We start from the raw sequence: 57,671 nt of genomic DNA, 5'->3' as shown, positions 1-57,671 counted from the left end.
GGAAAAGCAGTTCAGATAGCTTTAAATCAAGTTATCGGAGCCTATGCAATTGCGGTTTTCGACAAAGCAAAGCCAGATGAAATTGTAGTGGCAAAGCTCGGAAGTCCGCTAGCTATTGGGGTTGGTGAAGAGGAATTTTTTATTGCTTCAGATGCTTCTCCGTTTATAGAATATACTAACAATGCCATTTATTTGGAAGACGAGCAAATGGCAATTATCCGTTTAGGGCGCGATATAAAATTACGTCAAATTAAAGATGATAAAGCGGTAGCTCCATATGTGCATGAGTTGCAATTAAGTTTGGAACAGATTGAAAAAAATGGGTACGACCATTTTATGCTGAAAGAAATTCATGAGCAACCAGAAGCTATTAAAGACACGTATAGAGGTCGTCTTCGAATTAATGAAGGTATTATAAAGATGGCTGGAATTGAAGATAATTTGGAGCGAATTTTAAACGCAAACCGAATTATTATTGTTGCCTGCGGAACTTCATGGCATGCTGGTTTAGTAGCCGAATATATTTTTGAAGACCTTATTAGAATTCCTGTTGAGGTAGAATATGCATCGGAGTTTAGATACCGAAATCCAGTGATAACTTCTAAAGATGTTGTGATTGCAATTTCGCAATCTGGAGAAACTGCCGATACGTTGGCAGCTATAAAACTTGCCAAACAGCAAGGTGCTTTTGTTTTTGGTGTTTGTAATGTTGTGGGATCTTCAATTGCTAGAGAGTCGCACGCAGGTGCTTATACACACGCGGGACCAGAAATTGGAGTAGCTTCAACAAAGGCATTTACAACACAAATTACAGTACTTACCTTAATTGCTTTAAAATTAGCACAGTCTAAAGGAGCAATTTCTAAAACCGAATTCCATCAGTATATAGCAGAAATGGAAGCTATTCCTGCAAAAGTGGAAGAGATTTTAAAGGTTGACGCTTTAGTACAGCAAATTTCTGAAGTGTATAAAGATTCGCCTAACTTCCTATATTTAGGTCGTGGTTATAACTTCCCTGTAGCTTTAGAGGGAGCGCTTAAATTAAAAGAGATTTCATACATTCATGCGGAAGGATATCCTGCTGCGGAAATGAAACACGGTCCGATTGCATTGATCGATGAGCAAATGCCAGTGGTGGTGATCGCAACAAAAAAAGGACATTACGAAAAGGTGGTAAGTAATATTCAGGAGATAAAATCTAGAAAAGGGAAGATTATCGGGATTGTTACTGAAGGAGATGTTGAGGTAAAATCGATGGCAGATTATGTTATTGAAGTGCCTGAAACCTTAGAAGGTTTAACACCTTTGTTAACTACCATTCCGCTTCAATTGCTTTCATATCATATTGCAGTAATGAGAGGTTGTAATGTAGATCAGCCTAGAAACCTTGCGAAATCTGTAACGGTAGAATAATAAAATCGAAATTCGATATACAATATAAATGTTCTTGTTAGTAAAATGGCAAGAACATTTTTTACTTTTTGGGAGTATCTTTTGTGATTGGTTTTTTCAAAATGTTGTAAAACCGTTATTTTTTATTGTTTCTATATTAGAATATAACTTTCAAAAACACAGCAGAATAGATTCCTGAAAAAAAATAAAAATATTAGGTATTTATTTTCAATTAAAAATATATCTTTGCACCGCGAAAAAAGCTTCAATTACGAATGTTTTTTTGAAGAATTTCAGCAAATAATAAGCTTAACATTAAACACTTAAGTAATGTCTAAAATTACAGGTAAAGTTGCACAAATAATTGGTCCAGTTGTAGACGTAGTTTTTGGTTCAGAATCAGAATTACCAAAAATTTACGATTCTTTGGAAATAGAAAGAAAAGATGGTTCGAAATTAGTACTTGAGGTACAATCTCACATTGGTGAGGATACCGTAAGAACTATATCTATGGACTCTACAGATGGTTTGAGTAGAGGTACAGAGGTTCTTGCTACTGGAAACCCAATCCAAATGCCTATTGGTGATGATGTTTACGGACGTTTGTTTAATGTGATTGGAGATGCAATTGACGGAATTGGAAACTTACCAAAATCTGGTAAAGACGGTTTGCCAATCCACAGAGAAGCACCAAAATTTGAAGATTTAACAACTTCTACAGAAGTACTTTTTACAGGAATTAAAGTAATCGATTTGATCGAGCCTTATGCAAAAGGTGGTAAAATTGGTTTATTTGGTGGAGCAGGCGTAGGTAAAACTGTACTTATCCAGGAGTTGATTAACAATATTGCAAAAGGTCACGGTGGTTTATCGGTATTTGCAGGAGTAGGAGAACGTACTCGTGAAGGAAATGACCTTTTAAGAGAGATGCTTGAGTCTGGTATTATTAAATACGGAGACGACTTTATGCACTCTATGGAAGCAGGTGGATGGGATCTTTCTAAAGTTGATAAAACAGCTATGAAAGACTCTAAAGCTACTTTCGTATTCGGACAGATGAATGAGCCACCAGGAGCACGTGCTCGTGTTGCATTATCTGGATTAACAATTGCTGAATATTTCCGTGATGGAGCAGGAGAAGGACAAGGAAAAGACGTACTTTTCTTCGTAGATAACATCTTCCGTTTTACACAAGCAGGATCTGAGGTATCTGCACTTTTAGGACGTATGCCTTCTGCGGTAGGATACCAACCTACATTAGCAACCGAAATGGGAGCGATGCAAGAGCGTATTACTTCAACAAAAAGAGGTTCTATTACTTCTGTACAGGCGGTTTACGTACCTGCGGATGATTTAACGGATCCAGCACCAGCAACTACTTTTGCGCATTTAGATGCTACAACCGTACTTTCAAGAAAAATTGCAGAGCTTGGTATTTATCCAGCGGTAGACCCGTTAGATTCTACTTCAAGAATTCTTTCTGCTGATGTTTTAGGGAAAGAGCACTACGGATGTGCACAACGTGTAAAAGAGCTTTTACAACGTTATAAAGAATTACAAGATATTATCGCGATTCTTGGTATGGAAGAACTTTCAGAAGAAGATAAGTTAGCCGTATCTAGAGCACGTCGTGTACAACGTTTCTTATCGCAACCTTTCCACGTTGCAGAGCAGTTTACAGGTATCCCAGGAGTTTTAGTAGATATTAAAGATACTATCAAAGGGTTTAACATGATTATGGACGGTGAGCTAGATCATTTACCAGAAGCAGCTTTCAACTTAAAAGGAACTATCGAAGAAGCAATCGAAGCTGGAGAGAAAATGCTTGCGGAAGCGTAAAAACTAGTAATGAGATATGAGATGTTAGTAGTGAGAACTTCTAATTACTCAATGCTCAATACTCAATACTAAAACATATGAAATTAGAAATAGTAACACCAGAAGCAACTTTATTTAGCGGAAACGTTACTTCGGTAGCAGTTCCAGGAATTGATGGAGAGTTTCAAATGTTAGACAATCACGCACCTATAGTTTCGCTTTTAGGAAAAGGAAATGTGAAAATCTACGGGGACGTGAAAATTGACAAAGCATACGCTTCAAAATTCTCTAAAGGAGATAATGGAGTAACTTTATTACCTATCAATAGCGGTACTGTAGAGATGAACAACAATAAAGTGATTGTTCTAGCAGACTAAGAAAATATATTTTCAACATATCAAAACGCCACAATTTTATTGTGGCGTTTTTTTTATGCTTTTTTTTAAGAAGAACTGTAACAATTATTTTTTAAATGCGTCTTTAAAGAAATAACCAATGAATGCGATATTTTATTTTACTTACCATCCTGCTATGTTTTCAGTTTTCTTTTGCTCAAGAAACCGATAGTATTCCTCGAAAAAAATTAGTTATCAAGAGAATTCAAGACGCGCCTAAAATAGATGGTGTTTTAGATGAAGTTATATGGGACGATGCTCCAGTAGCAACCGATTTTGTAGAACGTGAACCCAACAACGGTACACCCATTCCCGATAGTTTACGCACAGAAGTTAAAATTGTATACGATGACCTTGGAATTTATTTTGGCGCCACCATGAACGACCCTAATACAAGTAAAATTGCCAAAGAACTTACCGAGCGCGATGATATAGGAAACGACGATTTCTTTTTTATTTTACTGAACGGCTACAACGACCATCAACAAAGTTTTGAGTTTATTGTAACGGCAGCGGGTGTGCAATGGGATGCCAAACTAACCAACGGTAATGAAGATTCTTCGTGGGATGGTGTTTGGTATAGCAACGTTAAAATAAATGAAGAGAATTGGACTGCAGAGATATTTATTCCGTATTCTCAACTTCGCTTCCCTGAAAAAGATATTCAAACTTGGGGACTCAATATGGAGCGTGAATTCCGCCGTGAGCGACGTCGTTTTAGTTGGAATCATGTTGATAACAGCAAAGGTTCGTTTTCAATTTACGATGGTGAAATTCATAACATTCAGCATATAGATGCGCCTTTACGCCTTTCGTTTCAGCCGTATGTGTCTTCGTATGTTTCTTCTTTCGACGGTACTTCGGAAGTTAGTTTTAACGGAGGAATGGATTTAAAATATGGAATTACCGATGCGTTTACTTTGGATATGATTTTGATTCCCGATTTCGGACAAACAAAATTTGATGAACGTGTGCTTAATCTTTCAGCTTTTGAAGTGCAATATGCAGAGCAAAGACAGTTTTTTACTGAAGGAACAGAATTATTCAGTAAAGGGAATCTGTTTTATTCTCGTCGTGTTGGAAGCGCTCCCACTGGAGATGTTACTGTTGAAGCGAATGAAGAACTTACCTACTATCCGCAGACAGTAGATTTAATCAATGCAATGAAAATTTCTGGTCGTACCCGACGGGGCTTGGGGATAGGGTTTTTTAACGCAATAACAGAGCGTACATACGCCGAAATTAAAAATACCGAAACCAACGAAACTCGAAAGGAATTGGTAGAGCCTTTAGCCAACTACAATGTGTTTGTTTTGGACCAGCGTTTTGGCGAGAATTCATCTATTTCTTTAGTCAACACCAACACAACCCGAGAGGGCGACTTTAGAGATGCAAACGCAACAGGACTTTACCTCGACGTTACCAATAAAAAAAATACACTAAAATATTGGACAAGTGGCGAAGGAAGCTGGGTGATGCAAAGCGATTCTACCAAGTTTGGTGTTGAAGGGAGTGCAGGGATTTCTAAAATTTCTGGAAAACACAGAATGTCTGGAGAAGTTAATTTTAGAACCAAAGACTACGATATTAACGACTTGGGCTATTCAAGCACTACCAATTACATAAATTACTACGGATATTACGGTTATCGTTATTTGAAGCCCAAAGGAGGGTTAAATAATATGTATCTAAACTTCAATGTGAATCTAACACGTCGATTGGACCCTGGGTTGTATTCTGAATTCAACTTTAACTTCAATTCGAGTTTTACTACCAAAAAGTTTATAGGCTTTGGTGGAGGTTTCGAAATGACTCCCTTCGGAAAAAACGATATTTACGAACCGCGTGAAGAAGGACGCTATGTAAAAGTGCCAAGTTATTACGATGGCTGGGTGTGGTTCGATACCGATTACCGCAAGAAGTTTGCGATAAACGTTTTGTACGATTGGTATGTGTATAGTGAAAAGTGGCGCGAAGATGTTATAATCGATATAAGTCCGAGGTACCGTTTTTCAGATAAATGGAAGCTCTATTATACTACCAATTTTATTTTTAATAATGAAGATAGAGGCTATGTTGACCGTGTGAATGATGACATTATCTTCGGACAAAGAGACCGAAAAACATACATCAACGCATTAGAATCTCAGTATATTTTTACAAACAAGGCGGCATTAAACCTTTCTTTTCGTCACTATTATTCTGAAGTGAGTTACGACCAATATTTTTCATTAGAAAACAACGGAGATTTAACTGAAAATAATTCGTACACCGTTAATAACGATGCTACGTTTAACAGTTGGAATATCGATGTGCGTTTCTCGTGGTGGTTCGCTCCAGGAAGTCAGCTTACGCTACTGTACCGAAATGCAATAGATAGCTATGAAGAGAAATCTATTAGAAATATCAACGAAAATTTCGACACGCTTTTTTCGCAACCACAACTGCACAGTCTTTCGTTACGCATCAGTTATTTTCTTGATTACAACAGAGCGAAAAATTGGTTTGGGAATAATAAATCGAAAGAAATGCACACATCTATGTACAACAAACAAAAATACGGGAAGTATTTATAAAAGGTGCAAAGTTGCAGAGTATCAGAGTCGCAAAGTTTTTAAGATATAAAATTAGGTTTGATTATTTTTTGAGAACTTCGACAACGGTTACGTATAAGAATAGTTGCGGGTTTGCGTACGAGGATTTTCCGCAGGAAAATCAGATGTAGTAAACTTGCAGCACCCTTTGATTAAGCCCAAAATTTAGCAATTATTTTTATACATCTTTGTTAGACATTCGTATTTTCATTTTCAAAATTTCCGTATCCGAACCAAGCTTTTTCTCTATCTAACGGTATTTCATTTCCAAATCCAAGTTCCTTTCGTACTAAATTTCGATAACTGTTTAGAAGGTCAGTTGGTGGTAATTCTTCCTCCTTTGGTACATTTTGTCCAAACATAATCTTTGAAAACAATTCCAATATTTCTGTAGTTTCACAAGTTAAAATAAGACTGCTATGACATTTTCTAGCCTCTTCTGTTGTTGCGTGTTGAATTTTAATTTTTTGTCCTTCATTGGGAATCAACAAATGTGATAAATGGGCATCCATAAGAGTTAGAGATTTTAGTATTGCATCATATTTTAATTGACGTTTTTGCTTTTCAACATCCTGTTGATTTTGAACTTCAGCTTTTACGTCTTCAATTTTTCGAGTAATATTTGCAATATCTTGCTTTGTAGCATAATTTTCACCCTTATTTTTTAAATATTGAAATAAAAAAACAGTTACCAATGAAAGTATAACAGATAGTAAAAGAAATACCCAATAGTTTTCAAATTTACTGTCGATTACATTTTCAATTATTTTTTTAATTTCTTCTGGATTCATAGTGTTTAGTTTATATGAAGCCTAACATTAAAATAAAATCCCCTTTCCTTAATTCTCTTCCGAAGCAGGAACATTAGGTCGTGGCGTAATATTTCCGGCTGCACCAGCTTCTTTTTGGTTTAGTAGTAATTGACGGATGTGCTTTGCAAGTGTAAAATTTGGAGCAATTAAAATAGCTTCATCAATTTTAGTGACAGCCGCATCTATATTGTTTTTATCTTCATTGTACTTAAGAAGTCCTTCTTGGTATTTAAACGCAGCTTTTAAAGGAACTTGGTAAGGTGGATTCGACTCATAAAACGGCAACATATCTTCATCCGAAGTATTTTCTAGTCCGTATTTTATATACGTTGTTGCTTCTACTGTTTTTCCAATTTGGAGGTTAAGGTCTGCTAAATCGTAAGCCACATAAATGTCTGGTTTTCTCCCAAACATAATATCAAATTGTTGTACTGCCAATTGCGGTTGATTAAGCGCTTTTAAAGAACGTGCTTTAACTTCCACAGCCAAATCAGAAGCTTTACTGTCTTTTTCAGTCCCTAATAAATTGATTGCTTGTACATGCTGCCCAGAATTACTGTAAAAAAATCCTAAGGTGTCTTTACGTGCTTCAGAAGGTTCTAAAACATTTAAATGTGTTAGTGCATTGATAACGCCTCTTACATCGCCCTGCTTTTTCATTTGTAAATAATAGGCTTCAAAATGCTTTGTAAGTGCGGTTTTATTTGATTGCGAAAATCCAGCGATGGATGTCAAAAGTAACAGTAAAATTACACCTTGTTTCATAGTAGTAATGCGATTTGTGTATAACAAACTTAATATTGTCAAAGCTATTAAAATTATTCAAAAAAGATATTAATTCTATGCTAAAGCTACGCAGTTGTTCTTTTTTAAACAATTTCAGTTGAAAATGAAAAAAAGCGCATCGTTTGATAAACAATGCGCTTTCATAAACTAATCTAAACTAACTTAAAAACCTAACCTAACTTTTATGTAAAATGTATTTCTTTTTCTTTTACATGGTAAAATTACAACATGCCAAGGGTAAAAATATTCTTTTCAAGTAGGTTTAACCTATATTTAACTAGGAAATAGTCTATGTGTTAAGGATTTTAAGAGATGTATGTTTTTGAGGTTTTATTCTGATTTAAAACTTCAGTGTTATACATTAAAAAAAACTATCAATATTCTAAATTCGGAAACTTAAACTGATGCACTAATTGTTCTTCAACAAACGAAGAAGTAATAGTTTTTCCTTTGCTTTCAGCAGTATTTGAAAACGTAGGAGGTTTAATATTCAGTTTTTTTGCTTCGGAAGTATAAAAGTCTTTTCGTGTAGGATGCATTGGTGCGCAAGCGTTAAAAGTAACGCCCCAAAAGTCTTTTTCTATCACCGAATTGATGATTTCAACACAGTCATCTAAATGAATAAGATTAACCGCGGCATTAGGATTGGCAATGTTTTCTTTCCCAGAAAGTGATTTTACAGGATGCCTGTCGTTGCCATAAAGTCCTGCAAAACGTATCACCGTAGTTTTAAAGTGCGCATTGCTTTGTAGCAATTGTTCCGAAGCCAAAATTTGCTTTCCACTTTCGGTGGTTGGGCAAGTAGGCGTATCGTCGTTTACAATTGTATTTTTGTTGTTGTAAACAGATGTACTGCTAGCAAAAATTACTTTTTTAATGTTGGCTTGTTCAATTTTTTCTGAAAGCGTTTTTATTTTCGAAATGTAATTAGCTTCTGAGTTTTTCCTGATTCTCGGCGGAATGTTGAGAATAAGCACATCTACATCTTGTAAAAAATAACTAATGTTTCCTTCTACATGATGCTTGTGTACCGCTATTAAAAACGGATTTATTTTTTGGTGCGCAATATCCAATATTTTATCTACCGAAGTCGTAGCGCCATTTACTTGATAGCCACGTTCCACAAACGATTTTGCCAACGGAAATCCAAGCCATCCGCAACCAAGTACTGCAATTTTTTTAGGCATTATAGTTCGATTGTTTTTTTAGTCATTATAGCATCGTTTAAAACAAAAGGCATGGGGATTGCATTCGCTGGTCTCGGCGGAATGCTAAACAAAGGATGCTCCAACAAATTATTCGATGCTTCATAAATTGTTAAAACAGGTTTTTCGTTAGCATAAAATACTAAATTTATTTCAGAATAACTGTTGTTACTTATATAATGTGTTAAAAGTCGGTTGCCACGCCTTTTTAAGTACTCTTCAGAGAGGGGAACTCCGTTAATACTACAAGCTAAAAATTCGATATTTTTGGTGGTGATTTCCATTCGATTTACTGCTCGTTGCGGATTGATACATAAAGTTACGTAGCGTTTGTTGTTGGCAATCGAGTCGTGTGTTATTTCGGTAATTGGACTTGAGATTTCCTTGAAAGGAGCTTTTGTTACATGAGTAAACCCAGAGCTGTATTTGCTACTGAGTTTTATATTTTCTTCGGAAGAATTCTCGTCAGTGATATATTGCGAAATCCAATTGTCTAATTCATGGTTGTAGGTTGCCCATTGCGCTGTTTTAGTGTCATTATCCAAAAGATAAACCAAACTTGTAGGATGCGGTCGCTCGTTGTTATATTCCGACTGAAAATGTGCTGAAACAAAAAACAATACGGCAAGTACGAAACTCGCGTAGGCGTAACTTTTTTTGTTTTTATAGAGCCCGATTACAGGAAGTAATAATCCAAATAACAAGACCGAAATAAGGCAAGGAGCAATTAACATTTTGAGTCCGAGACCAACGGGCAACATTTGTATTAACGGCGCTAAAATCCATAAGGCAGGAATACATAAAATGATGAAAACTAAAAGCGGACGAGTTTGCTTCTTCTGAAAAATATAAATCCCCAAAGCGCCAAGCGCTCCATAAACAGGGATGATAAAAAAGCTAGCACCTTGCAGATAGAAAGCGATGCCAACACAAATAATTAACCAAATACAAATTGGAGCAATCATTAAGTTTTGCACGGCAATTTTTGCTGATTTAGAATAAATATAAAAGCAAATTGAAAAGCACAATGCTGTAAAACAAGCAATATATAAATGTCCGTTATAGGTAAATCCTTGTAAAATATCTCGATAATGCGGATAGAAATATTTTAAGACTGTCCATCCGAAATAACCTATAATTCCGCAAAGTATCAACGAAAGTAAAAAGTATCCGAAGCCTTTAAAAATTGCTGTTACTGAAAGTTTTTTCTGCTGAAAACCAAAAAAGATTAATACTATGAAAATAGCAACTGCTACAATAAGCATCGGGAAAATCCACTGAAAAGGATAGTACACAAAGTTAAATACAGGAACGTCAAAATACACATAATCGGTATCAGATGTTAGTGTGTTTAAATCGTAATCACTATAAAAATTTAGTAGCGGAACCAAGTACGAAATTTGATGCTGAAGTGTGTTAGCATCGACATTTTCATACGAATCATTTTCGGTGTGATAATCAAAATGGTCGTCGATAAAAGCAAAATTAAAACCATTTACATCGACTTTTTCTCTAAAAATAGTCAAATCGGTGTCGTTAGGAAGCATTTTATAAATACTATATGCCAACGAATTTGCTACAGGAAACATTGGGTTTGCTTCCGCAAAAGACTCAATCATATTTTTGTTGCCACCATTAGTTTCAATAAGCATATAACTTGGGCCTCCGCTTCCGCGGGCTTCAAAGTTTAAAACAAGTCCGACTTCTTTAGCAAGTTGGTGTTTTTCAACAAATAGTTGAGCGCCATTTAATCCTAATTCTTCGGCGTCTGTAAATAAAATAATGATGTCGTTTTTCGGGGTTTTCTTTTCAGCTAAAAAAGAACGAATCCCTTCAAGAATTACCGCCACTCCAACGGCATCATCACTTGCGCCTTTAGACGAATGCGGGCTACTATCATAATGCGCCATTAAAACCAAGGCTTTTCCAGGCTCACTACCCTTAATTTTGGTTATAATATTTTCGGCATAACTCACATTTCCCCAATCTCCTGTGGTGTATCCTTCTTGTATTTCGGTTGAAAGCTTCAGTTGTTGTAACTCATTAACGATGTAATTTTTAACTTCTTCGTGAGCTGTTGTCCCGACAAAATGAGGTTTTTCTGAAATCTTCTTAATGTGTTCGAGCGTTCTTTCCGTAGAAAAAGAAGCGTTTGTAATATCGGTTTGTGGTACTAAATCGTAAAATCGCCAAGTGGTAATGGCTACCAAAACCAAAAATGAGAGTATGTAAGGGAATTTTTTCAAAAGCGTTGTGTTAGTCTTATAAATATACGTATTAGAAATTAATGCGCTACTTCCATTTTCTTCTGAAATTAATATAATATTAAAAATTAACAATAAGATTAAGAATAATATATTTTATGTCGTTATTATTAATTATATTTATAATTCACACCAACCAAGAAAATTAAAAAATTATGGGAATAAAAAGTTTTCAAGGAGCCAGAGAAGAGCAGAAAAAGCAATTTAATGCGCCTATTTTAGTAGAAGATTACATGAGTAAAAACTTGGTGATTTTTAAGCCAGAGCAGTCTATTTTGGAAGTGATGGAACTTTTTATAAAACACCGAATTTCTGGAGGACCTGTTTGTAATGATGCTGGACATTTGGTGGGAATTATTTCTGAGGCCGATTGTATGAAACAAATTTCTGAAAGTCGCTATTTTAATATGCCGATTTTAGAAAAAAATGTTGAAAATTTTATGACTACGGAAGTGGATACCATTCCGCATGACATGAATATTTTTGATGCAGCTTCTCGTTTTTATGAAGGTCACCGACGCCGATTACCTGTTTTAGACCACGGAAAATTGGTTGGGCAAATAAGTCGCAAAGATATTGTTGTTGCTGCTTTAAAGCTGAATAGCCATAATTATTAATAAGAAGAAATTACATTTTAAATTCTACTCCCTTTTTACGAGCATATAAAAATCGTTGTCGAGTGGGAGGTAACCTTGGTCGTATAAAAAGTAATAGGTACTTCCTTTTTGAGTGGTATATGTATTGGTGAAATATTCAAAATCAAAACCTTTATTTAAAAGTTTTGACTTGGTAGTTTTTGTCTTTCCTTCGGGGTTTAAACTTTCCAAAATTCTGTAATTCTTCCGTAGACGATTATTGATATTTCTAATTAGATTTTTACTGTCTTTATTAAGCTTGTTGTTGTATGCGTTACGGCAGTAATCTCCGCAGAATTTTTTATCGGCTCGCCCAATTAGTTTTTCACCACATTCCAAACAAAGCTTTTCCATAACACAAATAACAACTTATTTTCTTTAAAGTTACTACTTTTTTCTCACTTCGTATAAGTCGGTTCTTCGGTCTTTTAAAATGCGAACGCTTCCGTGTTCGTGTAATTCTTTTAGTAAATCGATATTCACATCTACCAAAAGTGTCATTTCTGTATTTGGTGTAGCTTCGGCTTTTATTCCATTGTTCGGAAAAGCAAAGTCTGAAGGTGTAAGTACAGCCGCTTGCGCATATTGAATGTCCATGTTGTTTACCTTCGGAAGGTTTCCAACGCAACCAGCAATAGCTACGTAACATTCGTTTTCAATTGCACGTGCTTGCGAGCAACTTTTCACACGGGTATAACCGTTTTGAGTATCGGTTAAAAAGGGCACAAAAAGAATTTGCATACCTTGGTCGGCAAGTAGCCTGCTGAGTTCTGGAAACTCCACATCGTAGCAAATAATAATCCCGATTTTTCCGCAGTCGGTGTCAAAAGTTTTAATAACGTCGCCACCTTTCATTCCCCAATGCGCCACTTCGTTTGGTGTGATATGAATTTTGGTGTACATCTCTGAAGTTCCATCGCGTTTGCATAAAAATCCAGAATTGTAAAGGTTGCCGTCAATAATATGCGGCATGCTTCCGGTGATGATATTTATGTTGTACGAAATAGCAAATTCTTGAAACTTTTGATGGATAGGTTCGGTATATTTTGCCAATTCTCGTATGGCGTCTGCTTCGTTTAAGTGATTGTAATCGGCCATTAGTGGCGCGGTAAACAATTCTGGAAACAGGGCAAAATCGCTTTCGTAACCAGAAACGGCATCGATAAAAAATTCAGCTTGCTCAAATAAAGCATCTAAGTTTTTTAGTGGTCGCATTTGCCATTGGATGAGCCCCAAACGAACAACCGATTTTTCCGCATTGAGTAGCTTCGGACTTTTATCGTAATAAATATTGTTCCACTCCATCAACACTGCATAATCCAACGAATGTTTGTCGCCTTCCAAATAGTTTTTCATTATCTTTTTTACGTGGAAATCGTTGCTCAGCTGAAATGCCAAAACAGGGTCGAAAAGCTCTTTCATACGTACTTTTTCGATGTATTGCTTAGGCGAAATTTCATCGGCGTATTTGCTGTAATTCGGAATTCGTCCAGCAAACATAATAGCTTTTAAATTGAGTTGCTCGGCAAGCTCTTTTCGTTTGTCGTAAAGTCTCCTTCCAAGACGGAGTCCACGATATTTTGGGTGGATAAACACATCAATTCCATACATAATATTCCCTTTGGCATTGTGTGTAGAAAAGGTGTAATTCCCTGTAATTTCTTCATACGTATGGTTGTCGTCAATATCTTTTTCATCTAAAATTAAAGAAAGAGCACAGCCCACTACTTTATCATCAACAAGTACCACAAGTTGTCCCTGCGGAAATAGAGAAAGTAACTTTTTAATTTCGTGTTCTTTCCACGGTGCATCTTCAATACCGCTATAGGCTTCAATCATAGACGAACGAAGCTCTAAATAATCATTCATTTGAAGATTTCTTAATTCTATTTTGCTGATGGTTTCCATACGATAGCTTTTTTATTATTCATTTACAAACGGTTACAAATACTTACAATCGAAATTAAACGAAAGTAACTAAGTAAGAACCGAGTAAACCGCTCAACCAACTACATCTTTGCAATGTTGATTTGAGTGTATCGAATTTACAATTAAAAATAATATGAATCTTTTAAATCTTTTAATTATGAATACTTTAAGAAACCACGTACAGTTGATTGGAAATTTAGGAAACGATCCAGAAGTAATTACTTTAGACAGCGGAAGAAAATTGGCAAAATTCTCGATTGCTACAAACGAATCATACAAAGATCAAAGCGGAAATGTAGTTAAAGATACGCAATGGCACTCGGTTATTGCATGGGGAAAAACTGCTGAAATTGTAGAGAATTATTTGACTAAAGGAAAAGAAGTAGCCGTGCAAGGCAAATTAGTTTCTAGGTCTTATCAAGATAAAGAAGGCGTAAAACGATATGTTACAGAAGTAAATTGTAATGAAGTTTTAATGTTGGGAAGTAAATAGACTTCCTATACAAAACGAAAAGCGTAGTGAAAATCACTACGCTTTTTTTATGTGGTATGCTTAAATACTAAGCAGCTTTTTCTTTTAATAAATCAAAACATGGGCATTTTTTACAGCGTTTTGATTCACTTTTCTGATATTTATTACAGCATTTTGATTTTAAACCCTTTACTTTGAGTTCTTTAACTTTTTTGCTTTTCTTCTCTTTATCTTTTTTCTTTTTGCCCAACGAATCGTATCGATTGATTACCGAAAGCAAATATATCTATTTAAACTTAATCTAAATAAAATTTAACATTTTTCAAAAGAATTATTCTAAAGGAGTCGATCCAGAACTTGTAACTGTAAGTTGTTGAATGTCTCTATCGAATAAATACAATCCTCCTTTGTCGTCTCCGATAAGGTTGATTTTATCTAAAATAGTTCGTGCAACTGCTTCTTCTTCAATTTGTTCAGCAACATACCATTGTAAGAAATTGTGAGTTGCATAATCTTTTTCTTCCAAAGTAATATGTACTAGGTTGTTGATACTTTCAGAAACAAAAACTTCGTGTTCGAATAGCATTTCAAACATTTCTTTAAAGCTTTCAAAAGTAACATTTGGTTCTTTTAATGCAGATATTTTTGCATGTCCGCCACGCTCATTAATAAACTTAACGAGTTTTAGCATGTGTTCGCGCTCTTCATCCGATTGATCGTACATAAATTGAGCAACTCCTTCCAAACCTTTTACTTCTGCCCAACATGCCATTGCTAGGTATATTTGAGAAGACTCAGCTTCTACTCTAACTTGTTTATTTAGTGCTTCTTCAATTTTTTTTGATAACATAATCTCTATGTATTTATTTTTTAAGTGTCTGTGTTAAGACGTAAATTTTGATTAAAATTAATGAAATTATCTTTCACTTTAGAAGTGATAGTTATCAAGAATTCTAATTTATAAATAGTCTATCTTAATGAAAGTAAGCTAAATGCGTTATTAAAAACGCATTACAACTCCAAATTGACCAGGACCGATACTTAAATCCCAACTTACATCTTTTTGTTTTTGGTTGTACTTCTCTTCGTATTTACTGTCGAGAAACTTATCGATAGCTTCCACCGTTGCAATACTCAATGCAATACCTACACCAACATCGGTAAGCCAATGCGCTCCAGCCCATAATCTAGAAACTCCAGGGATTAAACCAACGGCATAAATACCTCCTTTTACCCACGGATTTTTAAATTGTTTGGCAATAGCATAGGCATTGGTAAACGCTAAAATGGCATGACCAGAAGGGAATGAATGGTAGTCTTTATCACTAGTAAAGGGATAAAAAGTGTTTTTGTCGTCGCCACTTCTTGGGCGTGCTCTACCAAAAGCATATTTGCTCATTTGCTGAAGTAATCCTGCAGCAGAAGCCGATGAAATTAATAAAACTCCTGTTCGTCTTAACTTTTCGTTTTTCAAGCCAAGTCCAGTTAAATAGACGGCTGCCGTGAGCATGTAGTTGTTTTGCGGACTTCCGTAGTACCAACCATAATCTTTTATAAAATCTGGAATATCATCACTTTGTTCTACAAAATATTCACTTGTTTGATCGTCAAAAATGTATAAAATTGAGGTTGTCGCTGCAACGCCTCCGAATTCCATCCATTGCTTTTTCTCCCAATGAAACGGACGCGCATACGAAAACAAAATCCCTTTAAACATATTGCCTGTATCGTATTTAAGCATTTGCCAACGGGTAGCATCTTTCGATAAAAAATTGGTGTCTTGTCCTTGTAAAAAAGAAATACATCCGAAGCAAAAAAGCGTCGTAGCAAAGACTATATTTTTTAAGTGGGAAGTTCTAAATTTCATAGAAAAAATATTAAATAATTTACACCGAACAAACTCATTTTATCCTAACAAACATACAAAGAATTCAGCTAAAAAATACGTAGCTTATTTTGATGCTTATAGTATTTATTCTTTTATGCTGAATTAAAAATTCATAGCAAGCTGAATACGTTTTCGAGGAAAATCTATTTCAATGACTTTTACTTTTACATGTTGCTGAAGCGTAACCACTTCGTTTACGTTGGTCACAAAACCATCGGTTAATCTTGAAATATGTACGAGTCCACTTTCTTTTATTCCAATATCCACAAAACAACCAAAGTTGGTAATGTTGTTTACAATACCAGGTAAAATTTGCCCTTCTCGTAAATCGTTAATCGTTTTTACATTGGGGTCAAATTCAAACATTTTTGCTTTTTCTCTTGGGTCGATTCCGGGTTTTTCTAATTCAGAAGCGATATCGGTAAGTGTTGGCAATCCAATTTTGTCGGTTAGATATTTTTCTAACGGAATATTTTTTATAAGTGCTTTATTGCCAACCAATTCTTCAATTTGCACTTTCATATCCGAAGCCATTTTCTTTACTATTGAATAACTTTCTGGATGCACAGCAGAATCATCTAGCGGGTTTTTAGCATTTTTTATCCGAAGAAAACCTGCACTTTGTTCAAAAGCTTTTCCACCTAAACGCGGTACTTTTTTGATATCTTCTCTTGAAGTAAAGGCGCCATTTTCATTCCGATAAGTAACAATATTTTCTGCCAGTTTTTCTCCAATTCCTGAAACATAACTCAGCAACGATGGACTTGCAGTATTAATATTTACACCAACTTTATTTACGCAACTTTCGACTACTCGGTCGAGTGCTTCTTTTAATTTTGTTTGGTCGACATCGTGTTGGTATTGCCCAACACCAATAGATTTAGCTTCGATTTTTACCAATTCGGCTAAAGGGTCAGAAAGGCGACGACCGATAGAGACAGCGCCGCGCACCGTAACATCATAGTTTGGAAATTCGTCTCTTGCAATTTTTGATGCTGAATAAATTGATGCTCCAGCTTCACTTACTACAAAAACTTCAACTTCGCGATCAAATCGAATACGCTTGATGAGTGTTTCCGTTTCACGAGATGCAGTTCCGTTTCCAATAGCAATCGCCTCAATTTTATAAGCATTTACCAATGTGCTAATCTTCTTGATGGCTTGTGTGGCTTCTTTTCGAGGCTCATGCGGATAAATAGTTTCGTTATGCAACAGAGCGCATTGTTGGTCTAGGCATACAATTTTGCAACCAGTACGAAAGCCTGGGTCGATTGCCAAAATCGTTTTTTCTCCCAATGGCGGACTCAAAAGTAGTTGTTGTAAATTCTTCGCAAAAACAGAAATGGCAGTGTTGTCTGCATTTTCTTTAGCATTGTTCAACGCTTCATTCGAAAGCGCTGGCGCCAAGAGTCTTTTAAATGCATCTTTTACTGCTAGCGTTATTTGTGTAGCGCACTCGTTATTAGATTTTATCATTTTATTTTCGATATAATCTAATGCGCGCTGTTCGTCAATGGAAATTTTTATTTTGATGAAGCCTTCATTTTCAGCTCTCAATATAGCGAGTAATCGGTGCGACGGACAACGTTTTAAAGGTTCGTTCCAATCGAAATAATCACTGAATTTTTGAGCAGCTTCTTCTTCCGCTTTAGTTTTTACAACTTTGGTGCTTATTTCGGCGAAGCGTTCAAATTGGTTTCTAAGACTGTTTCTTAGGTCGATACGCTCATTAATCCATTCAGCAATAATATGTCGAGCACCTTCAAGCGCTTGGTTTTCATCAGTAATGGTATCTGAAAGATATTTTGTAGCAATAGATTCAAAATTGGTGGCATTTTGTGCCATGATGATTTTTGCCAAAGGTTCGAGTCCGTTTTCCCGTGCGGTATCTGCTTTGGTTTTTCTTGACTTTTTATACGGAAGATATAAATCCTCTAAAACAATTAACGAATCGGCAGTTTCGATTTTCTGTTTTAAATCGTCGGAAAGCACTCCTTGTTCTTCTAGCGATTTTAAAATACTCTCTTTGCGTTTTACTAGCGCTTCAAAGTCTTTTTTATACGTTACAATTTCGCCAATTTGTACTTCGTCTAAATTCCCAGTGGCCTCTTTTCGATAACGAGCAATAAACGGAATTGTACAGTCTTGATTAATTAATTGAACTGTGTTTTCGATGCTTTTTGAAGCAATCGAAGTATGTTGAGCAATGTATTGAATTAATGTTTGCATAATTGTTGGAGAACTACCTCAAAGGTTTTTTAAAACCTGTGAGGTATTATTCTAAAAAATATTTTTTATTTGATTCCAAGAAATCATATTTAACTTTATGTGCAACAATAAAGTTTTGTAACGAATCAAATATATTCAAAGTATATGTTTTTGTAAGATTCGAGTCTTTATTTTCTACATACGATTGAAATGAAGAGTGTGGATAAGTTATAAAATCATTGCAAAAACCATGATGTTTTGGATTTGTATGAATGTAAAGTACCAAGTTTTTGAAGTAAGTTTCACTTTCAATTTTAATTCTCGCATACTTTCTTCGGAATAAACTTCCTGTTCTTTTATAAGATTTATTGATGGCTTTAGCATACGCATTGAACAAGTTTGAAAATGCCTGAGAAATTTTTTTGGACTCTAAACCTTCTTTAGTTTTTACAATAAAATGAAAATGATTTTTCAATAGGCAATAGCAATGAATTTCCCCAATGGGTAGTATATGCTTGTAGGTAAGCATCATGAAATACGTATAATTTCTATCTTCAATAAAGATGTTTTCCCTGTTGTTCCCTTGGTTGAAAATATGATAATAATAACCAGCTGCTATAGGCTCGTGTTTCATGATAGTCGAAATTTGACTTATCAATTTAAGAAAATTTTCGATATAACTTCCCGAAGTTTCCTGATACCCCAAAGGTTTCAAAAACCTTTGGGGTATTGTTCCGAAGGATTTGAAAATCTTTTGGAAGTAATGGAATATTTAGTTGATGGTTTTTCCGTTTGGAATAGCAGCTTCATCTGGATTTAAAAACACCAATTTCCCTTCTTTGTTTTCAGTCATTAAAATCATACCTTGACTTTCAACACCTCTTAGTTTACGAGGAGCGAGGTTTACCAAAACACTTACCTGTTTTCCAATGATTTCTTCAGGAGTAAAGCTTTTTGCAATTCCAGAAACAATGGTTCTCACGTCCAGTCCTGTATCTACTTTTAACACCAAAAGTTTATCAGCTTTTGGCATTTTTTCAGCTTCCAAAATTGTTCCTACTCTAATGTCGAGTTTTGAGAAATCGTCAAAAGTAATTGTCTCTTTTTGTGGTTCCACTGCAGTATTGGCAGCGGCAAGTTCAGCTTGATTTGCTTTTTTGGTTGCTTCCAATTTATCTAATTGCTTTTGAATGTCTTCGTCTTCAACTTTTGTAAAGAGTAAACTCGCTTTTTCAACAGTGTGTCCTGCCGGTAATAACTCATCTTTTTGTGATACATCTTCCCAATTTAATGTTGAAGACAGTGTGTCAAATGCAAGCATTTTTTTAAGGCTTGTAGCGGTAAATGGTAAAAACGGTTCGCTTAAAACAGCCAAACCTGCAGCAATTTGTAATGCTACATACATAATGGTTTGCACACGAGTTTCATCTTCTTTAATTACTTTCCAAGGTTCTTCATCGGCTAGGTATTTGTTTCCTAATCGAGCAACATTCATGAGTTCTTGCGAAGCTTCTCTAAAGCGATATTTCTCTACGGATGAAGCTATAATTTCTGGATATTTCTTTAATTCGGCTAAAGTTTGTTTGTCGATAGCTGAAAACTCATTTGGTTGCGGAATACTTCCGTTGTAATATTTATGCGTAAGCACAATAACACGATTGATAAAGTTTCCGAAGATTGCTACCAATTCGTTATTGTTTCTCGCTTGGAAATCTTTCCACGTAAAATCGTTGTCTTTTGTTTCTGGTGCGTTTGCCGTTAAGGTGTAACGTAAAACATCTTGTTTCTCTGGAAAATCTTCCAAATATTCGTGTAACCAAACAGCCCAGTTTTTGGAAGTAGAAAGTTTTTGTCCTTCTAGATTTAAAAACTCGTTTGCAGGAACGTTTTCTGGCAAAATATAATCGCCATGCGCTTGCAACATCGCAGGGAAAATGATACAGTGAAAAACAATGTTATCTTTTCCGATAAAATGAATTAATCTTGAATCTTTCCAATAAGGCTCCCAATCTTTACCTTCTCTTTCTGCCCATTCTTTGGTAGACGATATATATCCAATTGGCGCATCAAACCAAACGTACAGCACTTTCCCTTCGGCTCCTTCAACAGGAACAGGAATTCCCCAATCCAAATCGCGGGTTACAGCACGAGGTTTTAGTCCTTCGTCCACCCAACTTTTTACTTGTCCGTAAACATTAGGTTTCCAATCTTTTTTATGACCTTCAATAATCCATTCTTTTAAAAATGCATCGTATTGGTCGAGTGGTAAAAACCAGTGTTTTGTTTCTTTTAAAACTGGCACAGCACCAGTAATTGTCGATTTCGGATTGATTAAATCGGTTGCATTTAACGAGCTTCCACAGTTTTCACATTGGTCTCCGTAAGCCCCATCGTGATTACATTTTGGGCATGTACCTACAACAAATCTATCGGCTAAAAATTGTTGTGCTTCACCATCGTAAAGTTGCTCTGTAACTTCTTCAATAAATTTTCCGTCTTCGTAAAGTTTCTTGAAAAAATCAGATGCAGTTTGATGATGAATTGGCGCTGAAGTTCGTGAGTAATTATCAAATGAAATTCCGAAGTCAGCAAACGATTCTTTAATAATTCCGTTGTATTTATCGATAATTTCTTGCGGAGAAACACCTTCCTTTTTTGCCTTCATCGGGATGGCAACACCGTGTTCGTCACTTCCGCAGATAAAAGCAACATCTTTTCCTTTTAATCGCAAATAACGCGCGTAAATATCAGCAGGAACATACACCCCCGCTAAATGCCCAATGTGAATAGGACCGTTGGTGTATGGCAAAGCTGCCGTTATTGTAAATCTGTTTTTATTTTGGGGTGTATCGTTGTATTTCTGTGACATTCTCAAATTTTATTCCCTCATTGAGGGCATGATATTACTACTTTTAGCGTTGAGATAAATTGATTTTTTCTCATTTTATACTTTTAGAAGAAGTTCTAAAGGTATTTTAATTTGTCACAAAAATAATGATTTTCAGTAGAGAATTACCTAATAAATCACCCAGATTCTACACTCAATTTTAATTGTTATCTTATATACGTTTTAAAACCCACAATTATGGCTACACATAACGATTTTGGGAAGGAAGCCGAAGCACAAGCGGTTTCTTTTCTGCGGAAGAAAAATTATGTGATACACGAGCAGAATTACCGTTACAATTTTGCTGAGGTCGATATTATTGCTGAAGTTGACAATATGTTGGTTTGTGTGGAAGTGAAGGCTCGAACATCTAACTTTTTTGGTGACCCGCAGAGTTTTGTGAGTTCAAAAAAGATTAAATTGATGGTAAAAGCAATGGATTACTATATCACACAACATGAAATTGAAAAAGAACTTCGGTTTGATATTATTGCCGTTTTAAAGCAGAATAATAAGATTTCGATTACGCATTTTGAAGATGCTTTTTATCATTTCTGAAAGAAGTTTCTTAGTTAACCGATATTATCAAAATATAGGGTCTACATTCTCTCAATTGTTAAAATTTAAATTATTTTTTCATCTGAATCCATTGTTATCATTGGGTTCTTTCAATAAAAACAAATTGTTACAAATAAAACATTTAGTTTAATTTTTTGTTTTTAAGGAAAACTTCATTTAAATTTACCCCCGTAAAACCAAACCAAACCACAAAAATGAAAACAATATCATCCATCGTAGAAAACTACATCAAATCAAAACCGTTTTTACAGAGCGCCTTGGCACAAGGAATCATAAACCTTACTTCGTTGTCGAGAAATATAAAACCAGAAATTGAAGAACAATTAGGGAAAGATGTTAGAAACGGAGCGATTGTAATGGCGCTAAAAAGACTTTCATCGGAATTAGAATTTAGAGCGACACACCGAATTTTAAAAGTGCTTAAAAATATTGGTGAAATCACGGTACGTTCTTCCTTAACCGATTATACTTTTTTAGTTTCGGATACTATTTTGAACAATCAAGCGCGATTGTTGCAAGAAATAAACGATAATAAAGATGTGTTTTATACTTCATCTAGAGGAGTAAACGAAACCAATATTGTGGTGAGTAACTCGATGAATGAAGTGGTAGAGTCTATTTTTAAAAGCGAAAAGCTTACCCAAAAAATAGATAAGCTTTCGTCTATTAGTGTAAAACTTCCAGAGGAAAATGTTGTAATTCCTGGAATTTATTACTTTATCTTCCAACGTTTGGCTTGGGAAGGAATTATCCTTCACGAAGTTATTTCAACAACCAACGAGTTTACTATTATTGTTGGTGAAGACCAAATTGATATTGCTTTTAAAGTTATTAAAGATTTAAAAGCGCTCTAAACCTTATTTAATAGCTTCAAGTGCTGTTTCCAACGCTTCTAAATTTTCTGGTTTAGCGACAATTGTTTTGTTACTATCCAAAATAAAATAGGTTGGCGTTGCAACAATATTGTAGGTTCTAGCAGTTTTGTTTTCCCATTTTCCAGCACCGTAAACATGCGTGTACGTTGGAAATTGAGTGATGGTTTGTTCCCATGGCGAATCTTCGTCTTCCAAACCAAAAGCTACTACTTGAAGCTGTTTGTTGGGATGCGCTTCTAAGAATTTCTTAACCTGCGGAAGTTCTTTTAAACAATGCGAACAAGTGCTACTCCAGAAAATAAGTAAATAATGTTGAGCATCATTTAAATCGTAAAGCGTTTTACTATCGGTTACCGAAAAGTTTGGCGCTTTAGCACCCACGGCGGTTTGTGAATAGGTTTTTATATCGGTAATTAGTTTGGTGTCGCCAGTTTTTTCGGCTAGTGAGAGCAAATAATTATCTGCAATAAAATTGGCAATTTCTAAGTTTTCTGCGGAAGAAGTATCGTACCAAAGTCGCTCCATAATCGATTTTTGTACTTTATAGTTTCCGCTTGCTTTTTCGGCAACAGTTTTGATGTTCTCTTTATACTGCTCATTGTTTTCTGAAAAACGCAAAACGTAAATTCTTGAAGCATTTGTTAAGTAGTCCGAATGTTGAAGTACGGTATCGTTAAAATCGATATTTTTGAAAAATTCGGTTTTTTCTAAAGCTAAAAATTCATCTACAGAAAGTTGTTCGCTTGGGTTGGGAATTCTTCCCGTTTTTATAAAATGATTGGCAATCATTCCTTCGCTTTCTGTTTCATAGTAGTCTTGAACATTTCCAATTGTTTTGAAAACATTAAAGTAGGTTGATTTTTTTACATTAGGTCCAAAAGTAGCGTTGAGCATTTCCTTAGCCTCATTGATATGCGCGTTATACTCTTGGAGCATCAAATTTTCTTCCGAAGAAATATAACTCACTCCATCATTTGCATCGTATTTAAATGTGACGTCTTCTTTTCCGTTGTAGATGAAATCAAAATAAAACTCGTCCTGCGGAATACCGAAAACCAATCGATACATCCCTGGCGCTAAATTATTTTCCAAAGCTATGCTAGCATTCCCATCAGAAGCAATTGAACTATACGAAATATAGGTTGGGTAATTTGGAGTTACTTGATACAGAAATACTTTGCTGAACATATCGCTCGGTGAAAAAGTACCAGAAATTTGGTTTTGAGCAATCGAAAGCAACGGAATTAAAAAAGCGAGTATAAATAATTTCTTCATGTTCGTATTAATTTTTTTACAAATTAAACAATTATCGCGCCAAATTTACATTTTATAGCGATTTTAATTCGCATCAATTTTATTGGCTTCTACAAACGGTTTTAAGGTGTTTAATGCCTTGTTAATCGATTTTATATTTTCAAAAGAAATGAGCAATCGCAAACCATTCCGCGTTTGTTTTTCTTTGATTTTTCCAATTGTTGGATGCATTTGGATATACATTAAAACATTTCTAAAGCGGTTGCTTTGGTAAAAACTACTCTGCTGATCGGATACAAAATAACCAACCATTTTCCCTTGTTTTAAAATGATGCGCTCCAGACCAAGTTGTGTTGCTATCCATTTAATTCGTACACTATTGATGAGGTCGTTTGCTTCTTCTGGGAGTTCTCCAAAACGGTCTTCGAGACGTTGTTGATAGGCTATCAAATCGTCTTCAGTTTTTAAAGTACTCAACTCGTTGTACAAGTTTAAACGCTCGGTAATAGCATTGATATAATCGTCTGGGAATAACAATTGAAAATCGGTATCGATTTGAGTTTCCTTTACAAATACTTTGTTTTCCTCTTTTGGAGTTTCGTATAAATCGGCAAACTCATTTTCCTTGAGTTCTTCGATTGCTTCTTGCAAGATTTTTTGGTAAGTATCAAAGCCAATTTCATTCATAAATCCGCTTTGCTCTCCTCCAAGAATATCTCCAGCACCACGTATTTCAAGGTCTTTCATTGCAATATTGAAACCGCTTCCGAGTTCTGTAAATTGTTCCAAAGCTTGGATACGTTTTCGAGCATCGTCAGTCATTGCCGAGTATGGCGGTGTGATAAAATAACAAAAGGCTTTTTTATTGCTTCGCCCAACACGGCCACGCATTTGGTGTAAATCTGAAAGTCCGAAATTGTTGGCATTGTTGATAAAAATGGTGTTCGCATTTGGAACGTCCAATCCGCTTTCGATAATAGAAGTTGCTACCAAAACATCAAAATCGCCACGCATAAAACTCAACATTAATTGTTCAAGTTTCTTTCCGTCCATTTGTCCATGGCCAATTCCAATTTTAGCATCAGGAACCAAGCGTTGTACCATGCCAGCAACTTCTTTGATATTTTCAATTCTGTTGTGAATAAAAAATACTTGTCCGCCACGTTGAATTTCATAAGAAACCGCATCACGAATTACTTCCTCGTTTAATTGAATAACATTACTTTCAATGGGGTAGCGGTTTGGCGGAGGAGTAGTTATTACAGAAAGGTCGCGCGCAGCCATCAAACTAAATTGCAACGTTCGAGGAATTGGCGTTGCGGTTAGCGTAAGCACATCTACATTTTCTTTGATGGTTTTCAGCTTGTCTTTTACGGCAACTCCAAACTTTTGTTCTTCATCTACAATAAGAAGTCCGAGGTCTTTAAATTTTACATTTTTATTGACTAACTGATGCGTACCTATAATAATATCAACTTTTCCTTCAGCAAGTTTTTCTAGGGTTTCTTTTTTCTCTTTTGCAGTTCGGAAACGGTTTAAATAATCAACTGTTACAGGCATATCGGCAAGTCGCTCACTAAATGTTTTATGATGCTGAAAAGCCAAAATAGTAGTAGGCACCAAAACCGCAACTTGCTTCCCGTTGTCTACCGCTTTAAAAGCCGCTCGAATAGCAACTTCGGTTTTTCCGAAACCAACATCTCCGCACACAAGTCGGTCCATTGGTTGCTCGCTTTCCATGTCGCGTTTTACATCTTCGGTCGCTTTGCTTTGGTCTGGCGTGTCTTCATAAATAAAAGAAGCTTCCAACTCATTTTGTAAATAGCTATCTGGGCCGTACTGAAATCCTTTTTCGGTTTTACGTTTGGCGTATAATTTAATTAGGTTAAAAGCAATTTCTTTAACCTTCGTTTTGGTTTTCTTTTTGAGGTTTTTCCAAGCGGCAGAACCTAATTTATAAATCTTCGGAGTTTTTCCGTCTTTACCGTTGTACTTGGTAATTTTATGTAGCGAATGAATACTTACATACAAAATATCGCGTTCGCCATAAATAAGTTTAATGGCTTCTTGCAGTTTGCCTTCAACTTGAATTTTTTGCAAGCCTCCAAAAGTTCCAATTCCGTGGTCGATATGTGTAACATAATCGCCAATTTCTAGGTTGGTTAACTCTTTTAGAGTAATAGCTTGCTTTTTAGAATAGCCATTTTTTAGCTGAAACTTATGGTAACGATCAAAAATTTGATGATCGGTATAGCAAACCATTTTATACTCGTTGTCGATAAACCCTTGATGCATCGAAAAAACAACCGTTTCGTAGTGTACTTCGGTATCGACATCGTTAAAAATATCGTGAAAACGTTTGGCTTGTTGCTCGCTCACACAAAAAATTAAGTTGGTATAACCTTTTGCGTGATTTTCATTTAAATCGGCAATAAGTAAATCGAATTGCTTGTTAAATGAAGGTTGAGGTGCAGTTTGAAAAGTTATAGTTTCGTAAGCAGTAGCACTCGACTTTGGCGTGTTTAAAACAATTGAAATATATGTTTTAAGCTGATTTTTTAACAGTTCGGCGTCGCAAAACAGTTCTTTTGGTGGCGCGTGTTTTATGTCTTTTGAAAGGTTGTTAAAAGCTTCTTCTGCTTTGCTGAAAAGTCCGTCTATACGAGAAAATAAAAGTTCTTCATTTTTAATACAAACAACTGTTTTAGCTGAAATATACTTTAAAAAACTCTCGCGTTCTTCTTCTAAAAATTTGTTTTCAACATTTGGAATGATGTTGATTTTTTTCAGTTTTTCGGTAGAAAGTTGTGTTTCAACATCGAAAGTTCGAATGCTGTCTACTTCATCTCCAAAAAATTCAATTCTGTAAGGTTTGTCATTCGAAAAAGAAAAAACATCTACAATCCCACCTCGCACCGAAAATTCTCCAGGTTCTGTAACAAAATCGACTCTTTTGAATTTGTATTCAAAGAGTGTTTCGTTTATAAAATCGATAGAAAGTCTGTCGTTTAAATTAATTTTAAGAGTGCTTCGCTCCAACTCTTTTTTAGTGACGACTTTTTCAAATAGCGCTTCAGGATATGTAACGATAATAGCAGGCTTTTTACGCGAGTTGATGCGGTTTAAAACCTCGGCTCTGAGTAAAATATTTGCATTGTCGGTTTCTTCAATTTGATAAGGCCGGCGATAGCTTCCTGGGTAAAAAAGCACATCTTTTTCTCCAACGAGTTGTTCTAAATCGTTTAGATGATAAGCAGCTTCTTCTTTATCGTTTAAAATAACCAAAAAAGGTAGTTCGGCATCCTTAAATGCATTGGCTAACACCAATGATAAAGATGTACCTACAAGGCCTTTTAAATGAATATTATTTTGAGAATTGGCAATAGCACTCCCTAATTTCTGTTGCTGCAGAGATTCTTTGTACGTAGTTATAACTTGACCTAAGCCAGTAGACGTGGTAATGTTGCTCACTGAAACTTATTTTGTTCCACTTGGTGGATTTGTATTTATTGAGACTCTAAACGAGTGGTACAAAGATAATTGAAATGAATGTATATTAGAAAGGCTAAGAAAATTTATTCATGTCAATGTTTATCTTATTTAATTTTTAAATTCTAATCTAAAAAGATAGTGTTAAGACTATTTTAAATGAACAAATAATTTAATTTGATATTTTATTATAAATAAAATCAACTAATTGATCTTATTTTGTATTTTAGCATAAAATAATTGTTTTTATGATTAAAGAAATATCTAAAAAGCAGGTCTTAGATAGGATTAGATTTGAAAACCCATGGTGGGTTGATGGGCATATTGAAGATGATTATAATGAAATGCCTAGAAGATTATATTTTGAATTATTTAAGCCTCTTGTTTATGAGAGAGAGATAAGGAGAGCGGTTGTTTTAATGGGGCCTAGACGTGTAGGGAAGACAGTTATGCTATATCATCTAGTTGAAGATTTAATCCAGAATGGGGTTAATCCAAAAAAAATTATTTTTATAACGATTGAAAATCCAATTTATAATAATATTCCATTAGAACAACTATTTTTATATGCTAAAGAAGCAACTGGGGTAAAGGATAAAAATGATTGGCATATAATTTATGACGAAATCCAATATTGTAAAGGTTGGGAAGTTCATTTGAAATCATTAGTAGATAGTTTTAGAAAGGATAAATTTATTGTATCTGGATCTGCAGCTGCGGCTTTGAAGTTTGCAAGTGATGAAAGTGGAGCAGGAAGATTTACAGACTTTTTATTGCCACCATTAACTTTTAATGAATATATTTCTTTAAAAGGATTGGATAGAATTATAACAACAATAAGTTTGAAATGGAAAGAACATATAACAGATTTCTATTCATCTTCTCATCTAAATGAATTAAATAAACATTTTTTGGATTATATAAATTTTGGGGGTTATCCTGAGGTTATTTTTTCTGAAAAAATCCAAGCTAATCCAGGAAGATATATTAGACAAGACATTGTCGATAAGGTGCTTTTAAGAGACTTGCCAAGCTTATACGGAATAAGTGACACAAGAGAGTTAAACTCTTTGTTTACCACAATAGCTTATAATAGTGGAAGTGAGTTTTCATTAGAAACATTAAGTAAGCAATCTCAAGTACCAAAAAATACTTTAAAAAAATATATTGAATATTTAGAAGCAGCATTTTTAATTAAGCAAGTAAAGAGGATTGATCAAAGTGGTAAACGATTTAAAAGGGATAATTTTTTTAAAATTTATCTTACCAATCCCTCTTTGCGAAGTGCATTATTTTCTCCAATTACGGCTACTGATGAAATGATTGGTAATATGGTTGAAACAGCGATATATGCTCAGTGGATGCATCGTGAGTGGTTTACTCCATGGTATGCTAGATGGTCTGGTGGGGAAGTCGATATGGTCGGGATTAGTGATTCAACGCTGAAACCATTATGGGCATTAGAAATTAAGTGGACTAATAGATATTATGAAAAACCGAATGAATTAAAAAGCTTGTATAAATTTTGTTTGGAGAGTAATTTAAATTATCCGATTGTAACAACTATTGATAAAGAAGGTGAAAAGGATTATAAAGAGTTAAGTATTCAATTCCTTCCATCATCGTCATATGCATATACTGTTGGGAAAAATAGTTTAGATAGAAAGAAAAATGTATAGGATATAAAAGGCTTAGAAAATTTAATTAAAATTTTCTAAGCCTTTTATTATTGTGTTTTTTATGAAGGAAATTTTATTTCCCTCTTACCTTTTTTTCCCATTTCCAAGCCGATGCCATAGCTTCGTCGAGGGTTGATTTTGCTTCCCAACCTAAAACTTCATTAGCTTTTTTGGTGTCAGCATAAATAGCGGCAACATCGCCTGGGCGACGGTCGGCTACTTTGAAATTTAGTTTTTCGCCACTTATTCTTTCGAAACTTCCAATAACTTCAAAAACCGAACTTCCTGTTCCTGTCCCGATATTAAAAACTTCGTAATTGGTTTCGTTTTTATTGTTTAGCAAGCGTTCTAAGGCAGTTACGTGTGCTTTTCCTAAATCTACAACATGGATATAATCGCGAATGCAAGTACCATCTTTTGTAGGATAATCGCCTCCAAAAACGGTGAGCTGCTCTCTAATTCCGATTGCAGTTTGCGTAATATATGGTACCAAATGGTGTGGTTTTCCTTGTGGAGTTTCTCCAATAAGCGCAGTTTCATGTCCGCCAACTGGATTGAAATAACGTAATGATATAGCTTTTAAATTTGGCGTAACTTTACAAGTGTCGGCAATAATTTCTTCTCCAATTTGCTTAGTGTTTCCGTATGGTGCTTCTGCTTTTTTTACAGGAGCTTCTTCCGTAATTGGCAATTCATCTGCTTGTCCGTAAACCGTGCAAGACGAACTGAAAATCATGGCCATCTCTTTTTTTGCTGAAACTTCTTTCAGTAAATAAATAAGCGAGTTCAAGTTGTTTTCATAATACAAAAGCGGATTTTCAACACTTTCATTTACAAAAATTGAAGCCGCAAAATGAATAACTCCAGCAATATCTGTATATTTTTTGAAGAAAGCCGAAACAGTATCTTTTTCGCGTAAATCTACCTTTTCAAAAGCAGGTTTCTTTCCTGTAATTTTTTCAATATTGTCTAAAACTTCGATGGAAGAATTGGATAAATTGTCTACAATAATTACTTCGTAGCCTTTGTTTTGAAGCTCTACAACGGTATGAGAACCAATATATCCAAGTCCGCCAGTTACTAATATTTTCATTTAAAAAAAATGTGGTGCGATACGATTTTTAGAACCGATATCTAGTTAATGAATTCTTTTATTTTATTGGTGATGAATTCGATTTGCTCATCGTCCAATTCGGTATGCATTGGTAAAGAAATTACTTCTTTTACTAATTGATTTGTTACTGCAAAATCTTCTTCATTGTAGCGACTATCGCTGTATGCTTTCTGACTGTGTAACGGAATTGGGTAATACACTCCGCAAGGAATATCGTTTTCATTTAAAAACTTAACCAATTCGTTTCGTTTTCCGTTGGTAATTCTGAGGGTATACTGATGAAAAACATGATGATTGTTTTCAGCAGTTAAATCACCATCAGCAACCATAGGCGTTATAATATGCGGATGATTTTGAAGTGCTTCGGTATATTTTACAGCAGCTTGGCGTCGTTTTGTATTGTATTGGTCTAACAACGGAAGTTTTGCGCGAAGCACAGCCGCTTGGATAGAATCTAGACGAGAGTTTACCCCCACAACATCGTGGTGGTAACGTTCGTACATTCCGTGGTTAACAATTCCGCGAAGCGTATGTGCTAACTCGTCGTCGTTGGTAAATATTGCACCACCATCGCCATAGCATCCTAAATTTTTAGAAGGGAAAAAAGATGTTGCTGCAACATGCCCTATCGTTCCCGATTTTTTGGTAGTACCATCTTTAAAAGTATAGTCGGCACCAATTCCTTGTGCATCATCTTCAATAACATATAAATTATGCGCTTTTGCCACTTCCATAATTGCTTCCATATTGGCAGACTGTCCAAACAAATGTACAGGCACAATGGCTTTTGTTTTTGGAGTGATGGCTTTTTTTAGCGCTTCAATATCTATATTAAATGTATCGGGTTCTACATCGACCAAAACAGGAGTTAACTGCAAAAGTGCAATAACTTCTACGGTAGCAGCAAATGTAAAGTCTACAGTTATTACTTCATCACCAGGTTTTAAATTGAGTCCCATCATGGCAATTTGCAACGCATCGGTTCCGTTGGCACATGGAATAACGTGTTTTACCCCGAGATAGGCTTCTAATTCTTTTTGAAAATTTTGAACTTCAGGCCCATTGATATAGGCTGCGGATTCTAAAACTTCGGTGATGGATTTGTTTACTTGTTCTTTTATGAAACTATATTGACTTTGTAAGTCAACCATTTGTATTTTCCTCATGGAGATAAATCTTAAGTAGCTACAAAATTACAAAATAAACTAAGCGTTGCCAATGTATTAACAGAAAGTAATGTATTTTAGCTTCAAATAAATAGGAGTGCTTTTTTTATATTCAATATTAGTTTACATAAGTAGTTTTTTTATTAAGCTAGCGGCCTTGTTTAGCAGTAAATTACGCTTGTTTGTTGATGGTCGAAAAACGGTTTTTAATTTTTTAGCTGAACAAATTTCTCCCACCGACCGTGTTATTTGGTTTCATACGGCTTCTTTAGGAGAATTTGAGCAAGGACTCCCAGTGATTGAGCAAACAAAGAAGGATTTTCCGAAGTATAAAATTTTGGTAACTTTTTTTTCTCCGTCGGGATATGAAGTTAAAAAAAATACATCTGCTGCTGATGTTGTTTGTTATTTGCCACTCGATACCAAACGCAATGCAAAGCGTTTTTTAAAATGTGTAAATCCTGAAATTGCCATTTTTGTAAAGTATGAGTTTTGGCCAAATTACCTTTCTGTTTTAAAAAATAAACAAATTCCAACCTTATTAATTTCTGGAGTTTTTAGAGAAAATCAAGTGTTTTTTAAATGGTATGGAGGTTTTATGCGGAATGCACTAAATGCGTTTGATCATTTTTTTGTGCAAGACGAAAACTCAAAACAACTTTTAAATACCATTAATATAAGTAATGTTACTGTAAGTGGTGATACTCGTTTCGATAGAGTTGCTGAAATTTTAGAGCGAAACAATACCCTCAATTTTGTAGAAACATTTAAAAATCAAAAGCTTTGTTTGGTAGCGGGAAGTACATGGCCAGAAGATGAAGTTTTGCTTATAGAATATATTAACAATGATACGCTTGGGAAACTAAAGTATATTATTGCACCGCATAACATAAAGTCCGTAGAAATTCAGAAATTAAAAAAATCTCTAAATAAGAAAGTTGTTTTGTATTCTGAAATGAATGAAACCGATATTTCAACCTATGATGTTTTAATATTAGACACCATTGGTATTTTAACCAAAGTGTATAGTTATGCCGATTTAGCGTATGTTGGAGGAGGAATGGGAACAACAGGATTGCACAATACACTCGAACCAGCCGTTTTTGGAATTCCAGTAATTATCGGAAAAAATTATGACGAATTTTTAGAAGCTAAAGAATTGGTGAAATTGGGAGGTGTAATTTCTGTAAAAAATGCTAATCAGTTTAAAGAAGAAATTAATTATTTACTTGACAATCAAAAGGTTTTTGAAGAAAAAAGTAGTCTGAATAAAAATTTTATTGTTAAAAATAAAGGAGCAAAGATCCAAATAGGCTGTTATATTCGTAAGTTAATTAAATAATTTTTCGAATTTTGATAATTTTCTAAAAAATGTAGAGAAATTATTTGCCAACGAATGAAATATATTACTACATTCGTATCGCAAAATTTAAGTAAATAATTAAACAAAAAGACCATGAAAAAAGTAATTTTAAGTTTAGCTGTTGTTTTAGCACTAGGATTTTCAGTTGTATCTTGTAAAGAAACAACTAAAGAGAAAGCAGAAGATGCAATCGAAAGTGCTGCTGATGATGTAAAAGATGCTGCTAGCGAAGCTGGTGATGCTATTGAAGATGCTGCTGATAAAGCTGAGGCTTCAATGAAAGAAGCTGGTGATGCTGCTGCTGAGAAAATGGATGAAGCAGGAAATGCTATCGATGAGGCTGCACAAGACGTTCAAGATGCTGCTAACGATGCAGTAAACGACGTTAAAGACGCTGCTAATGGAGCTGTACAAGATGCTAAAGATGCTGCTAACGACGCAACTGACGCTGCTGCTAAGTCTACTAACGACGCAGTTAACAAAGCAAAAGAATCTGTAAAAATTAAATAATTTTTACCAAGATAAATTTTTTAAACCCGATGCTTAGCATCGGGTTTTTTTATTGCTTGTTTTTTTGATATACTTTAATGTAGTCTATACTATATTCTTGTGGGAAAATAGAATCGTCTACCTCCGGACCACCAAAATTACCGCCTACTGCCATGTTAACAATAATATATTGCGGTTCGAAAAATGGCCAATTCCCTATGGTTTTATCTTCAGGATTGTAACTGTATACAAATTTATTGTCTACGTAAAAGTCTATTTTTTGCGGTGTCCATTCCATTTTATATGTGTGATACCCCTTTTCAATATTTTCAAAAATAGTTTTATGAGAACTCGCATGGTCTCCGTGCGTGTCTTTGGTATGTATGGTAGTATAAATTGTTTGGGGTTCTTTTCCAACATATTCTAAAATGTCTATTTCTCCGCAGGTAGGCCAACCAACATCTTTAATATTTGCGCCTAGCATCCAAAAAGCTGGCCAAATACCTTTTCCTGTTGGTAGTTTTGCTTTTGCTTCAATAATACCGTATAAAAATTCATGTTTTCCTCTTGTGGTAATTCTGGTAGATGTGTAGTTGTCACCATCTTTTTTGGCAGTAATAATAAGGTTGCCATTTTCAATTCGGTGGTTGTTTTTCGTGTATTGTTGCCTTTCGTTATTTCCCCATCCGCAGTTATTCGGGCAACCGTCGCCAAGTTCAAAGTTCCAGTCAGCTTCATTTAAATTTGGCTTATCGAAGTTTTCTTCCCAAACTAGTGTGTATTCATCTTTAGTTGTAGATGTTTGCGAAAAAAGTTTTTCAGCAGAAATAAAAAATAAAAAAAGTGTACAGAAGTAAAGTTGTAGTTTCATTGTTAAAAGTTGGTTGGTGTTGTAAATTTATGAAAAAGAAGTAGTTCTATTTAATTTTAGGGTATAAAAAAAGCCTCTCGATTGAGAAGCTTTCTTGTGCGGGTGAAAGGAGTTGAACCTTTCAATTTTATAAATTGTCTTATCAATTGATATAACTCGCTAAATGCTATATTTTACAGTACTTTAAAGCTATTTTTATATTGATGAGGTATTGAATGAAATTTAATGATGTTGACTAAAATTGTGTTTATGTTGACTAAATGTTGACTAAAATAGTTATATTTGAATGTTCAAATGTTCAAACTATGGCAACAATTAAGTTTTTATTACAAAGTAATTCGCAAACCTCATCTATTTACGCAAGGTTATCCATTTCAAGGGGTAAATCCCCAAAAAAGAAAACAGGGTTAATAATAGATTCAAAAGATTGGAGTACTTCAACAGGTTTCCCGAAAACCAATAGCCCAGAAAATAAAAATCTAAAATCTACACTTCAAAAGTTAGAAACTCACATTATAGATTTCTTTAACGATGATTTTGCAAATGGTGTTCTTATTAATACTCATTGGCTTGAAAAAACTATTTCCAGATATTTTAAACAAGATGAAAACGGAAACGACTTAAATAATGTTGTTGACTACATAGAACACTATATTTCCTTAGCTAGTCTAAAACGTAACGCAAAGGGCGGTGTAGGTCTTTCAAAAAGTAGAGTTAACGACTTTAATAGTCTTAAAAGTATTATCGAGAAATTTCAAGGAAAAGAGATAATACAAATAAAGAATATTGATATTAAGTTTAGAGATAAGTTTCTTAACTGGATGATTCAAGAAAATGACTATGCAAAAGGCTATGCAGGGCGTATGCTTGGTAATTTAAAAACGATTTGCCTTGATGCTGAAATGAACGGAATTGAAACAAGTAAACAATTAAAAAAAGTTACTGGCTTTAAGGTTAAGAATGAGAATGTAATTTATTTAACGCCCGCAGAGCTTCAACAAGTCGAAAATGTAGATATTAATTCGGATTCTCTTAAAAACGTTCGCAAATGGCTTTTATTAGGTTGTAACATAGGGCAAAGAGGAGGGGATTTATTAAATCTTACAGAGAGTAATTTTGTTTTTCGTAATGGCTTAGAGGTTATTGAATTAGAGCAACAAAAGACAGGAAAAACCGTAACAATTCCAGTACTTCCAAAGACAAAAGAGATTCTTAACGAGGGGATGCCTTATAAAATATCACTTCAAAAATTCAACGATTACATAAAAATACTATGTAAAGAAGCAGAAATTAATACTTTAACTAAAGGGAAAAAGATAAATCCAGAAACCAACAGAAATGAAGTAGGTATTTTTGAGAAATGGGAGTTAATTACTTCACACGTTTGCAGACGTTCATTTGCTACTAATTTATACGGAGAACTTCCAACGCCTTTAATAATGCAAATAACGGCACACTCTACAGAAAAGACGTTTATGGGCTATATTGGTAAATCTTCTTATGATTACGCTCAGCAAATAGCGGATTTCTACACCAAACAAGCAGTTAAGGAGAAAAAAGAACCTCAGCTTAATGTAATCAAAAACGTATCTAATAATTAATTTAAAACTCTATAAAATGAAAGCAATTAACTCTATTCGTGAAGATTATCGAATTACCAAAAACAGTCTAAGAATTGATTTATTAAAGTATATCGAGGATGTTGATGTATTGGTGGCTAATTATAAAAAATTTAAAACTGGTCCAGGAGGCAAGTATCTTAATTTGGGTATTAATGATGAAATGTTGACCAATGTACTAAAGGCTATTTTGTTGCTAGACGAAAAAGAAACGAATATTTCAAAAGAAAGATTAAGCATCATAAAAGATATTGCTACGACTGCTCATGATCGTAGTATGGTGAAAGAGGTTTTATATATGTTAGACACGTTAGAAAAAGGTATTGAGAGTAAAGAGCCTTTAAGAGTTGATATATATAAATTGCTAGAGACCGCACACATAACAAGTGTTGCTTTCGAGATAAGTTTTGCGTTAAATGGTGACGGAATGAATACCCCAGTTAGCGCAATTGCCTATTTGATTAATCCAGGAAAGGTTAAGGGGATAATGTCTCAAGAAAGAGCGGATTTAATAATGGAGGATTTAACAGAGGAGTTTTTTGATATTTTAACAAAGGAGAGCGACGGTAAAAAATTATACGAAAGATTGAATAATGTTATTAACAAATTCAATGTTAATAAGTTAAGCGCTTAGGTAACTTCTTTTTTTAACTATGTGACTAACATAAAACCTCTTGAATCAAAGGGGTTTTATATATTTATATTGGCAACGTTTAAAATTTGTTCAAATGGAAAATAAAATGATTAATAGTCTTAAAGTCGCTATTGGAAAACCAGATGTTGAAAATAAGTTTCCAGAATATTATAACCTCTTAAAAGATTTGTTTTATAACTATAAATCTAGCCGATGGAGGGAGTTAAGCACTTTAAATGATCTGAAAAGATATAATATAGACATAATTGATTTTACAGAGTTTACGTCACAAGTGTTTACTAATTATCATGTTGTTACTAAAAAGGGTGTAAAGTCTAATCGTAGATTTATTGGATTTCTTAAAAGTAAATCGGGGAAAATTAAACTTAATCATCAATCATACTCAAATGCTGAGGGGAAAAATAAATGTATTGCTGAGCTAAAAGAATGGAAAAAAAAGTATATAAATGTAGAAGATACTTTTTTTATTGAGTTTTTACATGAAAATTTTGACTTCAATTACTCTTTTGAAACTCTTAAAAAGTATTATTACGAGAGTTAATCTTCATAAATTATTGCTTTTTAAAGTATTTCTATAATATCAAATATCATTATTAATATATTATATACGTGCTTTTAAGTTACTTTAATCATACTTCATAACATATATAGTGTATCATTATATATAAAGCAAACATGTTTTTTTAATTGTCGATCAAAAAAGCAAACGCTTATAAATTTGTTTCAACAAAAAAGAGCAAAAGACTACCCGAAAGTATATCTAATGCCCTTTGTAATGTGAGAACTACAAAAGTATAAAATATTTCGGGTAAGTCTTAAAGTGTAACTTTAAAGATAACCGAAATGGGAACAGTACAATTTATTCAAGTAACACCCGAGCAATTACAAACTACAATTTTAGAGGGTGTAAAAAAACAGCTAACAGAGTTAAAAAAGGAATTTCAACCCAAAGAGCCAACAGAGTACTTAACGCGTACAGAGGTTTCTGAGCTTCTTAAAATAGATTTATCTAGTGTTCATAATTGGTCTAAACGAGGAATCTTAAAACCTTACGGTATTGGTTCGAGGGTTTATTACAAGCGTTCAGAGGTGGAAAAGGCAATTGTTGAACTTTAAACAATTGGCACCATGGCAACGCAAAGAAATACCAAAAGTTTAGCATGGCAATATTACCGCGCCTCATCTAAGCGAAATACTTCAAAAGGGAAAGTTGTACAGGCTTTAATTCAAAACAACAACATACCGCTTAATAATAGGTCGCTCGTTGAGGTTACAGGCTTAGAAATGGGTACTATTACCAGAGCTGTATATGATTTATTAAACGAGAGTGTAATAATCCAAATAGTAAAACCAAGTATTCAAACAGGGTACAATGTGAAATATAGCTATTTGAGAGGGTATAATTCATTTGTAAATGAAGAGCATAGTGTATGAGTGGAAATGAGAGATATTTTAATTTCCCTATTCAATTGCTAAATGGCTTTATGGGTGATTCTGTTGGAGTATTACAGAGGATATGCGATTATGCTGTTTACGATCATTACCTCAAGCTAGATCAAGGTACTAAAGCGCAGAAATTGAAAGCTGTGGAGAGGTATTTCGGTATGATTCTTCACAATAGTAATAATAGCTATGCAAAAGGGGAGGCATTGCGCCGTAGTATTCCGGTTAATAGTCCAAAAGTTGGAATCAATAGAAACGTTTGGTTTGATTATTGTAAAAATCATAAAACCGACTTTGAGAAGATAAGTTTATTAGGGTTTCTAGCTATTAAATCAATTGTTCAAAACAAAACCTATTGCAAAGTCACTAACCGCTTTTGGTTGTCTCGGATGGACGGCCTTATAAAGTCAGTTTCAAAAGATGATGAGTTGTCTGATGAGATCAAGAAATACGCAAACCGTTGGCAACTTACAAAAATTAAAGAAGAGCTAATAATTAGTTGGGGTTTAGTGCATTATTCTCGATTTACACGAGGTTTTTACGTGTCGTTTAAACTTTCTTTAGAGGACTTAATTTACCAAGCTGAGAAGAAGCGAAAATCTACATTGATAAAGCAGAAAAAGTTTGAGGAAAAAGTGGCCTTAAATAGAGTTTTAGATAGAATAAAAAACGAGCCTCCGTGAACAACCTCATGAAAACCTCATGACAGCATCATAACGACACCTATATAAAAGGGTACTTCATAATTGTTTTTTTACTCTAATATTTTTCTACAAAAGTACGACACCTATAGAAAGGTACTATATAAAGGTACTATATAAAGGTTTTTTAAAAAGATGTTGAAAGAGTGATTTTCACCCACCAACTTTTAAATGTATAACCTCCGTTAAACTAACGATAAGTAACGAAAAGCAAGTATAATGAATCTAACAAAAGAAAAAGCCTCAGAACTAGGCAAAAGGTCGAGCAGAAAAGGAGTGCCAAATAAGAGTACCAGAGAAATAAGGCAAGCATTTCATCAATTGGTTAGCGATAAGCTTCCAGAGATTTCCAAATGGCTTGATGAGGTTGCGAAAGAGAGCCCAGAAAAGGCAATTAATATAATTATAAAACTATCAGATTTTGTAATTCCTAAACTTCAACGTACAGAAATTGAATTAGGTGGTAAGGTTGTTAAAATGACACCAGAGGAAAGAAACGAGAGGATTTCAGAGCTTCAACGTAAATTGAAAGGCAATGAGTAAAACGGCTTTAAATCGACAGGAAAAGAAAAAGAAATGGGCTATAGCCGAACTACAGAAAGCGAAACCATTTGATAAATGGGTAAATGAAAGACCTAGGACTGATAAAGAGATTGAGATGTATCATAAAACACGAGAAATGCTCGAGTCTATAGCGTCAGGAGAAACTAAGCTTTACGATAAGGTTAAAATAACAACTAGAAACGGATTTAGTTGTGTTGAATTTAAATAGGTAATGACGGATAAAACTTTTATTAAATACAAGGCAGTAATTGATGAGTGGTTTGTGAACGGTCACAATGGAACCAAAGCGTATCAATCGATTTATCCAAAAGCCAACGCTAATGCTGCTGATATTGGATTTAGAAAAATCTACGGAAATCTACGGATGAGAGATTATGTTCAAAACAAAGTATCAGAAGTATCTCAGAGGCTCGATATATCGTTTGAGAGCCAGCTTAATGACTTAGAGGGCATAAAGGTTAGTTCTAAAAATGAAAGACGTTACAGTGAAGCTATTTCAGCCGTTAAGGAACAGAATAAAATGCTAGGCTTCTATGAAAAAGATAATAACCAGAAAAAGACTGACAACGTAGTAATATTTCAAATTCCAGACAATGGAAGGAATTAACTGTTTAAATAAAATTAGAAATGTTGAAAGCATCGGTGATGTTAAAAATGAATGCAGCTGCAAAACTCATGTATCCGCATCTTAAAAAAGAGACAATAGACTGGATGTCTCATCGGTTCCGGTCAAAAAAGACAATGGAAGACTCTGGAATAACACCTCCAAAACTTTGGACAGCAGATATGCCAAAAGAAGTGGAAGAAGATTTACTACAAGCGTATCAGAAAGTAACTAATTAAGCATTAACAGCCTATATAGGCATAAATTCAACTATAATGAATATTATATTAACACCAGCGTACGAGGTAATTAAGTCTAAGTACGAGAATCAAGTTAAAGACCATCTAAGCGCGTTAGAGGGTTACAGCAAAAAGATTGCTAGTAAACAGGCTGAAATAGACTCAGTCAAAAATGAGTTAAACGCTGAGTATGCTGATAAAAGTGTGTCGGCAGAAAGAAAAGAGCGAATTAATAGTTTGCTTCAAAAGAGGGATAACCTCAACAAGGAACTTAGAGCGATAGAAACAGAAGAAAGAAATGTTATCGTTAGTGATGATGATATAAACGATGTCATGAGGCAAATGAATCTTTAAAACTAATTACTATGCACAAATCAAAATTAGAAAGACAGCACGAGGCAAACGCGGAAATTGCCAAAAGAAAAGAAACTATTAAGGCTTTAGAAAGAGAGATCTTAGAAGCAAATACAACAATTAGATTTATTCCAAAGGATACCTTTGAGGGAAAGCGGTCTATGTTAGTTGTGAGAGATGAGATTAAAAAGCTACAAAGTTGTATCGATGATGAAAAAAGTATTATATCAAAAATTAAAGCACCTTCGGATGATGATGTAAATGAAGCTGTAAGTCGATTCCGTTAAAATACTGGATAAAAAAAAGGGGTGTTCAAAGCCCCTTTTTATTTTGTTCAAATGGTAAAGCAATTTGGCAACGCCTTACAGTTTCAAATATACAATTTTTAATGTTTATGGTTGTGTAAAAAACGATGTTTTTGACAGAAGAAAAATAAGAATTACCTTACTTTACAGTCATTTCCTTTTCCCAATTAGGTTTGGTTGAATCATTTTCAAAAACTTCTATTTTAATTTCACTTGCATCAGTAAAGTGTATTTCTAAATCAATTATTCCTGGCTTTATAGATTTAAATTTTCGAGACTTCTCACTCAGGTTATAGTCAAAAGACCTCCACCCGGGTATTGACTGAAATAGAGGGTAAGACCAGTTATCTCCTTTTACTTTAACTGTGACCGATTGACCTTTTGGAATTTCTACCCTCATAGAGTAGGTGCCGGGGCTGTATATTTTTTTGTTCCTATCTAGGATATTCAACCCATACTCCCCTTTTGAGGGATAAGTTAATGTTTTAATGTTTGACCCATCAGTTTCAGCTATCTCTTGAAGAGTGTCGTTCATTCCGTCAAGTACGTTAATTATTTTATCAGTGTTTTGATTGTTGTTGTCTAAAACCTTGGAAGGGATATCATCAAGCTTGTCATTAATTTCAGATTTATCTTTTTTTGCTATTATATCATTATAATAATAGGTCCCAAAAGTTGCCGCGCCTCCAAGGATGACGGAAAAAAAGATTAAAGCGTAGCATACACGAAGTAAAAATTCTGGTGTCATATTCTTAAATATCATTTTTATTATGAGTTATATTTTTGTTTCAATTTAAATCAGCATATAAAGATAAATGTTTAGGTAATGATTGTAGTAAAATAATAGAATTTAAATTAAAATATAATCCTAGCTACAAAAGAGTCCCGTTAGAATATTAAAGCGCATTCCTTTTGTGTTTAATTATTAAATCGTGACGAGGTGAGAATGATAACGTCACTACGGAATTACTCTATTTAAATCACTGTTTAGGTGTTTGTGTGTAAGTAACTTAGGGTTTTGTTAAACAGTAGAAGTTATGGCAGGGAGAAGCAGCGGAATAAGAGTGTTATTCACCAAGGAAATGGTAGAAGATGTCTTTGAAGAATGGTATAGGGGCTTTGAATGGAAAATTCAACAAGCTTTAATGTATGCAGGAGAGCAGTTTGTGACTATTGCTAGAAATACTGGAAATTATACAGATAGAACTGGAAACCTTAGAAGTTCAATTGGGTATGTTGTTCTTAAAGATGGTGAGATATTAGGTGAGAAATTTGACGCATACAACGGCAAAGGAGAGGAAGGTGTCAGAGAGGCACGAAAGGTGGCTGCTGAGGTGGCTGAGAATCACCCTAAAGGCTTTGTGCTTATAGGAGTAGCAGGAATGGAATATGCAGCCGCCGTAGAGGCTAAGAATTACGATGTTATAACAGGAGCAGGTGTGGAAATAGAGCAAACACTAAAGCAGATCCTTTCCAAAATAGATTTTTCAAGTTAATATTTAAGATTATGCCAGTTAGAGGAAGTAATAGTTTATATTTTAGCCCAGAGATAGACAACTCTTTGTTACAACAAGGGGCGAGTCAAGCGATAAATATAGTCAGTCAAATGGGTAGTACTATTGCTAGTATAAATCCTTTTGCTGCTTTAGCCGTTGGTGCTCTTACAGCTTTTGCGACTGTTTCGGCAGAGGCTTACTCTTTCGCTAGAAATTATGAAGTGGCAATGAAAGAGGTTCAAACCATTTCAAAAGCGACACAAGAAGATTTCAAAGGCATTTCATCCGCAATTATAGAGCTGTCGAAAAACACTACCGACGATCCGATAAAGTTGGCTAAAGCTTATTATCAGATAGTTTCTGCGGGTTACGATGGAGCCGAAGGAATGAATCTTTTAGAAGTAGCAAGTAAAGCTGCAGTAGCAGGTGTAACAGACACGGAAACAGCTGCCGATGGATTAACTACGGTGTTGAATGCTTTTAAATTAGAGGCTGAGGATGCTGAAAGCGTGTCGGATGCGCTATTTAAAACGGTTGAACTAGGGAAAACTACATTTTCTGAGCTGTCTCAAAACCTTTCGCAAGCAGCTCCTTTAGCGGCTGCAACTGGAGTTAATTTTCAAGAGCTTTTAGCGGCGGTTGCATCCTTGACAAAACAAGGTGTGCCGACCTCACAAGCAATGACGCAAATACGTGCGGCTATTGAAGCTACTAGCAAGGTTTTAGGTGACGGATGGGCAAACGCTTACACGTTGCAAGAAGCTTTTCAAGTCGTTTCCGACCAAGCGGGTGGAAGTCAAAACAAACTGAAAGAACTTACTGGAACAGTCGAAGCTGTTTCTGCAATACTTTCAACAACTGGAGACAACGCCAAAGGAGCGTCCGAAGATTTGAACGAGTTGACCAATTCTGCTGGAGCAGCGTCTGCGGCTTTTGGAACTCAAATGACTGGAAACATTAATCAGTGGACTATTCTCTCTAATAGAATAAAAGCGACGACAGAGGAGTTAGGAAACTACCTATTAGAAATATCTAGCGGTGCAGCAAGGAGTCTTAATCGATTCTTTGAAGATACCGAAAAAATATCTAAGGCGCTCGAAAAAGAAAGAATTGAACTTCTTTTAACCGAAGCATCGATTATAGACACAAATACGGAAACGGAAAAACGTGTTAAATTAATCGAACAACTCAAAGAACAATACCCAGATTATTTGAGTGACCTTGATGCTGAAAGTGTAACCAATAAGGAGCTTAGTGCTGCAATACGATTAGTAAATGATGAACTTAAAAACAAAATCGTATTACAGAAGGCAGATGACCAACTTAACGCAAAATTACAAGACAGAGGGGATATAGCTCTGGAACTAAATGACCAAGAGCAGAAAGCTAAAGAACTTCTTATAAGGCAACTCGACAAGGAAGGCAGACTTTATGACGGAAACAAAGATTTACTAGAGCAGTTAATTGACGCTAACGATAGACTTAACAAAAAAAGGAGAGAATCCGAAGGTTTCGGAGGTGGGGGAGGTTTTCAAATTGACCTTTCAGAAGGCATTAAATCATTAAATCCATACATAACCAGTATAACAAACCTTCGTGAAGAGCTTGACGGATTTAACGACGATGTTGACGCACTTACAAAAAGACGCAACCAAGTTGCGATTGATTTAAACCTTGTCGGCAATGAGGATGAAGTTGTTGAAGATTTGCAAACATCTCTTAAGAATATAGAAGAAGCTACAAAGCGTAGTGATCTTGCGCAGTACTTGCAGAGCCAAAACGAAGAAATACGAAAAGCGGCTGAGGAAAGACTTAAATATTTAAGATCATTGTTAGGTACTGACGATTCCGACAATGTAAACCGACCTAAAGTTTCGGAAGTAAATTCAATTCAAAATCAAAAGGTAAACTTAGAGTTCGACTTCACAATCGACACTACCTCAATCGATTTTATTGAAAATCAAATAAGGGTTTTAACTAAAAAATTCAACGCCGCTAATGAGTCAGACAGAGCGTCAATAAAAATTGATTTAGACGAATGGAGAAAGCGTCTTAAAATAGCGCAAGACGGAACAGACGACCTTGCGGAGTTAAGAAAAGAACTTAATTATCAACTTGAAGATTTAAGCCTTAAGGAGCTAAAAAAAGAAAAAGAGCGATGGAAGGAGAAACTTAAATTATACGACCAAGGAACGGAAGCCTACGAGCTTGTAATGTCTCAGATTGATGCAGTTTCGCAAAACGCATCCGATAGAATTGTGGAAGTTTTTAGTCAAGTTACTGGCTCTATAAACGAGGCAAAACGATTGTTTGAAACTTTTGGCGCCGGCGATGATCTTGGCGAGGCCTTAACGATGCTTTCAGAACTTGGAACAGCTGCGGGAAATTTATTTTCTGGAAATCCAGGACAAATGGTGCAAGGTGGATTGCAGGCTTTAAATGCTGTTTTTTCAACAGGCATCAGTTCGGAAACATCAAGATTTGAGAAATCTATAAAAGATTTAAGCGAATCGATAGATAAACTAAAATACGCACTAAGCAACTCTACTGGTCAAGAAAGGATTGATAATACCAAAGATTTAATTGCAGAATATGCCGAGGCTGAACTAGAGTATCAGAAAGCTATTAAAGCAGAAGAAGATGCTAGGAAGCAGTTTAAATATTTAGGTATTGGGTTATGGAAGAAAGACAGAGGTTCTGGAACTGACCAAGCAAAAGTAGAGCAGTTAACAGAAGATATGAAAGAAGCTGGAAGGCAGGCTGAGGAGTTAAAGAGGCAGTTAGACGAACTTCTAACAGGAACTACTGCCACATCTATAACAGATTCAATAATAGAAGGTTTTAAGGAAGGAAAGAGGTCTATTGAGGATTTTGCAGGAACTTTTGAGGACATGATGCAAGATGCGTTGCTAAATGCTTTTAATGCTAAATATTTAGCTGAAAAAGTAGGTGGGTTTTATGATGATTTCGCATTGTATTCTGATACTGATGGCGATGGTATTATTGATTTGACAGCCGAAGAAATAGCGGCTTTAAAAAATCAGTTCGGGAACATAATATCTGGAGCAGAAACTCAAATAGATGCCATAAATGATATTCTAGGATTAAATGGGTTCGATGCTTTAGGTTCTGACAATAGTAAAACAGGACTTTCGGGTGCAATATCAACTATTACAGAAGATACGGCTAATATACTGGAAGGGACATTAAACGCGATTAGATTGGACGTTGCAAGTGGATTATCCGTAGCGACACAAAACAGTCAATACTTATCTCAAATAGTTCAGAACACCCAGTACAATAGATTTTTGGAAAGTATTGACGGTAGAATAGCGAGTATCGAAAGTGGATTATTACAAATTCAAGCGCAAGGATAGTGTCATATTTAAATAAAAAATGGCTTACCTCATAGTAAGCCATTTCTGTATATTAAAATTAGTATTATTTTCATTTGAACTACCCGTACCATTCAGTACCATTAATAACTTTTTTCATGATATTATATTTTATAAAGGTTGTATTAACTTAAAAGGTGTTGTCAAATATAAATGAAATATATTATTTTCTTATTAAAAAGAACTTAAAATTTTCACCTGGAGTTATTAACCCATTATGAGTATGTGTTTGAGTGTTTTCTCCTTGTTTAATCTCACTTATGAATCTAACATTATTTACATTTGTAAAAAACACACTAAGTTTGTCGCAATGTTTGATGCTTACTTTCAAGTCATCTAGTATTCTTTTTGATCCAAACCCATAATATCTATCTTTATTTATGTCTTGTGTAAATATTCTTTTATGTTTTATATGGTATTCCTCTTTCCCTTTTAATTCATAAACAAGTCTAACAACACTGAAGCCATCTCTGCTAGGACTAACATCTTTATTAAACGGTTCAAATTCCTTTTCTTTGCCTGGGTCCAAATTATATACTTTTATTGCATTGCTTTTCTCTGTGTCTAATAATTCAGTTAAGACCTCATGATCAAAAGTCCATTCAAATACTTCCTTGTTTGGCCTAACTATTGTGAAGGTAGTATTTATTTCAAATTCTATATCATTGTTGTTAGAATGAAGTTTTAGGTCAAATTCCATTGTAAAATGCTTGTAATAAAATGAAGTGTTTTTTTCATTGAATTCATTACTAACTATATCTTTTAACTTAGAATAAATAGCAGGGAATTCTGTCTCATATTTCAATAATGTTACTTTTCGCCATAAGTCCTCAATGTTGGCATGTTCTTTTAAATATTCTTTAGAATAGGCCATTATTTCAAGTTTTTTAGAAAGGACACTATCAAATTCTTTTGATAGAATAATGTCCTTAAACTTTTTCTTGACATAGGTAATCGTGTTTAGGTATTTAATTGTTGCCGAAAAAATTCCAGCAGTAAAAAACCAGATTGATAAATCTTTTAAGGTCACTGCTACTTGGGTGTCTAGGAAGAATTCAGAACTTAATTCACCGTTTTCAAGTGATGCGCTATAAAGCACTAAATACACTACAGGAAAAGGAATTAATATTAAATAAAAATAATCTATAATTTTTAAAGCCATATTTTTGATGGCTGGGATAGATTTTGTAATTAAAGAAATGACAAATAAGGCTATGTACAAAGCGAATACAGTAGCTATCATAATAGCTATTACATTTAAAAAGTTGCTTTCAAAGATTCTAAACATACATTAGGTTGATTATTAGTTTGGGTAAATATAGCAAAACACTATAAAGAAGGATGTATTTGATTGTGTAATTTGAAATTTTGTTTATAGAGCTAGATGATATATTATTTTCTTATAGATTAAGTTATTGCAGGAGATATAAAGATCATGTTTGAACATTATAAATGAGGTATTCCGTAAGGTTACGAATGATTATTTCTATAACTTTAAAGAAACTAAATACAATCGAAATGAAAAAATTATTATTACTGCTATTTGTGCTTGGGAGCATGTCATTTATAAACAACAATAACGAATACACTCAGCAAGCATACTTGAAGAAAGGCTATGCTGTAGCACTATCGGAAGAGTATTTTAAAGAAATGAAAAATGCTGTTTCTTCTGAGGATATAGAATACTTTAAAAAATTAGCTAAAGATCTAAAGATTGTTGTATTGCCAAAAGACACTAAAGTTTCTGTGATAGAATCGTCCGTATGGGGTGACAGAGTGGTTGCTCGTATTTACGGAAAGGAAACTAAAGTCTGGGCTAATTATGAAGCCTTAAAACGGAAATAGCAAATTTGTATTATGTCACTACAAAAAACCTCTTTTTTTTAGAGGTTTTTTGTTTTATTGACTAAATGTTGACTAGACTAAAAATAAAAAAGACCTAACTAATTGATTTACAATTAAAAAGGTCTTTCGTTATGTGCGGGTGAAAGGACTCGAACCTTCACACCTTGCGGCACTAGATCCTAAGTCTAGCGTGTCTACCAATTCCACCACACCCGCTCTGTGATTTGTGGGTGCAAATATAATTCAATTTTTCAATATTCAAACTTTATAATTAAAAAAACTTCTTTTTTTGTACATTTGAGATATAATAAAAGACTTCATGGAAAATTTACAGTCATATATCGATACGCATAAAGATCGATTTATTTCAGAACTTATAGAACTATTAAAAATCCCTTCTGTTAGTGCAGACCCAGCATTTTCTCAAGATGTATTAAATACTGCGGAAGCCGTAAAAGTAGCTTTAGATAAAGCAGGTTGTGAGCATGTAGAAGTTTGCGAAACTCCAGGGTATCCAATTGTTTACGGAGAAAAAATAATAGATGCATCGTTGCCAACAGTTTTAGTGTATGGGCATTACGATGTGCAACCACCAGACCCGTTAGATTTGTGGAATTCTCCACCTTTCGAACCTGTTATAAAAACAACCGATTTACATCCTGAAGGAGCAATTTTTGCACGTGGAGCTTGCGATGATAAAGGGCAAATGTATATGCATGTAAAAGCGTTGGAATATATGACGCAAACAGGAAACCTGCCTTGTAACGTTAAGTTTATGATTGAAGGGGAGGAAGAAGTTGGTTCGGAAAGTTTAGAATGGTTTGTGAAAAACAACCGAGAAAAACTTTCGAACGATGTAATCCTTATTTCTGACACAGGAATGATTGCTAAAGACGTTCCTTCTGTAACCACAGGATTACGCGGGTTGAGTTATGTTGAGGTAGAAGTTGTTGGCCCAAATAGAGATTTGCATAGCGGACTTTATGGTGGGGCAGTGGCAAATCCAATAAATGTGTTGACTAAAATGATTGCTGCGTTGCACGACGAAAACAATCACATTACTGTTCCTGGGTTTTACGATAAAGTAGCCGAACTTTCTGTAGAAGAAAGAGCCGAAATGGCAAAAGCTCCTTTTTCGCTGGACGAATATAAAGATGCATTAAATATTGAAGATGTTTATGGTGAAAAAGGTTATAGTACAAATGAACGCGGAAGTATTAGACCAACCTTAGATGTAAACGGAATTTGGGGCGGGTATACTGGCGAAGGAGCAAAAACTGTTATTGCGAGTAAGGCCTATGCTAAAATTTCGATGCGTCTAGTTCCCGATCAAGATTGGAAAGAAATTACCGAACTTTTCCAAGCCTATTTCGAAAGCTTGGCTCCAAAAGGAGTAAAAGTTATTGTAAAACCACATCATGGAGGGTATCCTTATGTAACTCCTATCGATAGTATTGGTTACCAAGCGGCGAGTAAAGCATATGAGGAAACCTTTGGGAAAACGCCAATTCCTCAGCGTAGTGGAGGGAGTATTCCTATCGTTTCGCTTTTTGAAAAAGAATTAAAAAGTAAAACTATTTTAATGGGCTTTGGTTTAAATAGCGATGCTATCCACTCGCCAAACGAACATTACGGTATTTGGAATTATTTAAAAGGGATTGAAACAATTCCTCATTTCTACAAACATTTTACGGAGTTGAGCAAGTAGTTTTCAGTAATAAAAATTTAAAACCTCCTCGAGATGCATCTTTTGAGGAGGTTTTTTTATGGCGTAGATTTCTGCAAATATTAACAGGAAATAGTACTATATTATCCTTAACACGTAAAAATGTTGCTAAATGGCAGTATTATTTTCAAATTTGAAAAGAATCAAATAAACCTAGACTCATGTTTGCAAGCAATGTATATGCTACTCGAAGAAATCAGTTGAAATCAGCATTAAAAAAAGGAGTTTTACTTTTTCCAGGAAATGGAGAGTTGGGGATGAACTGTAAGGATAATTGGTATCCTTTTCGTCAAGATAGCACCTTTTTATACTACACAGGAATCAATATTCCAGATTTGTATTTTGTGATAGATATTGAGAATGATGAAGAAATTTTGTTTGGAAACAATCCTACTCCCGAAGAAATAGTTTGGATTGGAGCAACTACGCCTTTGGAAGAAATGGCAAGCAAGGCAGAGATTAAAACAGTTTATCCGTTAAGTAAACTAGCCGATTATATTCAGAAGAAAAGCCAAAATACTAAGGTTCATTTTTTACCTCCATATCGTTCTGAAACAACTATTCAGCTTAGCGAATTATTAAATATTTCAGTGCAAGAAGTTACTGCAAAATCTTCTGTAGATTTTATAAAAGCGGTAGTCGCTCAACGTGAAATTAAATCGGAAATTGAGGTTGCTGAAATTCATAAAGCGGTAAATATTACTGCTGAAATGCATACACACGCTATTAAAAATGCGAGGTCTGGAAAAACAGAAAAACAAATTGCTGGCGAATTACAAGCCATTGCAATTGGTGGCGGTGGAAATATTTCGTTTCCTATAATTCTTACTATAAATGGACAGTATTTACACAACCACGCTACGGCAAATGTTATTCAAAACGGAGATTTGGTATTATGCGATTGTGGTGCCGAAACAGGTATGGGGTATGCTGGCGATATGACGCGAACTTTTCCCGCTTCAAAACAGTTTACACTACTTCAAAAAGAAGTGTATGATATTGTACTAAATACTCACGAAAGTGCTATTTCGGCGCTTAAACCTGGTGTGCTTTTTAAAGATGTGCATTTGTTGGCTTCTTCAAAATTGGTAGAAGGTCTAAAAGCGCTTGGACTGATGAAAGGCGATGCGTCTGAAGCTGTAGCGCAAGGAGCACATACATTGTTTTTTCAATGTGGCTTAGGACATATGATGGGACTTGATGTGCACGATATGGAAAACCTTGGAGAACCTTATGTAGGTTATACCGAAACTCTAAAAAAGAGCACAGAATTCGGGTTGAAATCGTTGCGATTAGGAAAAGCTTTAAAAGAGGGTTTTGTGTTAACAATTGAGCCTGGATTGTACTTTAATCCTTTTTTAATTGACGCGTGGCAAGCACAAGGAAAACACGAGGCATTTATTAATTATGACGAAGTAGCAAAGTTTAAAAATTTCGGAGGAATTCGCGTTGAAGAAGACTTTCTGATAACCAACACTGGTAGTCAGCTTTTAGGAGCACCACTGGCAAAAACTACCAACGAAATTGAAGCACTTATAAACGCATAAAACAAATTGAAAATGAAAAAATACTTTTGGCTCATTACGCTTTTTATTAGTATTCCTGTGTTGGTTTCGGCGCAAGATGACAAATTAACGCTTGATAGAATTTACAATTCTTCGGAGTTTAGAGGTTCTTACCAGCGACCTATTTCTTGGATTGCAAACGGCGATGCATTTGTAACGATTGAAAGGAATAATGCGGGAGAAGACCAACTTATAAAATATTTAAGTAAGAATAATGAGAAGAGTGTTTTTGTTACTGCGGAAGACTTAAAACCGAAAGGAAGTGACAAGGCATTGCGTATCGAGAATTTTAGTCTGTCCGACGACGAAAGCAAGGTGCTTATTTTTACAAATTCAAGCAGAGTTTGGCGTTCCAATACAAAAGGAGATTATTGGGTGTACGATTTCACTACAAAATCGTTGAAGCAGATAGGTGCTAAATTTCCATCATCGTCTTTAATGTTTGCTAAATTTTCGGGAGACAATAAATATGTTGCCTATGTACAGAATTTCAATTTGTATAAAGAAGATTTTAATACTGGAGCAATAACAGCCTTAACAACCGATGGAACAAAAGATATCATTAACGGAACTTTCGATTGGGTGTACGAAGAGGAGTTTGGAATGCGCGATGGTTTTTCATGGAGTCCAGATGCAAAACAAATTGCTTTTTGGCAACTCGATGCATCCAAAATTGGAACGTTTTATATGATTAATAATACCGATTCTATTTATTCAAAACCAATTCCAGTTCAATATCCAAAGGTAGGGCAAGACCCGTCGAGCACAAAAGTGGCGGTAGTAAATACAACTTCAAAAAATATTCAATGGATTGCTGTTCCAGGAGATCCTGTACAACATTATATTCCTGGGATGCAATGGGTAAATGCTGATTTGCTACTTATTCAGCAATTAAACAGAAAACAAAATGTATTAAATGTTTTTACGTATCAACCGTCTACAAATACTGTTAAAAAGATTTATACTGAAACAGAAGATACTTGGGTAGATATTGGTTACCCAGATGCTTCTGCAAACCAATGGGACGGAAATAAATTATTGCTAACCGATAACAATTCGTCTTTTTTAAGAATGACAGAAACCGACGGATGGCGACATGTTTACAAAGTGAATATTGCCAGCGGAAGTAAAACAGTGCTAACACCTGGAGATTACGATGTAGCTTCATTTTATGCAGTGTCGAAAGATAAATTGTTTTTCAGTGCTTCTCCAGAAGATGCAACACAACGTTATTTATACACTGTTCCGTTAAACGGAAAAGGAACTTTAAAGAGAATTACTCCGCAGTCGTTTAGCGGAATAAACACCTATGATGTTGCTCCAAACGGAGCTTATGCAATTCATCATCATACCAATGTAAACGAGCCTAGAACAACCCGTTTGATTGATTTACCAAAGCATGAAACTGTTATCACTTTGGAGGGGAACACTCATTTAAAAGAAAAGTTACAAACGCTTGCACTTCCTACAACTACTTTTTTTAAAGTGACCACTTCCGAAGGAATTGAAGTTGACGGGAGAATTACAAAACCAAAAGATTTTGATGCTACAAAAAAATATCCTGTTGTTTTTAATGTGTATGGCGAACCTTGGGGACAAGTAGCAAAAGATAGTTGGATAGGGTTGTACGATATTTTTTTAGCGCAACAAGGGTTTGTTGTTGTAAAAATGGATAATCGAGGAACACCTACTTTAAAAGGGAGTAAGTGGCGAAAATCTATTTACAGAAACGTAGGTGTTATCAATACCAAAGACCAAGCACTTGCAGCAAAAGAGGTTTTAAAATGGGACTTTATTGACACAGATAAAGTTGCCGTTTGGGGATGGAGCGGAGGCGGTTCTATGACCTTAAATTTAATGTTTAAATATCCAGAAATTTATAAAACAGGTATAGCAGTGGCGGCAGTTTCTAACCAATTGTTGTACGATAATGTATATCAAGAACGCTATATGGGCTTACCACAAGAAAATAAAGAAGACTTTATTGCAGGTTCGCCTATAACCTACGCTAAAAATCTAGAAGGGAACTTATTGGTAGTTCATGGAACGGGCGATGATAATGTGCATTACCAAAGCATGGAATATTTAATTAACGAATTGGTTAAGCAAAACAAGCAATTCGATTTAATGGTTTATCCAAACCGTTCTCACAGTATAAACGAAGGTCAAAATACATCAAGACATTTATATACGTTAATTACAAATTATTTGTTGAAGCATAACAAATAGCAAACAGTTTTAAGTTGGTTTATTCAAAAAGGGAGCAAAAATATTTATTTTGCTTCCTTTTTTTATACTGCTGATTTTCAGTAAAATATTTTAATAAAATGAAAATTATTGTAACAAATACAAGGTTTTAGCGTTATATATAGCATCAATCTAAAATCGACTATGTTATGATAAAAAACTTTTTCTGGATGTGTGCTGGCGCAGACACCGATTTGCTTTTGCAATGCCCAAAATCCGAACAAATAAAACAAGCAGGAATCGGTGGTACTGTATTTTTTACTGCAATAATGGCTTTCATTGCGTCTAGTTACGCACTTTATACTGTTTTCGATTCGGTTTATATCGCTACTTTTTTTGGACTCGTTTGGGGCTTGTTAATTTTTAATTTAGACAGGTTTATTGTTTCGACCATTAAAAAAAGTGGAGATTTTAAAACTGAATTTCTTCAGGGGTTACCAAGGTTGCTATTGGCGGTTATAATTGCAATTGTAATTGCAAAACCCTTAGAGTTGAAGATTTTTCAGAAGGAAATAGATCGTGTTTTATTAGAAGAAAAAAATCAGTTAACACTCGATAACCAATCGCAAATAGGTTTACAATTTACTCCTGAAATTGAAAAGATACAGGCAGATATTCTTCAGTTAAAAAAAGAAATTACAACCAAAGAAGATGAGGTAAATTCGTTGTATGAAACTTATATTGCTGAAGCGGAAGGGCGAGAAGGAACTTTGAAGTTAGGAAAAGGGCCTGTTTATAAAGAGAAGCGTGAAAAACACGATACTGCATTGGCGTCTTTGCAAGAGTTAAAAGTTGCCAATCAAGCCAAAATAGCCGAGAAAGAAGCGCAATTATTGGCTTTGGACGCTCAGTTAAAAGAAAAAGTTTCGACTACTCAACCAGTTATCGACGGATTTGATGGTTTAATGGCGCGATTAAATGCGTTAGATAAGTTGCCGTGGCTTCCTTCATTTTTTATATTTCTACTGTTTTTAGCGATTGAAACAACTCCAATCTTTTCAAAGTTGTTAGCGCCTAGAGGGGTGTACGATATAAAGTTGCAAGACGAAGAAGATTTGGTAAAAAGTTGGGCGACGCAAAAAGCCTATCAAAGAGAAAAACAACTCGTAGCAGATGCCGAAATTAATGATAAAGTTTATGAAGATTTATCTGCGGAAGAAGAATTATATTCTTATAAAAAGAAAATAGCCAGAGAGGTGATGCAACTCCAAGCAGATGCTTTTTACAAACAACAAAAGGGAAACTTGTAATGTTAAACAGTTTCGTTTTGTAGCGGAAATGAAGCCTCCGTTTTGAATCCGCTTGCGTTTAAAGAAAAATCGATATTCCCGTTAATTTTATTAAAGCGTTGTTTTAAGCTTTCAAGTCCGACACCTTTACTCGATTTTTTCGCGATGCTTTTTACGCCATCATTTTCTAATACCAAAGCACAAGTTGTATCGGTAAACCTAATGGCAATGCTTAAATTTTTGGCATCTGCGTGTTTAATGGTGTTCGAAATGGTTTCTTTTAATAGATGAAAAACCGTTTGTTGTTGTTCTGAAGAAAGGATGCTTGTGAGCTTTTCTTTGGCTTCGTTGTTGAGTAATAAATGAATTTTTAAAAGTCCGACTTCTTCAAATCGAGATTGTAAACTGTCTAAATATTCAACAATATTTAAAGAGATATTTTCATCTTTTCCGTGTATTAATTGATGCGAAAAGCTTCTAGATTCTTGGTAAAGCGCATCCACTTCATCAATAATTACATTCAACTTATCGATGTTTTTTTGGATGGTGGCTTTATCTCTATAATCGGTTACCAAATATTTTAGGGCAAGTAAATTTCCTAAATATTCATTGTGTATTTGCTCGCCAATTTCTTTACGGTTGTCCTTCATTTTACGGTCTACATCCTCTAATGATTCCTCGAGTAAGCGAATACGTTTGTTGTAAACTTCTTCGTCTATCAATCTTTTAATTCGGCTTTCTTTGGCTCTTATCACTCCAATTCCAATAATCAGTAAAATCAAAAGTGTAGTCGTAGCGTACAAAATAATGTTTCTGTTTCTATCCTCTTGAATATGATTTTCGAGTTCTAATATTTTGAGCTCTTTGGAGTGAGCGTTGTATTTTTTTTCAGCATTTGCAATCATCCCTTGGTATTTGTAGATATTTTGCGTAATAGCAGTTTCGTGCTCTTGCTCGTGTAAAAAGTCGGCTTTATCGATATCTCCCTTTTTTAAATAGGCTTTGTAAAGTGCTTTTATAAGAAGCTCTTTGTACAAGTTTTCCACAGGGTTGTTAATCTCTTCATTTTTGGTAAAACTATAAGCTTCTTCCAATTGCCCTTTGTGAACTTGCAACAGTGCCTGTATTATGTTTATTGGGTATGGGGAGATCAAGTATTCATTATGTATTAAAGCTTCTGTATTAACTTTACTGAATAGACTATCGGCTTTTTCAAAATCTTTGTTGAGGTAGGCAATATAAGATGCTCTCAAATAGTACATGTCGTCCCAATCGTTTGTTTTAGATTGGTAAATGTTTTTATGTTTCTGAAAAGTTTCTTCAGCTTCTTTTAGAACCAAACTATCTCTGGTGTCAATATACTTTAAAATGGGCGCTTCTACTTCTTTGTCTTTCGCATAGGTTCGGATATGGTCTTTAAACATTGAAGTGGAATAAAGTTGCGCTACAGAATCGGTTTTTTTATAACTTTCTATAGCTTCTTTAAACTGAAAAGTTTGAAAATAAGCAAACGAAAGCGACGAATATACATTTGCCAAATACTCTGGATATTCAACCTTGTCGGCATCTTCTATAATGGTGTTTAGTCGTTCGATGGCTTTTCCGTATCTGTTGGCGCCAATATCGTGAACAGCCTCGATTGCATTTCTTATAAAAAGCTGATAAAAATGTCCTTTTTCTTTTTCCTGAACCAACATTTTTACTGAATCTCCGTACTTGAGCGTTTGTGTAGTATCGGTGTGGTTGTGATTAAAATTGTACAGCATCAACATAAAATACGCATCAATTTTATCGTCGGTTGAAAGTGGAGCAGTGTTTTTCTTAATAATTTCGATGAGCGAATCCTTTTCTCTATCAAATTCAGGATAAAATAAAGAGTTGTGGTCTATCATCCGTAAAAGCTCCATCAGCTTGATATTTTCTCTATTTGCAGGTTTTAAAGTGTCTTCTACTTTGTCGTAGAAAGCCTTGCTCACACTGTATTGCGACATGCAATATGGTGCGTACATAACAAGTAAGAGTAATAGGAATTTTTTCAGCATACAACCTTTTTAAAGACTTAAAAACTGATGTGTGTCAATTTTAAAGTTCAATATTAAGTATAAAATAGATAATTTGCTAAAATTTAGATAATTTCCTACGCTTAAATAAATATAATTTGGTTTATATGCTTAAAATATGGAAGTTATGTTGAGGCTATATTTTTAACCAATTCAGCAGGATTTTGTTAAACTAATTATATAATGTTGTTAGTTTTTGAACTATGGGTTTTATCTTTGCCAACATTAATTTTGTGGCTAAAATCAACAGCTGTAAAACCTTTTAATTGTTATGAATATAGACAGTGTAAACCAACAAATACAAGTTCAAAGAGAAAAATTATTAGCACATTCTTTGTATAAAAACATTCAATCACCAGAAGATTTACAGACCTTTTTAAAACACCATGTGTTTGCTGTTTGGGATTTTATGTCGCTTTTAAAAGCTCTTCAAAACAATTTAACTTGTACAACTTTGCCGTGGAAACCTGTTGGAAATCCTGTAACAAGATATTTAATAAATGAAATTGTTTTAGGTGAAGAAACCGATGTTGATGACGAAGGATTGTATAAAAGTCATTATGAAATGTATTTGGAGGCAATGGATGTTTGTGGCGCTTCAACTACTCAAATCAACAGTTTTGTTTCGCAATTAACCGATGTTGACAGTGTACAAAGGGTTTTAGAAAGTAGTAATTTACCCAATTCAATAAAAGAGTTTTTACAGTTTACATTTCAATTAATTGCTGAAGGCAAACCGCATAAAATTGCTGCTGCTTTCACTTTTGGTCGTGAAGATTTAATTCCAGATATGTTTACGGCAATTTTAAAAGACATGCAACAAGAGTATCCTTCAATTAATTTGAAAAAATTGGTGTATTATTTTGAAAGACATATTGAAGTTGATGGTGATACACATGGGCCATTGGCGTACAAAATGGTTGAAGAACTCTGCGGAAACGACACAGAAAAATGGGAGGAAGTACAGGCGGTTGCTATAGCTTCTCTGGAAAAGCGAATTGTACTTTGGGATGGAATTTTAGCTGAAATTAACGTGCAAACTCATGCGTAAATTAAATTAATTCCCTGCTAATTGTTCAAATAATAGTAAATTGCAGAGTGAAGCTAAACAGCTTTATTTATACGCCCTATACCTACATAAAATTTAAAACAAATGAAAAAATACTATAGCCTTTTAGTAGTTGTTTTGTTGTTTGTAGGGTGTAAAACCCAACAAACTTCAGTAGCGAATCAGTCTGTTTCAGAAAATAAAAGTTTAAATTATTTAGCACTTGGCGATAGTTACACTATTGGCGAAAGTGTGTGCGAGAGTTGTAGTTTTCCGATACAGTTAATGGCTAAAATTGCGGAAGATTACAATGCGAAAGTAAATTTGGAAGTCATCGCCAAAACAGGGTGGACAACTTCCAATCTTATTCAGGCGATTAAAGACGAAAAACCTACTGCAAATTTCGATTTGG

At 34.8% G+C, this 57,671-nt stretch carries 51 protein-coding genes and 1 tRNA gene (2 of these 52 cut by a window edge); 32 read left to right on the top strand and 20 right to left on the bottom strand.

All coding sequences use genetic code 11. From position 1 onward, the window contains the following. From glmS to JMA43_RS01525, 4 genes are all read left to right on the top strand, one after another. Positions 1-1,413, top strand: the 3' portion of a protein-coding gene (glmS, locus tag JMA43_RS01540; RefSeq protein WP_342154239.1) for a glutamine--fructose-6-phosphate transaminase (isomerizing). 435 nt of this gene lie to the left of the window's left edge; 1,413 of the gene's 1,848 nt are visible here — the last part of the coding sequence; its start codon lies beyond the left edge, outside the window; it ends in the stop codon at positions 1,411-1,413. A 309-nt stretch (positions 1,414-1,722) separates the two neighbouring features. Continuing rightward, entirely contained in the window at positions 1,723-3,231 is a 1,509-nt protein-coding gene (atpD, locus tag JMA43_RS01535) for a F0F1 ATP synthase subunit beta (protein WP_342154237.1), read from the top strand. Positions 3,232-3,308: 77 nt separating this feature from the next. Further along, positions 3,309-3,587, top strand: a complete 279-nt coding sequence (locus tag JMA43_RS01530) for a F0F1 ATP synthase subunit epsilon (RefSeq protein WP_342154235.1) — start codon at positions 3,309-3,311, stop codon at positions 3,585-3,587. 122 nt (positions 3,588-3,709) lie between these two features. Further along, complete coding sequence (locus tag JMA43_RS01525; protein WP_342154233.1) at positions 3,710-6,181, top strand: DUF5916 domain-containing protein; 2,472 nt, start codon at positions 3,710-3,712, stop codon at positions 6,179-6,181. A gap of 209 nt (positions 6,182-6,390) precedes the next feature. Here the strand turns inward: JMA43_RS01525 and JMA43_RS01520 are convergent, their stop codons facing one another. From JMA43_RS01520 to JMA43_RS01505, 4 genes are all read right to left on the bottom strand, one after another. Then, complete coding sequence (locus tag JMA43_RS01520; protein WP_342154231.1) at positions 6,391-6,990, bottom strand: hypothetical protein; 600 nt, start codon at positions 6,988-6,990, stop codon at positions 6,391-6,393. Positions 6,991-7,038: 48 nt separating this feature from the next. Then, complete coding sequence (locus tag JMA43_RS01515) at positions 7,039-7,776, bottom strand: hypothetical protein (RefSeq protein ID WP_342154229.1); 738 nt, start codon at positions 7,774-7,776, stop codon at positions 7,039-7,041. Between the two features lie 395 nt (positions 7,777-8,171). Further along, the gene (locus tag JMA43_RS01510) at positions 8,172-8,984 is read right to left on the bottom strand and encodes an SDR family oxidoreductase (protein WP_342154227.1); all 813 of its coding nucleotides are present in this window, start codon (positions 8,982-8,984) and stop codon (positions 8,172-8,174) included. Then, positions 8,984-11,248: a M20/M25/M40 family metallo-hydrolase gene (locus tag JMA43_RS01505; RefSeq protein ID WP_342154225.1), complete on the bottom strand. Its 2,265-nt coding sequence runs from the start codon at positions 11,246-11,248 to the stop codon at positions 8,984-8,986. The genes JMA43_RS01510 and JMA43_RS01505 overlap by 1 nt, the downstream gene beginning before the upstream one ends. Positions 11,249-11,421: 173 nt before the next feature. Between JMA43_RS01505 and JMA43_RS01500 the strand changes: the two genes are divergently transcribed. Continuing rightward, positions 11,422-11,883 (top strand): CBS domain-containing protein, encoded by a 462-nt coding sequence (locus JMA43_RS01500; protein ID WP_342154223.1) that lies wholly within the window; start codon positions 11,422-11,424, stop codon positions 11,881-11,883. Between the two features lie 24 nt (positions 11,884-11,907). Here the strand turns inward: JMA43_RS01500 and JMA43_RS01495 are convergent, their stop codons facing one another. Together JMA43_RS01495 and JMA43_RS01490 are read right to left on the bottom strand one after the other, a co-directional pair. Beyond that, complete coding sequence (locus tag JMA43_RS01495; RefSeq protein ID WP_342154221.1) at positions 11,908-12,255, bottom strand: hypothetical protein; 348 nt, start codon at positions 12,253-12,255, stop codon at positions 11,908-11,910. 33 nt (positions 12,256-12,288) lie between these two features. Beyond that, complete coding sequence (locus tag JMA43_RS01490) at positions 12,289-13,809, bottom strand: bifunctional GNAT family N-acetyltransferase/carbon-nitrogen hydrolase family protein (protein ID WP_342154219.1); 1,521 nt, start codon at positions 13,807-13,809, stop codon at positions 12,289-12,291. A gap of 178 nt (positions 13,810-13,987) precedes the next feature. Between JMA43_RS01490 and JMA43_RS01485 the strand changes: the two genes are divergently transcribed. Then, positions 13,988-14,323, top strand: a complete 336-nt coding sequence (locus tag JMA43_RS01485) for a single-stranded DNA-binding protein (protein WP_342154217.1) — start codon at positions 13,988-13,990, stop codon at positions 14,321-14,323. 310 nt (positions 14,324-14,633) lie between these two features. Here the strand turns inward: JMA43_RS01485 and JMA43_RS01480 are convergent, their stop codons facing one another. The 5 genes from JMA43_RS01480 to metG all read right to left on the bottom strand — a co-directional run bounded on the left by JMA43_RS01480 (position 14,634) and on the right by metG (position 21,267). Beyond that, entirely contained in the window at positions 14,634-15,152 is a 519-nt protein-coding gene (locus tag JMA43_RS01480) for a ferritin (protein ID WP_342154215.1), read from the bottom strand. A gap of 150 nt (positions 15,153-15,302) precedes the next feature. Further along, the gene (locus JMA43_RS01475; protein WP_342154214.1) at positions 15,303-16,169 is read right to left on the bottom strand and encodes a phosphatase PAP2 family protein; all 867 of its coding nucleotides are present in this window, start codon (positions 16,167-16,169) and stop codon (positions 15,303-15,305) included. Between the two features lie 123 nt (positions 16,170-16,292). Continuing rightward, positions 16,293-18,419, bottom strand: coding sequence for a Tex family protein (locus JMA43_RS01470; protein ID WP_342154212.1), 2,127 nt, complete (start codon positions 18,417-18,419; stop codon positions 16,293-16,295). A gap of 46 nt (positions 18,420-18,465) precedes the next feature. Beyond that, on the bottom strand, positions 18,466-19,032 hold the full coding sequence (locus tag JMA43_RS01465; RefSeq protein WP_342154210.1) for a transposase: 567 nt from the start codon (positions 19,030-19,032) through the stop codon (positions 18,466-18,468). A gap of 138 nt (positions 19,033-19,170) precedes the next feature. Next, complete coding sequence (gene metG, locus JMA43_RS01460) at positions 19,171-21,267, bottom strand: methionine--tRNA ligase (RefSeq protein ID WP_342154208.1); 2,097 nt, start codon at positions 21,265-21,267, stop codon at positions 19,171-19,173. A gap of 216 nt (positions 21,268-21,483) precedes the next feature. Between metG and JMA43_RS01455 the strand changes: the two genes are divergently transcribed. Beyond that, complete coding sequence (locus tag JMA43_RS01455; protein WP_342154206.1) at positions 21,484-21,843, top strand: YraN family protein; 360 nt, start codon at positions 21,484-21,486, stop codon at positions 21,841-21,843. A 215-nt stretch (positions 21,844-22,058) separates the two neighbouring features. Further along, positions 22,059-22,718, top strand: a complete 660-nt coding sequence (locus JMA43_RS01450) for an aspartate kinase (RefSeq protein WP_342154204.1) — start codon at positions 22,059-22,061, stop codon at positions 22,716-22,718. A 3-nt stretch (positions 22,719-22,721) separates the two neighbouring features. On the opposite strand, the gene JMA43_RS01445 is transcribed toward JMA43_RS01450, so the two are convergent. After that, positions 22,722-24,014 (bottom strand): TlpA family protein disulfide reductase, encoded by a 1,293-nt coding sequence (locus tag JMA43_RS01445; RefSeq protein ID WP_342154202.1) that lies wholly within the window; start codon positions 24,012-24,014, stop codon positions 22,722-22,724. A 63-nt stretch (positions 24,015-24,077) separates the two neighbouring features. Beyond that, positions 24,078-27,464, bottom strand: coding sequence for a transcription-repair coupling factor (gene mfd, locus JMA43_RS01440; RefSeq protein WP_342154200.1), 3,387 nt, complete (start codon positions 27,462-27,464; stop codon positions 24,078-24,080). 266 nt (positions 27,465-27,730) lie between these two features. Between mfd and JMA43_RS01435 the strand changes: the two genes are divergently transcribed. Next, positions 27,731-29,161 (top strand): ATP-binding protein, encoded by a 1,431-nt coding sequence (locus JMA43_RS01435; protein WP_342154198.1) that lies wholly within the window; start codon positions 27,731-27,733, stop codon positions 29,159-29,161. 73 nt (positions 29,162-29,234) lie between these two features. On the opposite strand, the gene galE is transcribed toward JMA43_RS01435, so the two are convergent. Next, positions 29,235-30,254, bottom strand: coding sequence for a UDP-glucose 4-epimerase GalE (gene galE, locus JMA43_RS01430; RefSeq protein WP_342154196.1), 1,020 nt, complete (start codon positions 30,252-30,254; stop codon positions 29,235-29,237). A gap of 41 nt (positions 30,255-30,295) precedes the next feature. Then, positions 30,296-31,441, bottom strand: a complete 1,146-nt coding sequence (locus JMA43_RS01425; protein ID WP_342154194.1) for a DegT/DnrJ/EryC1/StrS family aminotransferase — start codon at positions 31,439-31,441, stop codon at positions 30,296-30,298. Between the two features lie 157 nt (positions 31,442-31,598). On the opposite strand from JMA43_RS01425, the gene JMA43_RS01420 reads away from it, so the two are divergent. Both JMA43_RS01420 and JMA43_RS01415 read left to right on the top strand, forming a co-directional pair. Continuing rightward, positions 31,599-32,783, top strand: a complete 1,185-nt coding sequence (locus JMA43_RS01420) for a 3-deoxy-D-manno-octulosonic acid transferase (RefSeq protein ID WP_342154191.1) — start codon at positions 31,599-31,601, stop codon at positions 32,781-32,783. Between the two features lie 114 nt (positions 32,784-32,897). Beyond that, on the top strand, positions 32,898-33,314 hold the full coding sequence (locus JMA43_RS01415) for a hypothetical protein (protein WP_342154189.1): 417 nt from the start codon (positions 32,898-32,900) through the stop codon (positions 33,312-33,314). A 49-nt stretch (positions 33,315-33,363) separates the two neighbouring features. Here JMA43_RS01415 and JMA43_RS01410 read toward each other — a convergent pair whose 3' ends face one another. Further along, complete coding sequence (locus JMA43_RS01410) at positions 33,364-34,164, bottom strand: glycoside hydrolase family 16 protein (protein ID WP_342154187.1); 801 nt, start codon at positions 34,162-34,164, stop codon at positions 33,364-33,366. Between the two features lie 305 nt (positions 34,165-34,469). Here JMA43_RS01410 and JMA43_RS01405 point away from each other — a divergent pair, with 305 nt between their 5' ends. The 12 genes from JMA43_RS01405 to JMA43_RS01350 all read left to right on the top strand — a co-directional run bounded on the left by JMA43_RS01405 (position 34,470) and on the right by JMA43_RS01350 (position 40,630). Continuing rightward, complete coding sequence (locus tag JMA43_RS01405; RefSeq protein ID WP_342154185.1) at positions 34,470-35,765, top strand: tyrosine-type recombinase/integrase; 1,296 nt, start codon at positions 34,470-34,472, stop codon at positions 35,763-35,765. Between the two features lie 16 nt (positions 35,766-35,781). Continuing rightward, positions 35,782-36,417: a hypothetical protein gene (locus JMA43_RS01400; protein ID WP_342154183.1), complete on the top strand. Its 636-nt coding sequence runs from the start codon at positions 35,782-35,784 to the stop codon at positions 36,415-36,417. A gap of 94 nt (positions 36,418-36,511) precedes the next feature. Beyond that, the gene (locus JMA43_RS01395; protein ID WP_342154182.1) at positions 36,512-36,979 is read left to right on the top strand and encodes a hypothetical protein; all 468 of its coding nucleotides are present in this window, start codon (positions 36,512-36,514) and stop codon (positions 36,977-36,979) included. A gap of 302 nt (positions 36,980-37,281) precedes the next feature. Next, positions 37,282-37,554 (top strand): helix-turn-helix domain-containing protein, encoded by a 273-nt coding sequence (locus JMA43_RS01390; RefSeq protein WP_342154180.1) that lies wholly within the window; start codon positions 37,282-37,284, stop codon positions 37,552-37,554. Between the two features lie 12 nt (positions 37,555-37,566). Further along, the gene (locus JMA43_RS01385; protein ID WP_342154179.1) at positions 37,567-37,872 is read left to right on the top strand and encodes a hypothetical protein; all 306 of its coding nucleotides are present in this window, start codon (positions 37,567-37,569) and stop codon (positions 37,870-37,872) included. Further along, complete coding sequence (locus JMA43_RS01380; protein ID WP_342154177.1) at positions 37,869-38,564, top strand: hypothetical protein; 696 nt, start codon at positions 37,869-37,871, stop codon at positions 38,562-38,564. The genes JMA43_RS01385 and JMA43_RS01380 overlap by 4 nt, the downstream gene beginning before the upstream one ends. A 237-nt stretch (positions 38,565-38,801) precedes the next feature. After that, on the top strand, positions 38,802-39,125 hold the full coding sequence (locus JMA43_RS01375; protein WP_342154175.1) for a hypothetical protein: 324 nt from the start codon (positions 38,802-38,804) through the stop codon (positions 39,123-39,125). After that, positions 39,118-39,354: a hypothetical protein gene (locus JMA43_RS01370; protein WP_342154173.1), complete on the top strand. Its 237-nt coding sequence runs from the start codon at positions 39,118-39,120 to the stop codon at positions 39,352-39,354. The genes JMA43_RS01375 and JMA43_RS01370 overlap by 8 nt, the downstream gene beginning before the upstream one ends. 3 nt (positions 39,355-39,357) lie before the next feature. Then, entirely contained in the window at positions 39,358-39,753 is a 396-nt protein-coding gene (locus JMA43_RS01365; RefSeq protein ID WP_342154172.1) for a hypothetical protein, read from the top strand. Between the two features lie 20 nt (positions 39,754-39,773). Further along, positions 39,774-39,989, top strand: a complete 216-nt coding sequence (locus tag JMA43_RS01360; RefSeq protein ID WP_342154170.1) for a hypothetical protein — start codon at positions 39,774-39,776, stop codon at positions 39,987-39,989. Positions 39,990-40,025: 36 nt separating this feature from the next. Then, entirely contained in the window at positions 40,026-40,343 is a 318-nt protein-coding gene (locus tag JMA43_RS01355) for a hypothetical protein (RefSeq protein WP_342154168.1), read from the top strand. Between the two features lie 11 nt (positions 40,344-40,354). Further along, complete coding sequence (locus tag JMA43_RS01350; protein WP_342154166.1) at positions 40,355-40,630, top strand: hypothetical protein; 276 nt, start codon at positions 40,355-40,357, stop codon at positions 40,628-40,630. 157 nt (positions 40,631-40,787) lie between these two features. Here the strand turns inward: JMA43_RS01350 and JMA43_RS01345 are convergent, their stop codons facing one another. Next, complete coding sequence (locus tag JMA43_RS01345; protein ID WP_342154164.1) at positions 40,788-41,396, bottom strand: hypothetical protein; 609 nt, start codon at positions 41,394-41,396, stop codon at positions 40,788-40,790. Positions 41,397-41,685: 289 nt separating this feature from the next. Here JMA43_RS01345 and JMA43_RS01340 point away from each other — a divergent pair, with 289 nt between their 5' ends. Continuing rightward, entirely contained in the window at positions 41,686-42,144 is a 459-nt protein-coding gene (locus JMA43_RS01340) for a hypothetical protein (protein WP_342154162.1), read from the top strand. Between the two features lie 11 nt (positions 42,145-42,155). Further along, on the top strand, positions 42,156-45,521 hold the full coding sequence (locus JMA43_RS01335) for a phage tail tape measure protein (protein ID WP_342154160.1): 3,366 nt from the start codon (positions 42,156-42,158) through the stop codon (positions 45,519-45,521). A 181-nt stretch (positions 45,522-45,702) separates the two neighbouring features. Here JMA43_RS01335 and JMA43_RS01330 read toward each other — a convergent pair whose 3' ends face one another. Then, a complete protein-coding gene (locus tag JMA43_RS01330; protein WP_342154158.1) occupies positions 45,703-46,782 on the bottom strand; it encodes a hypothetical protein in 1,080 nt (359 codons plus the stop codon). 275 nt (positions 46,783-47,057) lie between these two features. On the opposite strand from JMA43_RS01330, the gene JMA43_RS01325 reads away from it, so the two are divergent. After that, complete coding sequence (locus JMA43_RS01325) at positions 47,058-47,384, top strand: hypothetical protein (protein ID WP_342154157.1); 327 nt, start codon at positions 47,058-47,060, stop codon at positions 47,382-47,384. Between the two features lie 134 nt (positions 47,385-47,518). Here the strand turns inward: JMA43_RS01325 and JMA43_RS01320 are convergent. Beyond that, positions 47,519-47,600, bottom strand: a tRNA-Leu gene (locus JMA43_RS01320). Positions 47,601-47,703: 103 nt separating this feature from the next. Here JMA43_RS01320 and JMA43_RS01315 point away from each other — a divergent pair. From JMA43_RS01315 to JMA43_RS01300, 4 genes are all read left to right on the top strand, one after another. Continuing rightward, positions 47,704-49,092: a dipeptidase gene (locus JMA43_RS01315; protein WP_342154155.1), complete on the top strand. Its 1,389-nt coding sequence runs from the start codon at positions 47,704-47,706 to the stop codon at positions 49,090-49,092. A gap of 179 nt (positions 49,093-49,271) precedes the next feature. Continuing rightward, positions 49,272-50,657, top strand: a complete 1,386-nt coding sequence (locus JMA43_RS01310) for an aminopeptidase P family protein (protein WP_342154153.1) — start codon at positions 49,272-49,274, stop codon at positions 50,655-50,657. A gap of 12 nt (positions 50,658-50,669) precedes the next feature. Next, positions 50,670-52,904, top strand: a complete 2,235-nt coding sequence (locus JMA43_RS01305; protein WP_342154151.1) for a S9 family peptidase — start codon at positions 50,670-50,672, stop codon at positions 52,902-52,904. A gap of 167 nt (positions 52,905-53,071) precedes the next feature. After that, positions 53,072-54,172, top strand: a complete 1,101-nt coding sequence (locus JMA43_RS01300; protein WP_342154149.1) for a DUF4407 domain-containing protein — start codon at positions 53,072-53,074, stop codon at positions 54,170-54,172. Positions 54,173-54,174: 2 nt separating this feature from the next. On the opposite strand, the gene JMA43_RS01295 is transcribed toward JMA43_RS01300, so the two are convergent. Next, positions 54,175-56,193, bottom strand: a complete 2,019-nt coding sequence (locus JMA43_RS01295) for a sensor histidine kinase (RefSeq protein ID WP_342154148.1) — start codon at positions 56,191-56,193, stop codon at positions 54,175-54,177. Between the two features lie 289 nt (positions 56,194-56,482). On the opposite strand from JMA43_RS01295, the gene JMA43_RS01290 reads away from it, so the two are divergent. Both JMA43_RS01290 and JMA43_RS01285 read left to right on the top strand, forming a co-directional pair. Further along, positions 56,483-57,262: a DUF3050 domain-containing protein gene (locus tag JMA43_RS01290; RefSeq protein ID WP_342154146.1), complete on the top strand. Its 780-nt coding sequence runs from the start codon at positions 56,483-56,485 to the stop codon at positions 57,260-57,262. Between the two features lie 102 nt (positions 57,263-57,364). After that, positions 57,365-57,671 carry the beginning of an SGNH/GDSL hydrolase family protein gene (locus tag JMA43_RS01285; protein ID WP_342154144.1) on the top strand. The gene runs 401 nt beyond the window's last position, so 307 of the gene's 708 nt are visible here — the first part of the coding sequence; it begins with the start codon at positions 57,365-57,367; its stop codon lies off the right edge, out of view.

The sequence above is a fragment of the Joostella sp. CR20 genome, assembly GCF_038433465.1.
Lineage (GTDB): Bacteria > Bacteroidota > Bacteroidia > Flavobacteriales > Flavobacteriaceae > Galbibacter.
Note: the sequence above shows the minus strand (reverse complement) of the source record. Positions and strands in the feature narration are given on the sequence as shown.

What these genes read in the sequence shown, in the direction of transcription:
- JMA43_RS01480 (WP_342154215.1), bottom strand. Translation starts at nt 15,152, where the DNA reads ATGTTATCAAAAAAAATTGAAGAAGCACTAAATAAACAAGTTAGAGTA.
- JMA43_RS01335 (WP_342154160.1), top strand. Translation starts at nt 42,156, where the DNA reads ATGCCAGTTAGAGGAAGTAATAGTTTATATTTTAGCCCAGAGATAGAC.
- JMA43_RS01490 (WP_342154219.1), bottom strand. Translation starts at nt 13,809, where the DNA reads ATGGAAACCATCAGCAAAATAGAATTAAGAAATCTTCAAATGAATGAT.
- JMA43_RS01405 (WP_342154185.1), top strand. Translation starts at nt 34,470, where the DNA reads ATGGCAACAATTAAGTTTTTATTACAAAGTAATTCGCAAACCTCATCT.
- JMA43_RS01415 (WP_342154189.1), top strand. Translation starts at nt 32,898, where the DNA reads ATGAAAAAAGTAATTTTAAGTTTAGCTGTTGTTTTAGCACTAGGATTT.
- JMA43_RS01510 (WP_342154227.1), bottom strand. Translation starts at nt 8,984, where the DNA reads ATGCCTAAAAAAATTGCAGTACTTGGTTGCGGATGGCTTGGATTTCCG.
- JMA43_RS01360 (WP_342154170.1), top strand. Translation starts at nt 39,774, where the DNA reads ATGTTGAAAGCATCGGTGATGTTAAAAATGAATGCAGCTGCAAAACTC.
- JMA43_RS01370 (WP_342154173.1), top strand. Translation starts at nt 39,118, where the DNA reads ATGAGTAAAACGGCTTTAAATCGACAGGAAAAGAAAAAGAAATGGGCT.
- JMA43_RS01300 (WP_342154149.1), top strand. Translation starts at nt 53,072, where the DNA reads ATGATAAAAAACTTTTTCTGGATGTGTGCTGGCGCAGACACCGATTTG.
- JMA43_RS01325 (WP_342154157.1), top strand. Translation starts at nt 47,058, where the DNA reads ATGAAAAAATTATTATTACTGCTATTTGTGCTTGGGAGCATGTCATTT.
- JMA43_RS01375 (WP_342154175.1), top strand. Translation starts at nt 38,802, where the DNA reads ATGAATCTAACAAAAGAAAAAGCCTCAGAACTAGGCAAAAGGTCGAGC.
- JMA43_RS01435 (WP_342154198.1), top strand. Translation starts at nt 27,731, where the DNA reads ATGATTAAAGAAATATCTAAAAAGCAGGTCTTAGATAGGATTAGATTT.
- metG (WP_342154208.1), bottom strand. Translation starts at nt 21,267, where the DNA reads ATGTCACAGAAATACAACGATACACCCCAAAATAAAAACAGATTTACA.
- JMA43_RS01455 (WP_342154206.1), top strand. Translation starts at nt 21,484, where the DNA reads ATGGCTACACATAACGATTTTGGGAAGGAAGCCGAAGCACAAGCGGTT.
- JMA43_RS01470 (WP_342154212.1), bottom strand. Translation starts at nt 18,419, where the DNA reads ATGCAAACATTAATTCAATACATTGCTCAACATACTTCGATTGCTTCA.
- JMA43_RS01385 (WP_342154179.1), top strand. Translation starts at nt 37,567, where the DNA reads ATGGCAACGCAAAGAAATACCAAAAGTTTAGCATGGCAATATTACCGC.
- JMA43_RS01425 (WP_342154194.1), bottom strand. Translation starts at nt 31,441, where the DNA reads ATGAGGAAAATACAAATGGTTGACTTACAAAGTCAATATAGTTTCATA.
- JMA43_RS01365 (WP_342154172.1), top strand. Translation starts at nt 39,358, where the DNA reads ATGACGGATAAAACTTTTATTAAATACAAGGCAGTAATTGATGAGTGG.
- JMA43_RS01515 (WP_342154229.1), bottom strand. Translation starts at nt 7,776, where the DNA reads ATGAAACAAGGTGTAATTTTACTGTTACTTTTGACATCCATCGCTGGA.
- JMA43_RS01330 (WP_342154158.1), bottom strand. Translation starts at nt 46,782, where the DNA reads ATGATAGCTACTGTATTCGCTTTGTACATAGCCTTATTTGTCATTTCT.
- JMA43_RS01525 (WP_342154233.1), top strand. Translation starts at nt 3,710, where the DNA reads ATGCGATATTTTATTTTACTTACCATCCTGCTATGTTTTCAGTTTTCT.
- JMA43_RS01290 (WP_342154146.1), top strand. Translation starts at nt 56,483, where the DNA reads ATGAATATAGACAGTGTAAACCAACAAATACAAGTTCAAAGAGAAAAA.
- JMA43_RS01395 (WP_342154182.1), top strand. Translation starts at nt 36,512, where the DNA reads ATGGAAAATAAAATGATTAATAGTCTTAAAGTCGCTATTGGAAAACCA.
- JMA43_RS01400 (WP_342154183.1), top strand. Translation starts at nt 35,782, where the DNA reads ATGAAAGCAATTAACTCTATTCGTGAAGATTATCGAATTACCAAAAAC.
- JMA43_RS01445 (WP_342154202.1), bottom strand. Translation starts at nt 24,014, where the DNA reads ATGAAGAAATTATTTATACTCGCTTTTTTAATTCCGTTGCTTTCGATT.
- JMA43_RS01530 (WP_342154235.1), top strand. Translation starts at nt 3,309, where the DNA reads ATGAAATTAGAAATAGTAACACCAGAAGCAACTTTATTTAGCGGAAAC.
- JMA43_RS01345 (WP_342154164.1), bottom strand. Translation starts at nt 41,396, where the DNA reads ATGACACCAGAATTTTTACTTCGTGTATGCTACGCTTTAATCTTTTTT.
- JMA43_RS01450 (WP_342154204.1), top strand. Translation starts at nt 22,059, where the DNA reads ATGAAAACAATATCATCCATCGTAGAAAACTACATCAAATCAAAACCG.
- JMA43_RS01340 (WP_342154162.1), top strand. Translation starts at nt 41,686, where the DNA reads ATGGCAGGGAGAAGCAGCGGAATAAGAGTGTTATTCACCAAGGAAATG.
- JMA43_RS01355 (WP_342154168.1), top strand. Translation starts at nt 40,026, where the DNA reads ATGAATATTATATTAACACCAGCGTACGAGGTAATTAAGTCTAAGTAC.
- JMA43_RS01495 (WP_342154221.1), bottom strand. Translation starts at nt 12,255, where the DNA reads ATGGAAAAGCTTTGTTTGGAATGTGGTGAAAAACTAATTGGGCGAGCC.
- JMA43_RS01380 (WP_342154177.1), top strand. Translation starts at nt 37,869, where the DNA reads ATGAGTGGAAATGAGAGATATTTTAATTTCCCTATTCAATTGCTAAAT.
- JMA43_RS01305 (WP_342154151.1), top strand. Translation starts at nt 50,670, where the DNA reads ATGAAAAAATACTTTTGGCTCATTACGCTTTTTATTAGTATTCCTGTG.
- JMA43_RS01390 (WP_342154180.1), top strand. Translation starts at nt 37,282, where the DNA reads ATGGGAACAGTACAATTTATTCAAGTAACACCCGAGCAATTACAAACT.
- JMA43_RS01500 (WP_342154223.1), top strand. Translation starts at nt 11,422, where the DNA reads ATGGGAATAAAAAGTTTTCAAGGAGCCAGAGAAGAGCAGAAAAAGCAA.
- JMA43_RS01410 (WP_342154187.1), bottom strand. Translation starts at nt 34,164, where the DNA reads ATGAAACTACAACTTTACTTCTGTACACTTTTTTTATTTTTTATTTCT.
- JMA43_RS01475 (WP_342154214.1), bottom strand. Translation starts at nt 16,169, where the DNA reads ATGAAATTTAGAACTTCCCACTTAAAAAATATAGTCTTTGCTACGACG.
- JMA43_RS01350 (WP_342154166.1), top strand. Translation starts at nt 40,355, where the DNA reads ATGCACAAATCAAAATTAGAAAGACAGCACGAGGCAAACGCGGAAATT.
- JMA43_RS01485 (WP_342154217.1), top strand. Translation starts at nt 13,988, where the DNA reads ATGAATACTTTAAGAAACCACGTACAGTTGATTGGAAATTTAGGAAAC.
- JMA43_RS01315 (WP_342154155.1), top strand. Translation starts at nt 47,704, where the DNA reads ATGGAAAATTTACAGTCATATATCGATACGCATAAAGATCGATTTATT.
- JMA43_RS01520 (WP_342154231.1), bottom strand. Translation starts at nt 6,990, where the DNA reads ATGAATCCAGAAGAAATTAAAAAAATAATTGAAAATGTAATCGACAGT.
- JMA43_RS01465 (WP_342154210.1), bottom strand. Translation starts at nt 19,032, where the DNA reads ATGAAACACGAGCCTATAGCAGCTGGTTATTATTATCATATTTTCAAC.
- JMA43_RS01295 (WP_342154148.1), bottom strand. Translation starts at nt 56,193, where the DNA reads ATGCTGAAAAAATTCCTATTACTCTTACTTGTTATGTACGCACCATAT.
- JMA43_RS01310 (WP_342154153.1), top strand. Translation starts at nt 49,272, where the DNA reads ATGTTTGCAAGCAATGTATATGCTACTCGAAGAAATCAGTTGAAATCA.
- atpD (WP_342154237.1), top strand. Translation starts at nt 1,723, where the DNA reads ATGTCTAAAATTACAGGTAAAGTTGCACAAATAATTGGTCCAGTTGTA.
- galE (WP_342154196.1), bottom strand. Translation starts at nt 30,254, where the DNA reads ATGAAAATATTAGTAACTGGCGGACTTGGATATATTGGTTCTCATACC.